Below are 57038 nucleotides of genomic sequence, written 5' to 3'. Positions count from 1 at the left end.
GGCGGAGAGGCGACGGTGCACGACGCGCTGCCCGAGATTCCGGGACTGGTGCGCGCGATCGGCTTCCGCGAACCGCAGAAGCGGTTGTCGGCGATCGCCTCGATCGGCTCCGACGCGTGGGACCGCCTGTTCTCCGGACCGCGACCCGCCGAACTGCACCGGTTCACCGAGCTGAACGGACCGCGGCACACCGCCCCCGCCACCCCCGGGGACCTGTTGTTCCACATCAGGGCCGAGAGCTTGGACGTCTGCTTCGAGTTGGCCGACCGGATCCTCAAATCGATGGCCGGCGCGGTCACCGTGGTCGACGAGGTGCATGGCTTCCGCTACTTCGACAACCGCGACTTGCTCGGATTCGTTGACGGTACCGAGAACCCGGACGGCGCACTGGCCGTCAGTGCCACCGCGATCGGCGACGAGGACCCCGACTTCGCCGGCTCTTGCTATGTGCACGTGCAGAAGTACGTGCACGACATGTCGTCGTGGCATTCGATCTCGGTCACCGAGCAGGAGCGGGTGATCGGCCGGACCAAACTGGACGACATCGAACTCGACGACGACGTGAAGCCGGCCAACTCCCACATCGCGCTCAACGTGATCACCGACGCCGACGGCACGGAACTGAAGATTGTGCGGCACAACATGCCGTTCGGCGAACTCGGCAAGAGCGAATACGGCACCTACTTCATCGGCTATTCGCGGACACCCCGAGTCACCGAACAGATGTTGCGCAACATGTTCCTCGGCGACCCCCCGGGCAACACCGACCGCATCCTCGACTTCTCTACCGCCGTCACCGGCGGATTGTTCTTCTCCCCCACCCTGGACTTTCTCGATGATCCACCGCCGCTGCCCGCAGCGCCGGTGGCGGAAACGCCTGTGGCACAGAACGGCTCACTTTCGATCGGCAGCCTGAAAGGAACCTCATGAACAACCTCTACCGCGACCTGGCACCGGTCACCGACGCCGCCTGGCACGAGATCGAAACGGAGGCGACCCGCACCTTCAAGCGGCACATTGCCGGGCGCCGGGTCGTCGACGTCAGCGAGCCGGGCGGACCGGTCGCCGCCGCCGTCAGCACCGGTCGGCTCGCCAACGTGGCGTCGCCCACCGAGGGCGTGGAGGCTCATCTGCGGGAGAGCAAACCCCTTGTCCGCTTGAGGGTTCCATTCACCCTGTCTCGTTACGAGATCGACAACGTCGAGCGCGGCGCCAACGACTCCGACTGGGACCCGGTCAAGGAGGCCGCCAAGAAACTGGCGTTCGTGGAAGACCGGGCCATCTTCGAGGGCTACGCCGCGGCGTCGATCGAGGGCATCCGCTCGGCCAGCTCGAACAAGTCGCTGACCCTGCCGGCCGATCCGCGCGAGATCCCCGATGTCATCACCCAGGCGATCTCCGAACTCCGGCTGGCCGGCGTCGACGGCCCGTACTCGGTGCTGCTGTCCGCCGACGTCTACACCCGGGTCAGCGAGACCACCGAACACGGATATCCGATCCTCGAACACATCGACCGACTGGTTCCCGGAGACATCATCTGGGCGCCTGCCATCGACGGCGCGTTCGTGCTGACCACCCGCGGCGGCGACTTCGACCTGCAGCTCGGCACCGACGTGTCGATCGGATACACCAGCCATGACGCGGACACCGTGCAGCTGTATCTGCAGGAGACGCTGACCTTCCTGTGCTACACCGCCGAGGCGTCCGTCCCGCTGAACCCCTAGGAATAAACGCCGACCAACCGCTGCTTACCGGGAAAGGAATGGAACTTCTCTCCTGGAGGCAGGATTTCGATGGCAACACCTTTGGCCGGCTCCACCGCGTTGGTGACCGGCGCTACATCGGGTATCGGCCGGGAAATCGCACTGCAGCTTGCACGTCGCGGCGCCGAGGTCGTGGTGCAGGGCCGCAACGCCGAACGTGGCGCCAAAACCGTCCGTGACATCGAGAATGCCGGTGGTACAGCTCGTTTCGTTGCGGCAGATCTCAACGTCGCCGACGAGGTGCGGCGATTGGCCACCGAGGCCGGGCCGGTGGACATCCTGGTCAACAACGCCGGTATCTATGAATTCGGTCCGACCGCCGATACCGACGACGCGACCTTCGACGAGCACGTGAAGGTCAACCTGCATGCGCCCTACATCCTGGTGCAGAAGTTGGTGCCGGCCATGGCCGCTCGGGGCCACGGTGCGGTGGTGAACGTGAGCACCCTCGCAGCGTCGTTCGCAACGCGCGGGGCAGGGATCTACGGGGCCACCAAAGCCGGCTTGGAGCAGCTGACCCGCGTGTGGGCCGATGAATTCGGCGAGTCGGGTGTGCGGGTGAACGCGGTGGCCGCGGGGCCGACGGAAACGCCTGGGGCGGCCGCGCTTCCGGGTGCCCTCGAGACCATCGCGGCGATCACTGCGCTGAAGCGGGTGGCCGATGCGAGCGAAATCGCCAGTGCCGTGGTTTTTCTCGCCTCGCCGGAGGCCAGCTACGTCAACGGCGCCGTCTTGCATGCGACCGGAGGGCAGCAAGCAATCGTCGCCTGAGGACTACAGATCGAGCACCACGTCGGTTTCCGGCGCCGCCGAGCAGATCAGAACTGATCCGTCACCCGGCGGCTCCAGCGGCGGCTGAACGTAAGTGGTTGTGCCGGAAACGATTCCGGTTACGCACACGTGACACACGCCGCTGCGGCAGGAGAATCGGGTTGGCACGTCGCATGCTTCGGCGAGATCGAGGATGCTGCGGTACGCGGGTGACCAGGCGACCGTTAATCCGCTGCGCGTGAAGGTGATCGCCGGTCCGGTACCCGGCACCCCGGCGGGCGGGTGGGGCGCCTTGCGCTCGCCCGCATCGACAATTCCCGGGTTGATCGCGGGCAGCGCGCCGAACAGCTCGCTGTGGATCCGGGACGGATCGAATCCCATGCCGGTTAAGGCGTCGCGCAGATCCGTCATGAATTGGGTTGGACCGCAGAGGTAAACGGTGGCGTCGGTCGGCAAGCCCAGTTCCGCGATGGACTCCCGGCGCAGCCGGCCCTGCGTTTCGGTATAGAAGACCCGCTGCCGGGCATGCGGTAACGATCCTATGAGCGTCTCGACTTCGGCTGCGAACACCTGCGTTTCGCGGCTCCGGGTGGTGTGCAACCACCAGATGTCGCGCCGGCTTCCGGCCGCGGACAGGGCGTGCAGCATCGCCAGCACCGGCGTCGCACCGATTCCGGCGGAGAAAAGGATGACCGGACCGGTGTCTTCGGTCAGGTAGAAGTCACCGCGAGGAGCGGCCGCCGCGATCACCGACCCCGGCTTGATATGGGTGTGCAACCACCGGCTCACCACGCCGTGATCCTCACGCTTGACGCTGATGCGGTAATAGCCGGCGGAGGAGTCATCCGACAGGGAATAGCTGCGCAGCGGCGCGGGCTCGCCGGCGCCGGTGACCTCGACCGTCAAGTACTGGCCCGGAAGTGCCGGTGGCAGTGGGCTGTGGTCATCGGCCTCGAGCGTGATCGAGAGCACTTGGGCACTCTCCCAGCGGGTTTGGGTGACCCGCAGGTTGCGAAACCCCTTCCATCCCGGTAGGGCCGGTACCACCGCGGATGCCCCGCCATCGTGAGCGGCCAGCAGCTCGTGAAACGACTGCTGCCAACCCGGGCTCAGCGCCGGAATGTCGATGGCCTTGCGCAGCGTCTCGAGGTTGCGGTCGGGTAGATAAAGCAGCGCGTCCATAGCGGCGACGCTGAGTTCGTGGCGGCCGCGGCGGGTCCGCACGATGTCGTCACCGGCTCGCACCTGGCCCTCGGTGACCACGCGGAAGTAGAATCCCGGGCGATGCTGCGCCACAAGAAGATTGGGCATGTCGGGCTCGTCGAGGCGAAGGCCGACCCGAAAGCAGGTGACGCGCGGCTGGGTCACCTCGAACTCGGCGTCCCCGATGCGATAGCGGTCGCCGACGCAGACGTCATCGTCGGCGAGCCCGGTGACCGTGAAGTTTTCCCCGAAGTGCCCGGGCCGCAGATCGTCGCGCCGCAGGTAGCTTTTCCAGAAGTCGTAGGACTCGCTCTGATACACCATCACCGCGCGTTGTTCACCGCCGTGACCGGCGAGGTCGCCCTGACCGTCGCCGTCGACATTCAAGCGGCGCACCATGACCGGTCCGTCGACCGGGGTCTTCCATATCCCCGTGTAGACGGTTTTGTCCCGCCATTCGACGTTCTTGGGCATGCCCACGTTCACCGAAACAAGCCTGCCCACCATGTCACCTCGAACCAGCTCGCATCCGCACCGAGCCCCAACTGGGATGGTCCGCCCAGAGTATGGCAGGCCAGTCCACACGGCAACACATCGGCTTCGCGGGGCTGTCGCTCACCCCGGCGGCGATGCATAATGGGTCGGATAACCCAGAAACTTTCGGTGGGTTTCGCGGATTTCCCGTCGGACGCCGCCGCGGCGTACCACGGTGGAATGTGCTGAGTCAGGAGGAACGTCATGCCTGCTGTTCACCATCGCTACGCCACGGTCGACGGCCATCGACTCTTCTACCGCGAGGCAGGAGACCCGGCCGCTCCCACGGTGCTGCTCCTGCACGGCTTTCCCACCAGCTCGTACATGTTCCGTCACCTGATCCCGGCCCTGGCCGACGGTTATCACGTCATCGCGCCGGACCACCTGGGCTTCGGGCTGTCCGACGCACCGCAGGTCAACGACTTCGATTACACCTTCGACGCGCTGACCGACCTGACCACAAACCTGCTGCGGACCCTGGGCGTCGACCGGTACGCCATGTACGTCCAGGACTACGGTGCACCGATCGGCTGGCGACTCGCGTTGCGCGACCCGGCCGCGATCACCGCGATCATCAGCCAGAACGGCAATGGGTATGACGCGGGATTCGTCGAGAGCTTCTGGCAGGTCGTGCAGGCGTACCAACGGGAGCAGACGGCGGACACCGAGGCGGCGGTGCGCCAGTTCCTCACCCTGGATGCCACCCGTTGGCAGTACGTGACCGGCGTGGCCGACGAGACGCTGATCGATCCCGAATCCTGGCAACACGACTACGCCCTGATCTCCCGTCCGGGCAATGACCTGGTGCAGCTCAAGCTGTTTCGCGACTACGCCACCAATGCGCCGCTCTATCCACGCTTGCACGACTACTTCCGGGCCACCCGGGTGCCGCTGCTGGCGGTCTGGGGCCGCGGCGACGAGATCTTCGGCCCGGCCGGCGCCGAGGCGTTCGCCGACGACCTGCCCGACGCCGAGATCCATCTGCTCGACGGCGGACACTTTCTGCTGGAGTCCGCGTGCGAGGACGTCGCCCGGCTAGTCCGGAACTTCCTCGCCACCCAAGCCCAGGCCTGAGCAGATGTATGGGCTGGAGATCCCATAAATGGGAGCGCTCCCGGGTTAACCTGGCGCGATGGCCCAGTCCGATGTTCATGATGAACAACGGTTGACCGCCAAGGGGCGTGCCACCCGCGACCGGATCGTGCAGGCCGCCGCCGAGCTGATCGTCACAAAGGGCCTGTCCGCGTTCAACATGGACAGCGTGCGCCGGGCGGCTTCGGTCAGCGGCTCACAGCTCGCCCACTATTTCGCCGATAAGGCAACGCTCATCCGCGCGGTGATCAGGCGCCAGACCGGCGTCGTCTTGGACTTTCACCGCCAGCCCACACTTCGCGGCCTGAATTCGTTTGACGACTTCGAGCGGTGGATCGACCTGAACATGCGCTACCTGCGGCGCATCGGCTATTTCGGCACTCCCACCTACCACGCGCTCACCGCCCAGTTGGCGAAGTCGGACGACACCACCCGCGAGGCGTTGGCCGCCGGCTACCGACAGTGGATTGAATTGCTGGAGCAGACAATTGGGCGGATGAAAGACGACGGGTTGCTGGTTCGCGATGCCGATCCACACCAGCTGGCGCTGGTGATCGTCGCCGCACACCAGGGCGGTGGCGTGCTGACCTTCACCTACCGACAGGAGTGGCCGCACGCCGACGCCATTCGCTTCGCAATCAACTATCTGCGGCTGTTCGCCACCGACCCCGCCGAGCGCGCACCCCGTCCGCCGCGCCGGTCCGGCGCGCGTCGCCCGGCACGACGGGCCGGCTGAGCGATTGGTGCCGAAGGCGGCGAAGTGACCGAACGCAACCCATCGCGCTTCACCCGCAAGGGACTGGCGACGCGCGCGCGCATCATCGAAGTCGCCGCCCGGCTGATGTTCGAGCGGGGCGTCGCCAACACGAGCGTCGACCAGGTTCGCCGCGCCGCCGCGGTGGGTGGATCCCAGATCTCGCACTACTTCGGCGATAAGCGCGACCTGACCCGCCACGTCATCGATGCGCGCCGTAATGACGTGCGGGACTTTCACACTCGGCCGCAGTTCGCCGGACTCGACAGCCTCGATGCCCTGCGGGCGTGGGCCGATGCCTGCGTGGCCGACATCGACGCCGTGTACCGCGTCGGCGGTTGCGTCTATGGGTCCCTGGCCGGTGAGTTGATCGAGGCCGACCGCGAGGTACACGAGGACCTGGCCGCCGGATACGACCAATGGATCGACCTGTTTCGGGCCGGGCTGGAGTCGATGCGTGAGCGCGGAGACCTGCGCCCGGAGGCCGACGCGCGGCATCTGGCCGGATCGCTGGTCGCCGCGCACCAGGGCGGCGCGATGCTCACCCACGTCACCGGCGATCCGGAACCGCTGCGGGTCGCCGTCGATGCCGCGGTCGACTACGTGAGCTCCTTTGTGGCGCACCCCCCGCGGCGTAGGGGTCGACCCGCGTCGTCGCCTGGTCAGCGCAAAACCTGAGTATTCGCCTTTCGCTGGACATGGTCGATGCGGACGCCCATAATAATGGGTCAGTTGGCCCAATATTTGTGTCGCGCCGCCCGGCGCCGTCGCCGCCAACGATGGTGAAAGAGGCAACCGATGTCCACGCTCGAGTCACCTCAGCTGCCAACCGCACCGGCGGTCGTACGCGAGCAACCCGGCGGGGAAACCATGCGGGCGATCATCTTGGAAAAGTTCGGCGGTCTGGACAGTCTGGTCTACACCGACATCCCCAAGCCGCTCCCGAAGGATGGCGAAGTCGTCATTGCGGTAAAGGGTTTCGGCATCAACCACGCCGAGATGCACATGCGCCGCGGCGAATGGGCGGAGGCGGCCGAGGTCAGCGGCATCGAATGCGTTGGCATCGTTGACTCGTGCCCGGGAGGCGAGTTCCCGGTCGGGGCCAAGGTCGCGGCGCTGATGGGCGGTCTGGGGCGCACCATCAACGGCAGCTACGCCGAATACACCCGCGTCCGCGCCGCCAATGTCGCCCTCATTGAGTCGGACCTGCCCTGGTCGGATTTGGCCGCCCTGCCCGAAACCTACGCGGTCGCCTGGACATGCCTGTTTCGCAACCTCACCCTCAGATCCGGACAAACGTTGGTTTTGCGCGGCGCGACCTCCTCATTCGGCCAAGCCGCACTCAAGATGGCGGTCACCGCCGGCGCGCGGGTCATCGCCACGGCGCGAAGCAGCGATCGCGTGCCGATGCTGGAAAAGTTAGGCGCTTCGCGCGTCGAACTGGAAAGGCGCGACCTTGCCTCCCACATCGCCGAAACCAAAGACATTGACGCGGTCCTGGACCTGGTGGGCAACAGCACCATCCTCGACTCCCTCGACATGTTGCGCCGCGACGGCACGGCGTGCCTGGCCGGATGGCTGGGCGGACTCGATCCGATTGGCGATTTCAACCCGCTGCTGCGCATGGCCAGCGGCGTGAACTGGAACTTCTTCGGGAGCTTCGTCTTTGGGACACCGGGCTTTCCGCTCTCAGACGTACCCCTGCAAGACATCGCCCGGCAGGTTGCCCACGGCGAACTGGATGCAAAGCCGTCACACATCTTCTCTTTCGAGCAGATCCGAGAGGCGCACCGCGTGATGGAGGCGGGAGAAGCCGGCGGGAAGATGGTCGTCGTCATGCAGTGACGTGACCGCGGACGCCGAGAATTTTCGCGACGAAGGGACACGATCATGGGGCTGGCATGGCAGCAAGGCCCGCTGGCGACGGGATCGCTCGGACACTTCCTCGCCGAACAGCCGATGCCACCGCGGCTGTTGTTCGCCGAGCCGTTACGTCGACGCATGCGGGTGCGCTTTGCGGATCGGTGGATAGTCGACAGCGACGACGTGATCCTGTTGCACGAACCGGGCCGCTACCCGGTCGCCTACTTTCCCCGCGGTGACATCGAAGACGGAACGCTGCACGCCGAGGACCGGGTGACGCAACACCGCGATCTCGGGGCCACACAGTGGTTCACCGTCTCCGCATCGGGGCGCGAGACCAACCACAGCGCGTGGGAACACACCGGGCTACCGGCGTATGCCGCCGTTCTCGAGGGCCGGGTGGCGTTTGCCTGGCGCGCCATGGATGCCTTCTACGAAGAAGAGGAACGGATCGTCGGGCACGCCGCGGACGCCTACCACCGCATCGATATCCGTTCTACCGCAAGGCATCTCGTTGTCCGCGATGGTGACCGGGTGGTCGCCGACACCCATCGCCCGTTGGCGCTGTATGAGTCCGGCTTTGCGCCCAGATGGTACGTGCCGCGCGAAGATACCGACGAGTCCGCGCTGAAACTCATTGATATCCAGACCTTTTGCCCGTATAAGGGGATCTGCTCCTACTATGACATCGGAACCCGCCAGCGCGCAGCCTGGTCTTACGTCGACGCTTGGACGGAGGTCGCGCGGGTCCGCAATCTGGTGTCCTTCGAACCCGACAAGATCGACGTGCACCTCGACGGCAAGCAACTTCAGCTCGAACCCGGCCAGACGGTCATCCCACACGGCGTCGACCGTGGGCTCGACACGGACGAGGTGTCAGGGCGGAACCGGAGCGCGTCATGAGGCGAGAACGGCTCACGCCATCGCGACGGAGCGGGAGGTAGCGGTGGCGGCACGAGAGACCAGTCCTGAACGGCTGCGCGGGTTCTCCGACGGTGTGTTCGCCGTGCTCATCACCATACTGGTGTTGGAGCTCAGACCACCCAGCGCCCAGGGCTTCCGCGCCCTGCTTCCGCTGTGGCCCACCGGGCTGAGCTATGTGGTCAGCTATCTGTTCATCGCGATCGTCTGGGTCAACCATCACCACCTGTTCAACTACGCCCAGGTCGCAACCTCGCGGCTAGTCTGGTCGAACTTCGCGCATCTGTTCTCGGTGTCGCTGATCCCGTTCACCACGGAGTGGATCGCCGACAGCAGGCTGGCCCCGGCGCCGGTATCGCTGTACGCGGCGGTCTTCGTCCTGGTCAACATCACCTACCTGGCGCTGTGCTGGGAGGCGGTGGATCGGCCCTCCCACCAAGATGTTTCAGCACGGATGCGCCGCATGCTGCAAATGCGGTCGTTCATCACCCTCGGGGTTTTCGTGACGGCCGCGCTGGTCGCCTTGTGGTGGCCGGTCGCGGCGATGTCGTTGATCGTGTTGTGCCTCGTGGGGTATCTGCGACCGGACATCCCCCAACGAAAGAATGTTGAGCACTAGCCATGGCAACACCGTCCGTCCTGGTCTTCGACGTCAACGAGACGTTGCTCGATATCGAGTCGATCGCACCGCTTTTCGGTGAGCTGTTCGGCGATGACGGCGTGCTGCGGGAGTGGTTCGCGCAGTTGATCATGTACTCGATGGCCATCACGCTGGCGGGCGACTACGTGGCGTTTCCCGTGCTCGCCCAGGGGGTGCTGCGGATGCTGGGCGACATCCGCCGGGTGGACGTCACCGACGACGATTTGGACCGCCTGAAGGCGGGACTGCTCACCATGCCGGCGCACCCCGATGCCGCCGAGGGACTAGCGGTGCTGCGTGACAACGGTTTTCGGCTGGCCACGCTGACCAATTCCCCGCCTAATCCCGACGGCCCGACGGCACTGCAGAATTCAGGGCTGGCGGGCTATTTCGAACACCAGCTGAGCGTCGATGCTCGCAGCGTCTTCAAGCCCTCGTCCGCCGTGTACCTCTACGCGTGCCAGACGATCGGCGTGGCTCCCGCCGACTGCATGATGGTTGCCGCCCACGTGTGGGACACCATCGGTGCGCAAAGTGTCGGGTTCGGTGGGGCTTTGATCACCCGGCGCGGCAACGCACCGCTGGCGGTGGACGGCGTGCCGCAGCCGAACATCGTTGTCAGTGATCTGCGCGAGCTCGCCGAACATCTGATCAAGATCCGATGAGAACACGTCGCGCGCCGTCGGCGTCGTGGCCACCAAGCGAAGGGATCGTCGACCATGGCAGCAGTTGGCGGAGGAGACTTCGACGTTGTGGTGCTCGGCGCCGGGCCGATCGGCCAGAACGCCGCCGAACGCGCCCGCGCCGCGGGACTGCGTGTTGCTCTGGTCGAGCGAGAACTCGTCGGCGGCGAATGCTCGTATTGGGCATGCGTGCCCAGTAAAGCTTTGCTGCGCCCGGTGATTGCGCTTTCCGACACCCGCAGAATCGACGGCGCACGGGAGGCGGTCACCGGGCCGCTCAACGCCGACGGCGTATTTCGCCGACGCAACCGCTACGTCACCGACTGGGACGACAGCAGCCAGGCCGACTGGGTGAGCGGGATCGGCGCGACCCTGATACGCGGGCACGGGCGACTCGACGGTGCGCGCCGCGTCGTCGTCACCGACGGCAACGGCGAGCGGCTGGCGCTGACCGCACGGCATGCGGTGGTCATCTGCACCGGGAGCCGCTCAGCATTGCCCGACTTGCCAGGCCTTGCCGCGGCGCGGCCGTGGACCAATCGACGGGCCACCGACAGCAGCACGGTCCCGGAGCGCCTGGCAGTCGTCGGCGCCGGCGGCGTGGGCGTCGAAATGGCCACGGCGTGGCAGGGATTGGGCTCCCAGGTGACCCTGTTGGTGCGAGGTTCGGGACTGCTGCCGCGGATGGAGCCTTTCGTGGGCGAGCTGATCGGGCGCGGCCTCACCGAGGGGGGTGTCGACGTGCGGACGGGGGTATCGGTTCGCGCGCTGCGCCGACCGGACGAATCTCACGTGGTCCTCGACTTGGACGATGGCACCGGGTTGGAAGTCAACGAGGTGCTATTCGCCACCGGCCGCGCCCCGCTGACCGACGACATCGGTTTGGAGACAGTGGGACTGAGGCCGGGCAGCTGGCTCGAGGTGGACGACACCTGCCTGGTCCGCGGAACCGTCGAGGAGGGCTGGCTTTACGCGGCCGGCGACGTCAATCACCGGGCCCTGCTTACTCACCAGGGCAAGTATCAGGGCCGCATTGCCGGCGCGGCCATCGGCGCCCGCGCGGCGGGAAAGCCATTGGACACCAAACCGTGGGGTGCACACGTGACGACCGCCGACCACCATGCGGTGCCGCAGGCCTTCTTCACCGATCCCGAAGCCGCCGCCGTCGGACTGACGGCTGGGCAAGCCGAACAGGCCGGGCACCGGGTCCGCACGGTGGACGTCGAAATCGGTGACGTGGTGATGGGGGCCAAGCTGTACGCGGACGGCTACACGGGCCGCGCGCGGATGGTGGTCGATGCGGACCGCGGCCATCTGCTCGGCGTGACCATGGTCGGCCCGGGCGTGACCGAGCTCCTGCACTCGGCCACTATCGCCGTTGCCGGCCAAGTGCCGATCGACCGGTTGTGGCATGCGGTGCCGTGCTTCCCGACCATCAGCGAGCTATGGCTCAGACTGCTCGAAGCGTATCGGGACGCCACGGACGATAATTGATCGATGGTCACCGCAGACGGATTCCATCCAGACTTCGACGACACGGCGACGCCGGTCGCACGCAACCGGGTACGCCACATCAAGGCGTCCGAAATCAGCTCCGACACCGCACAATCCGAGGGGCTGCGGCGCTTCGCCGCTCTGTCCGGCCGGTCTGTCGGCGCGGAGAAGATCTGGATGGGTGAGACGCACGCGTCGCCGCGATCGGCCTCGGACAACCACCACCACGGTGAATCCGAAACCGCCATCTATGTGCGAAGTGGCAACCCGGAGTTCGTCTTTCACGACGGCACCGGAGAGGTCCGCATCGCCACCGCGCCCGGCGATTACGTCTTCATCCCGCCGTATCTGCCCCACCGGGAGGAAAACCCCGACCCCGACAACACCGCCGAGGTGGTGATCGCGCGCAGCACCCAAGAAGCGATCGTGATCAACCTTCCCGCGCTGTATCCGCTGGCCGACTCCTAGTAGACGGCGATCTCGATCAGGTTTCCGTCGACGTCACGGCAGTAGTGCGAGGTCATCTCGCCCAGGGCCCCTACTTTGGTCACCGGTCCGGCGATCACCTCCACCCCACACGCGGCAAGATGGGCGCGCACGTCATCGGGACTGGCACGCGTGACAAAGCACAGGTCCTCGGAACCGGCCGCCTCGACGGACCCCGTGAACCAGTCGGCGTCGTCGGCCAACGCCCCGACCGGTCGCAGGTTGATCTTCTGCTCCCCGAAGCGCAGCGCCGTTCTGCGCGCGGGTCCGAACGTCTCACGCCGCATGCCCAGCACCCGCTCGTACCATGCGGCGGTGGCTTCGACGTCGCGACAATTCAAGACGATGTGGTCGAACCTCTCCACGGCGAACGGCACGTCTAATCCTCCCGAGTCGTGCGAAGCTGGGCCGTCACCGCGGCCGCCAAATCATCGGCGGCCTGCTCATCGAGCGGCTGGTGAGCGAAAGCCATTCGGTACCAGAGTAATCCGAAAACCTGGTCGACCACGATTTCGGGCCGGTCCATCGGTGAGATCTCACCGCGGGTTTCGGCCCGGTTCAATATCCGCGCCAACTCATCGCGACGCGCCGCGGTGAAGGCCGCCAGCCGCTCCATCGTCGCAACGTCGCCCAGCGCCTCACGTAGCGCGCCCATCAGCAGCGTGCGATGCACGGCCGCGGCGGAAAAGGTGGAGCTGAGAAACGCGCGCAGATCGCCGTCCAGGCGCCCGGTGTGGGGTATCGGTGCGGCTTGCTGCGCCCGGTGCACCATCGCATCGAGCAGCACCGCGCTTTTCGACGGCCACCAGCGGTAGATCGTCTGTTTGCCTACGCCTGCCCGCTCGGCGATGGCGGACACAGTGATCTGAACGTCTCCGCCCCCGGCGGCCAACAAGTCCGCGGCCGCATCCAGGATTGCCCGCTCCGCCGCTTCATTGCGTCGGCTGCCCGTATGCGCCCGCCGGTTCACCGTCACAGCTGCAGGCTAGCGCTCCTATTGACGAGACCGCCAGTCTCGACAATGCTGAGTGTCATGAGCATGAACGGACCCCTCCCCGACCGCAAACGCCGCTGGGTCAGCCGCTTTCATCGGTACGTAGCCAACCCAGTCACCCGGCGTCTGCCCACCCAGGTACTGCTGGAGACAACTGGCCGCGTCAGCGGACGGCCACGGCGCACCCCGGTGGGAGGACGGCTCGAAAAAGGAGCGTTCTGGCTGGTATCCGACCACGGCGACTCGTCGGATTACGTCCGAAACATCAAGGCCGACAACCGGATTCGCATCCGAATTCGCGGCCGCTGGCGATCGGGAACGGCCGTCCTGCTACCCGAGGATGACGCGGTCGCCCGATTGGCGGTCCTGCCGCGGTTCAACAGCTCGCTGGTGCGCGCTTTGGGCACCGATCTGCTGACGGTGCGGATCGATCTCGACCGGCCGTAGCGACCGGATCAGTACCGCGCCTTTACCACGCCGAGACGAGACGTTTTAATACATCCCGTGCCCCCCGACGCGCTGGATCTCGACGCCGCCGACCTCCGGATATCGCGCGGCAGCGTGCCGGCCAGCACCCAGCTCGCCGAAGCCCTCAAGGCGGCGATCGTCAAACAGCGCCTGCCCCGCGGCGCGCGACTGCCCACCGAGCGAGAGCTCATCGACCGCACCCGCGTGAGCCGGGTGACCGTGCGCGCGGCCGTCGGGCTGCTCGAACGCCAAGGATGGCTAGTGCGAAAGCAGGGCCTGGGCACCTTCGTGGCCAACCCGGTCAAACAAGAACTCGGACCCGGCGTGCGCACCATCACCGAGGTTCTGGCCGGCTCCGGGATCACACCGAACGTCGACGTCTTGTCGCACCGCGTCGAAGATGCGCCGCAGCGAATCGCCGAAACTCTCGGCCTGTCCAAAGTCCTCTGTGTGCACAGGCGGTTCCGGGACGGCGAGCAACCCCTCGCCCTGATGATCGCCTATCTGCCACCCGGATTGGGCAAGGCCGTCGAGCCCTTGCTGAAGAGCGCGACCGACGCGCAGACCACGCAGGCGATGGAAAGCACCTACACCATGTGGGAGCGGCGACTCGAGATTCCGATCGCGCGGGCCAACTATGAGATTCACGCGGCCGGCGCATCGTTGGAGGTGGCCGGCGCCCTAAACCTGCCGCTGGGTTCACCCGTGCTGGTCCTCGAACGCACCAGCTACGGCCATGACGGCAAGCCGCTCGAGGTGGTGGAATTCCACTATCGCCCCGAGCGATACAGGTTTTCGGTCACGTTGCCGCGCACGGTCCCGGGTCCCGGCGCCGGCATCGTGGAACGGCGCGACGAGGCGTAGCGGGCCACTCAGCGAATTCTCAACGAATTCTTCGGTTCCGCATCGCTTGGCTCCAAGCATTTGCATAGCCGTCGGCCGCAACATCTATTCATGACGAATGAGCAGCTGTGCGCGAACCTGGTCGAACGTTACCTGCGCACCCGCGGGCGGCGCTATTTTCGTGGCCACCACGACGGCGAATACTTCTTCGTCACCAGCGCTCCGCGGCGCCTGCACATTCACTTCGAGGTCTCGCCCGCGCATGACGACGTGCTGATCATCCGGGTCAGCCCGGGGTGTTACTTCCCGGCGGCCGACCGCCCCTGGCTGACGTACTTCGCCGACAGGTGGAACCGTCTTGACCGCCACGTCACCGCGATCGTGCACGGCTCGTCGGATCCACAGCGCATTGGCGTGGTGGCACGCAAGTCGCAATGGGTCCGAAACGACGTCTCGTTCAACGATTTCGCGTCGTTCGTCGACCGGACCATCACGGACGCCACCGAGCTCTTCGAGGAACTGAGTCCGTCCGTCGAATTGCCTTTTACGGAACGGTCACTGCTGCGCGACGCCGGCTGAAGATCCGCCGAGCTAGTCGGCCGACGGGCCATCCGCGCGCGGCTCACCCAGCTTGGCGCGTATCGCGCCCCACGGGTCTGCGTAGCGTCCGGGCGCATCCCGGTAGGCCGCACGGCTCTTGAGGAACCGCCGCGCCAGGGGTGAGATCAGCCGCATCGGGTAACGCCGCCACCCCGCCGTGGCTCGCATCTCGGTGAGCATGTCCGGCCACGAGTGGTGCTGGAATCCCAGAACCTGCTGGGCGCGAACGGTGTCCATCCAATCGGTGACGAACCAGTCGTCGTCGCTGTCCGGATCACCCGGCCGGCCGCCGGGCAAGACGTCGACCAGACCACGTGCGGCCGCCAGCGCCTTGCCGATCTCACCCTGCCGAAGGCGGTGCGACTCGTCACCGGCGATCAGCAGCGTCTCACCGGCGACGTCGGCGGTGACCGCCGCCGCGAACGCGCGCGCGACGTCGCGCACGTCGACGGTGTGGATGCGACCATCGATCGGCAGGGCGCTTTCGAAGTACAACGCGTCGACGCTGAACGGCATCGCGTCCGGTTCCACGCTCATCACCCCGCCGAGGCGCAAGATGACCCACTCGAGATCCGCGGATCGAATGTGGCGTTCGGCTTCGGCCTTGTGGGCGCCGTAGAGGTCGGCCGGGTTCATCGGCGAATCCGGGCGCAACAGCTCGGCGTGGCGGTGGGGGTTGCGCGCGCCGTAGACGGCGTTGCTGGACGCCTGGATGAACCGCACCGGGTGCGGCCGCGATTGCGCCGCGCGCAGCAACGAGACGGTCGCGTCGACGTTGACGCGGCGGCCCAGCGCGGGCTGGCGATAAATTCCCGGCGGAATCACCGCGGCCAGGTGAACGATGGCCGTGGGCGACGTGTCGGCGAGCAGGCGATCAACCTGAGTTGGGTCGGTCAGATCCGCCCAGTGCGCCTCGGCGCCCACCGGCAGCGAGTTCGCAGCCTTGCGCTGGGCGGCGGTACCGAGGTCGGCCGCGGCGACCGAATGCCCGTCGGCAATCAGTCGCCGCACCGTCTGGGACCCGACGAGGCCGAAACCCCCAGTAACCAGAACCTTTTCGGACATGCTCCCCCACTGCCCGCTTGCCTGCCAGCAAACGGATATGACATTCTCCTAAATGGAGAGTAGCATATGCCAGCCAGGGGTCCAGGTTTGAGACCGGCGTCACACCGGCAACAAATAGCAAAGAGCGCAGAACGGACAGCGGGGAGCCATGACGGGCAACGGTGTGGACGCGGCGGACAACCACGAAACCGCCAAATGGGATCCGGCGCTCACCGAACAGGTGGCAAAGGTGCTCGGACCGGCCATCAAACGGTATTACCGGGCCGAGGTGCGACACATCGACAACGTCCCGTCCTCGGGCGGGGCTTTGGTGGTCTCCAACCACTCGGGCGGCATGCTGACCCCGGACGTGCTGATCTTCTCCCCCGCCTTCTACCAACACTTCGGCTACGACCGGCCGGTCTACACCCTCGGCCACTACGGGCTGTTCATCGGCCCCTTGGATGGCTGGCTGCGCCGGCTCGGGGTCATCGAGGCCAGCCGCGAAAACGCCGCGACCGCGTTGCACTCGGGCGCGGTGGTGCTGGTGTTCCCCGGCGGCGACTACGACTCCTACCGGCCGACCTTCAGTGCGAACACGATCGACTTCAACGGCCGCACCGGTTACGTGCGCACCGCCATCGAAGCCGGGGTGCCGATCGTGCCGGCCGTATCCATCGGCGCCCAGGAGACCCAGCTGTTCCTGACCCGGGGCAACTGGCTGGCCCGCAAGCTGGGTCTAAGCAAAGCGCGAGTGGACATCCTGCCGATCAGCGTCGGGTTCCCGTTCGGTTTCAGCGTCATCTTCCCGCCCAACGTGCCCCTGCCGGCAAAGATCGTCACCGAGATTCTCGAGCCGATCGACATCACCGCCCAATTCGGCAAGGATCCCGACGTCGACGAGGTCGACGCCCACGTACGCGCCGTCATGGAAGCCGCGCTCCAGCGGCTCGCCGGTGAGCGCCGGTTCCCGATCCTGGGCTGACGACGCCCGGGGCCGCTGGAGGTGACCTGTGAAGCGACTCAACGGCATGGACGCGATGCTGCTCTACAGCGAGACGCCCAACCTGCACACGCACACCCTCAAGGTGGCCGTCATCGACCCGACCGACGCCGACGGCGAATTCGGGTTCGAGGCCTTCCGCCGCCACGTGCGTCGCCGGCTCCATCTGCTGGAACCGTTGCGCTACAAGCTCGTTGACATCCCGTGGCATCTGCATCACCCGATGTGGCAGGAGAATTGCGAGGTCGACCTCGACTATCACCTGCGGCGGGTGCAGGTGCCCGCCCCGGGTGGGCGGCGCGAGCTCGATCAGGTGATCGGTGAGGTGGCGTCCACCCCCCTGGACCGCAGTCGTCCGCTGTGGGAGTTTCATTTCGCCGAGGGGCTCGCCGGTGGGCGATTCGCCCTGATCGGAAAGGTTCACCACGCGCTGGCCGACGGAGTCGCCTCGGTCAACCTCCTGGCCCGCGCGATGGACCTGCGCGACGGGCACACCGACGAGCGCGACAACGACGAAGCCGGCGTCCCGATGTCCAATGCCGACCTGGTGCGCGCGGCGGCGCGCGACCACGTCCGCCAGATCGGCGAACTGCCCGGGCTGCTCAGGGACGCGGCGGTCGGGATGATGCGGGTGCGCCGCCGGTCCCGCGAGCGCGGCGATCACCCCGACCTGGCCGACGCGTTCGACGCCCCGCCGACCTTCCTCAACCACGTCGTCTCGCCGCGACGCTGGTTCGCCAGTGCCTCGTTGTCACTGCCCGAGGTCAAGGCGACGGCAAAAGCGTTGGGCATCACGGTGAACGACGTGGTGCTGGCGATGGCCACCGGCGGGTTGCGAACGCTGCTGCTGGCCTATGACGGCGCGGCCGATCGCCCGATCATCGCCTCGGTGCCGACGGCCACCGACAAGTCGGACCGGATCACCGGCAACGAGATCAGCGGGCTGATGATCTCGCTGCCGGTCCACGTCGCCGACCCGGTGGAACGGGCCCGATTGGTCGCCCTGGCCACCAAGATCGCCAAGGAGGACCACGAAGTCCTGGGCCCGGAGCTGTACGGGAAGATGATGGCCTACCTGCCCACCGCGTTGGCCCCCGCCGCGTTTCGATGGCTGGGCCTGCGCGACGCGCCCAACAAGCTGATGAACGTCGCGGTGTCCAGCGTGGTGGGCCCGCGCGAACGGGGCCACTTCGGTGGCGCGGCCGTCAGCGAGATCTACTCCACCGGCGTGCTGTCTCCCGGCGCCCCGGTCAACATCACCGTGTGGAGTTACGTGGACCGGCTCGGCCTTGCGGTACTCACCGACGACCAAACTTTCCACGACCCGCACGAGGCCACCGACGCCATCGGTGCGTCCTTTGCCGAATTACGCGACGCCGCAGGCGTTTCCGCTCAGCCGGCGAGCACGCCGTCGAGCACGGAATAGAACAGGCCCAGGCCGTCATCCGACGGCCCGGTCAGCGCTTCGATGGCGTGCTCGGGATGCGGCATCAGACCCACCACGCGGCCGTTGGCGGAGCTCACCCCGGCGATGTCGTGCAGCGAGCCGTTGGCGTTTTCGTGGTAACGGAACACCACCCGCCCCTCACCCTCGAGCTCCTCGATCACCTCGGCGGGCGCCACGTAGCGTCCCTCGCCGGATTTCAGCGGGACCAGCAGGTCGGCGTCGGGCTCGAAGCGCGACGTCCACGCCGTCGAGGTCGAGGCCACCCGCAGCCACACGTCGCGACAGATGAAGTGCAGACCCACGTTGCGCGTCAGCGCTCCGGGCAACAGGCCCGCCTCGCAGAGCACCTGAAAACCGTTGCAAATGCCCAACACCGGCAGGCCGCGCCGTGCGCCCTCCACCACCTCGGTCATCACCGGGGCGAACCTGGCGATCGCACCGGCGCGCAGATAGTCGCCATAGGAGAAGCCGCCGGGCACCACCACGGCATCGACGCTCTTGAGATCGGCGTCGGCGTGCCAGAGGCTGACCGGCTCCGCCCCGACGCGGCGCGCGGCCCGGGCGGCGTCGACGTCGTCGAGCGTGCCGGGAAAGGTGATGATGCCGATGCGTGCCGTCACTGTGTCTCCCGGCTGATGGTCCAGTCTTCGATCACGGTGTTCGCCAGCAGTGATTCCGCAATCTCGGCGAGCGCCGAATCATCGACGCTGTCGTCGACTTCGAGCTCAAATCGTTTGCCCTGCCGCACTTCCGAGATTCCCGGATGTCCGAGGCGACCGAGCGCACCGACAATCGCCTGACCCTGCGGGTCGAGAATCTCCGCTTTGGGCATCACGCTTACGATCACCCGGGCCACCGGCGGTCCTCCTGAGAAGTTGGCGTTTCGGCGCCAACTCTACCGGCGAAAGCGCAGCTCGGGGTTACGGGCACGAGGCAATGTAGGCCTCGCACAGCGGTGCGCTCATCGCGCCCAGCACCGCATCGTCGCCCATGGCCGGCCAGGACACTTGCGGGGGCGCCGTTGACCAGAGCGTGACCTCGCTGATCGTGCTGCTGGCCGGGTGCGCGAACAGATAGGTGTGCATCACCACCGGGCCGCTGATCACGGCGGCCATCCGGGTCATTTCGTCGCTGGTCAGCGACGGTGACTCCTGCGGCGCGCGCTGCTGGCAGGCCCGCAGCGCGGCGACGGCATTGCTGAACGCCGTGGCCACGGTCGCGCCACCGCGGGCGGTGTCCCCACGCCAGTGCAGGATCTGGGCCTGCAGCTGCCACTGCCCGTCGGGATGCTGGACCGTCGCGCGAGCCGCGACGGCCGAGTCGCGGGGGTCCTGCGGTATCGCCGTCGCCGCGCACAGCTCCTCGAACCGGAAACGTGGCCCCGGCGCCGAACCGGTCGTCTGCACCGCCTGGCCGGGCAGCGCGGGCCAGTGATACACCGTGTCCAGCGGCACGGCGCGCTGATCAATCCACGCGCTGTTCGGGATCCGATCGCACAGCCCCGGGCACGTCTCGGGTTCGGCGTGCGCAGGAATGACGACCACCAGAGCAACCGCGAAACTGCCGGCGACCAGCATCGTGGCCAGGATCACGCGCATCGGCAGCTTGTCCATCAAGGCACAATCGTAGATATGCAACTGACGCATTTCGGCCATTCGTGCCTACTTGCCGAGTTCGACCACACCCGCCTGCTCTTCGACCCCGGTACCTTCGCGCACGGCTTCGAGGGAATCACCGGCTTGACCGCCATCTTGATCACCCATCAGCATCCCGACCACGTCGACGCCAAACGGCTGCCGGCGTTGCTCGAGGGTAACCCGGACGCGGCGCTGTACGCGGACCCTCAGACCACCGCGCAACTGGGCGCGCCCTGCCGGGAGGTTCATGTCGGCGACGAGCTGCGCATCGGTGAGCTGACCATCCGCGCCGTCGGCGGAAAGCACGCGGTCATCCACCCGGAAATCCCTGTGATAGAAAACATTTCGTTCTTGGTGGGTGACGCCGACCATCGTGCCCGGTTGATGCATCCCGGTGACGCGCTGTTCGTGCCCGACGAGCCGGTGGACGTCTTGGCCACGCCTGCGGCCGCGCCGTGGATGAAGGTGTCCGAGGCGGTCGATTACCTGCGCGCGGTGGCCCCGCAGCGCGCCGTCCCGATTCACCAGGGGATCATCGCTCCGGACGCGCGGGGCATCTACTACGGCCGGCTCACCGAGATGACCAGCACCGACTTCCAGGTGCTCCCCGAAGAAGACGCCGTCACGTTCTAGCGGCCGGTGGTGCCCCGCCCCGCTAGGTGATGTCGTCGGCGGCGCCGCGGCCGGCCGCGCGGCCGGAGAAGATGCAGCCGCCCAGGAAGGTGCCCTCCAGCGCGCGGTAGCCGTGCACGCCGCCTCCGCCGAATCCGGCCACCTCGCCGGCGGCGTACAGCCCGGTCAGGGGCGTGCCGTCGGCCTTCAGCACCCGCGAGGCCAGGTCGGTTTCGATGCCGCCCAACGTCTTTCTGGTCAGGATGTGCAGCTTGACCGCGATCATCGGCCCCGCCTTGGGATCGGTCAGGCGGTGCGGGGCCACCACCCGTCCCAGCCGATCACCCAGATAGGTTCGGGCGGCGCGGATCGCCGTGATCTGCCCGTCCTTGCTGAACTTGTTGGCGACCTCCCGGTCCCGCGCCGTAACCTCGGCCTCCACCGTGGCGTAGTCCAGCGGCCGCACATCGGGCAGCTTGTTCATCGCGGACACCAAGTCGCGCAATGAGTTCGCGCTGACGAAGTCCACGCCCCGGTCGACAAACGCCTGGACCGGTCCGGGCGGCCCGGAACTGGCCCGGTTGCGCAGCAGCTCCTTTATGCTCTGCCCGGTCAGATCGGGATTCTGCTCCTGGCCGGAGAGCGCGAACTCCTTCTCAATGATCTTGGCGTTCAACACAAACCAGGTGTAGTCGAACCCCGATTTGGTGATGTACTCCAAGGTGCCCAGCGTGTCGAAGCCGGGATACAGCGGCACCGGCAACCGGTTGCCGTTCGCATCGAGCCACAGCGACGACGGGCCGGGGATGATGCGGATGCCGTGCAGCGGCCAGATCGGGTCGTAGTTGGTGATGCCCTCGACGTAGTGCCACATGCGATCGGGGTTGATCACCCGCGCGCCGGCCCGCTGCGCAATGCCGATCATCCGGCCGTCGACATGGGCCGGCACCCCGCTCAGCAGTTGCTCGGGGACGCGGCCCATGCGTTTGGGCCAATTCTTGCGTACCAGTTCGTGATTGGCGCCGATGCCGCCACTGGTGACGATCACCGCGTCGGCACGGAATTCGAACTGTCCTAACGCTTTTCGCGACGACGCGACGCCCCTCGGCGTGGCGGAGGGCTCCAGCACGGTGCCCCGCACGCCCGTCACGGCCTCGCCCTCGACGATCAACTCGTCGACCTGATGGCGGTGCGCGAACCGCACCGACGAACGGTCGCGTAACTGACGGGCGAAGATCTCCACCAACGCGGGCCCGGTGCCCCAGGTGATGTGGAAGCGGGGAACCGAATTGCCGTGCCCCTGTGCGCCATACCCGCCGCGCTCCGCCCAGCCCACCAACGGGAAAAGCTTGAGCCCCCGCGAACGCAACCAACTGCGCTTCTCCCCCGCGGCGAAATCGACGTAGGCGTGCGCCCATTGGCGTGGCCAATAATCCTCGGGCCGGTCGAACGCCGCCGTGCCCAGCCAGTCCTGCAGCGCCAATTCATGGCTGTCGCGAATTCCCAACCGGCGCTGCTCGGGGCTGTCGACGAAGAACAGCCCACCGAAAGACCAGAACGCCTGCCCACCGAGGTTGGCGCTGTTCTCCTGGTCCACGATGAGCACCCGCAAACCGCGATCCACCAATTCGCAAGCCGCTACCAGGCCGGCCAGTCCCGGCCCCGACGACGATGGCATCAGCGTCGAACCCCGCAACCGAAGAATCGCTCATGTCGGACCAGGGTAGTGCCCCGACGAGCAGGTCAGGCGGCCGCTGCCTCAGGCGGCGTCGAGCACGGCCCTGGCCTGATCCCAGCGGTACACGCCGGGGGTGCAGCCGTGCATCAACGCCAGGTCGACCGCGTCCACCATCGCCTGCAGCGGCCCGGGTTTGCGAAGGTGACGAGCCGCGACCGCAACCCGCACGACACCACCGCGCCGAGCGATCCGTTCGGCGGACAGCACCACCATCCGGCACCACCACGGCTCGGCGAGGAAGCCTTCGCCGATGCCGAGCACCCGGGCACGCACGGTGCTGTGACGGACCAGGTCGGTGATCCCGTGCAGATCGGCCAGCAAGCGGAAGCCGTTGTGCGGCAACGCTTTCACAACGCCAGGCGACACCACCCAGCCGGGTGCGGCGAACAGCCGGGTGCGCAGCCCGAGGTGCTCGAGCACCCGGTCGGCGGCCATCAATCGCAGGTTGGCCTCGTGCGCCCGCAGGATCGCGAATTCGCCGCGGCGCTTCTTCGTGACCGCGTCGTCGTAGCCGTGCAACACGATGGCGTCACCGCCCGCGCGACGGGTGGCCAGCCACTCGACGGTTCCCGGGTCGTGGTCGAGCCGGTAGTCGCCGGACAGGCGGGGAGCCACCAGTAACGACACCGGCACCTTGCGGGCATCCATTTGCGTGCAGAACGCCTCGACGTCGGGCAGGGTGCGTTCACCGATCCCCGAGACCGAGACGATCAATTTTCCAGACACACCAGCAGTTTGCCGATCCCAAGTGTCGGAACGGTGAAGGACACGCAGACAGCAGGCGTATATGCAGGCGCCCATGCGTGCTCACTGATTTCGGCGGTCGGGCGAACCCGCGCAGGCCGCAAACGTCGGGCTAGGTGATCAGTTCGATATGCTAAGCAACGCCATGGATGAGGCCTCGTACGCGGCGGCCAAAACGCCGCCGCCCCACGCCCCCACCGGGCAGCCGGGTGTCGAGGAACGGGTATATCCCGACAAGCTCGATGCCGCGCTGTTGCGGATCTCCGGCGTGTGCATCTTGGCCACGGTGATGGCGATCCTGGATGTCACGGTCGTCAGCGTCGCCCAACGAACCTTCATCGATCAGTTCGCCTCCTCGCAGGCCGTCGTGGCCTGGACGATGACCGGCTACACGCTCGCCTTGGCGACCGTGATCCCGATAACCGGGTGGGCCGCCGACCGGTTCGGCACCAAGCGCCTCTTCATCGGTTCGGTGGTGGCCTTCATCCTGGGCTCGCTGCTGTGCGCGATCGCGTCGAACATCCTGCAGCTCATCGTCTTTCGGATGGTACAGGGAACCGGCGGCGGCATGCTGCTGCCGTTGGGATTCATGATCTTGACCCGCGAAGCGGGCCCCGGCCGGCTGGGACGCCTGATGTCGATCCTAAGCATCCCCATGCTGCTCGCCCCGATCGGCGGGCCGATCCTGGGCGGCTGGCTGATCGACACCTCGAGCTGGCGGTGGATCTTTCTGATCAACGTGCCGATCGGACTTCTCACCGTCGCGCTCGCCGCCATCGTGTTCCCGCGCGATCATCCCGCGCGCTCGGAAACCTTCGACGCCATCGGCGTGCTGCTCCTCTCGCCGGGCCTGGCGATGTTCCTGTTCGCGGTGTCCTCCGTCCCGGGCCGGGGCACCGTGGCCGACCGCCACGTGGTGATACCGGCGACGATCGGCCTGGCATTGATCGCGGGCTTCGTCGCGCACGCCTGGCAGCACGCCGATCATCCCCTGATCGACCTGCGGCTGTTCCGCAATCCCGTGCTCACCCACGCCAACGTGACGATGCTGGTGTTCGCCGGGGCGTTCTTCGGCGCCGGCCTGCTGCTGCCGAGCTATTTTCAGCAGGTGCTGCACCACACGCCGATGCAGGCGGGCGTGCACATGATCCCCCAGGGGCTGGGTGCCATGCTGACCATGCGGCTGACCGGGCCGCTGGTGGACCGGCAGGGCCCCGGCAAGATCGTGCTGGTCGGCATCGCGCTGATCACCGCCGGCCTGAGCGCCTTCGCCTTCGGGGTGGCCACCCAGGCCCACTATCTGCCGACGCTGCTGGTCGGGCTGGCGATCATGGGCCTGGGCATGGGCTGCACCATGATGCCGCTGTCGGTGGCGTCGGTGCAGGCGCTGGCGCCCCACCAGATCGCCCGGGGAACGACGCTGATGAGCGTCAGCCACCAGGTGGGCGGCTCGGTGGGAACGGCGCTGATGTCGATGATCCTGACGAATCAGTTCAACCGGAGCGCCGACATCCGCGCAGCAAACAAGCTCGCCGCGCTGCACCAGAAGGCGGCGGTCGACGGGGTGCCGGTGGACCAGAGCGCGATGCCCAGGGAGTCGCTCGCCCCGGACTTTTGGAGCAATGTGTCCCACGACCTTTCCCACGCGTATACGGCGGTATTCGTGATTGCCGCCGTGCTGGTGGTTTGCACCTTCATTCCGGCGTGGTTTCTGCCCAAAAAACCCGCGAGCGAAACCGCCGGCGAATAAGCTGTTCGCCCAGGTAGGACCGCCACCAGCCCGTTTATCGCTTAACCGTGGTCGCGACGCAATCCGCGCGCCGCGAATTACACGCGTGCGAATAAGCGAATACGGATAAAACGCTTCAGCCGGGGCAACCCTGTGGATATGCTCAGCGGCGCCATGCAGAAGACCCGTTCCGCAGCCTTCAACGTCCCGTTGCCCACCGCGCCGGGACCGTCGCTGCGCGCCGAGGAATATCCCGACAAGCTGGACGCGGCGCTGTTCCGGATCGCCGGGGTGTGTGGGCTCGCCTGCATCATGGCGGTCCTCGACAGCACCGTCGTAGCTGTCGCGCAGCGCACCTTCATCGCGCAGTTCGGCTCCACGCAGGCCGTGGTCTCGTGGACGATCGCCGGCTACATGCTCGCGTTCGCGACGGTGATCCCGGTTACCGGATGGGCGGCGGATCGGTTCGGCACCAAACGGCTCTTCATGGGTTCGGTGCTGATCTTCACGCTGGGATCGCTGCTGTGCGCGATAGCGCCGAACATCTTGCTGCTGATCCTGTTTCGGGTGGTCCAGGGCATCGGCGGCGGCATGCTGCTACCGCTGAGTTTCGTCATCTTGACGCGCGAGGCGGGACCGAAGCGGGTCGGTCGCCTGATGGCGGTGGGCGGAATCCCGATCCTGCTCGGCCCCATCGGCGGGCCCATCCTGGGCGGCTGGCTGATCGGTGCGTACGGCTGGAAATGGATCTTCTTGGTCAACCTGCCGATCGGGCTGACGGCGTTCGCGCTCGCGGCCATCATGTTCCCGAAAGACCGCTCGGCCCCGTCGGAGGCCCTCGACATCACCGGCGCGCTGCTGCTCTCGCCCGGCGTGGCGATCTTTTTGTGCGGGGTGTGTTCCATCCCGGGGCGGCACACCGTCGCCGACCGCTATGTGTTGGTGCCCGCGCTCGTCGGCCTGGGCCTGATCGTCGCGTTCATCCTGCATGCCTGGTACCGGACCGACCATCCCCTGATCGACCTGCGGCTGTTCCGCAACCCGGTGGTCACCCAGGTCAATGTGACGCTGCTGGTGTTCGGGGCCGCCTCGGTGGGCGTCGGCCTGCTGGTGCCCAGTTTCTTTCAGATCGTCGGCCACGAGACGCCGATGCAGTCGGGGCTGCACATGCTGCCGATCGGCATCGGTGCGGTACTGACCATGCCGCTCGGCGGCGCCTTCATGGACCGGCGCGGCCCGGGCAACATCGTGCTCATCGGCCTGCCGCTGATGGCGGCGGGCCTGGGCGTCTTCACCTACGGAGTCGCCAGCCAGGCCGCCTACTCACCGGTCCTGGTGACGGGGCTCGCGATCATGGGGCTGGGTATCGGTCTGACCACCACGCCGCTCTCCGCGGCGCTCATGCAGGCGCTCGCCCCCCACCAGGTCGCCCGCGGGACGACGCTGATCAGCGTCAACCAGCAGGTGGGCGGGTCCATAGGCGCCGCGCTGATGGCGGTGATCCTGACCAATCAGTTCAACCGCAACGAGGCCCTGATGGCGGCGAACGAGATGGGCGGGGTGCGCGCCGCCACCGGCAAGCGAGGCCTGCCGGTCGACCCGTCGGCCCTCCCGCGCCAGCCGCTTGCCCCCGATCTGGCCAGCCATGTGTCCCACCACCTGGCGCACGCCTACGCGGTGGTGTTCATCCTGGCCGTCGTGCTGGTGGCGTTCACCATCATCCCGGCGTCGTTCCTGCCCAAGAAGCCACCGACCCCGCAGCTCGGCGACTGACGCGCGGCGGCCTAGGTCGACGACTGGGCCCCTGCGGCATCCAGCAGCCACGCGTATTGGAACGCCGCCTCCTCCCACGCCTTGTAGCGGCCGCTGACGCCACCGTGCCCGGCGTTCATCTGGGTCTTCAACAGGACCGGGCTGCCGTCGCCGTTGGCGTGTCGCAGCGCCGCGACCCACTTGGCCGGCTCGACGTAATAGACCCGCGTGTCGTTCAGCGACGTCATCGCCAAGATCGCCGGGTACCGCTTGGCCGCCACGTTCTCATACGGTGAATAGGACTTCATGTAGGAGTAGACGTCCTTGTCCGCCAACGGGTTTCCCCATTCGTCCCATTCGGTGACGGTCAGCGGCAAGGAGGGGTCCAAGATGGTGGTCAGCGGGTCGACGAACGGGACCTGCGCGAGAATTCCGGCGAAGAGCTCTGGGGCCAGGTTGGCCACCGCGCCCATCAACAGACCGCCGGCACTGCCCCCCAACGCGACCAGCTGAGCTGGCCGGGTGACACCGGAGTCCAACAAATGCCTTGCGACGGCAACGAAGTCGGTGAAGGTGTTCTTCTTCTCCAGCAGCTTGCCGTGCTCGTACCACAGCCGGCCCATTTCACCGCCGCCACGCACGTGGGCGATCGCGAACACCATGCCGCGGTCCAGCAGCGACAACCGGGCGATGGAGAAGCTCGGGTCGGTGCACAGCTCGTAGGCGCCGTAGCCGTAAAGCAATGCGGGCGCCGGGAATTCGATGCCGGCGCGGTGCACGACCGACACCGGGACCCTGGTTCCGTCGTCGGCGACGGCCCAGTCACGGCGCTCCACATAGTCGTCGGGCCGATAATCGCCGAGCACGGGTTGCTCGCGCAGCAGCGTGCGCTCGCCGGTGGCCAGGTCGATGTCATACACGCGCGCCGGAATCACCAGGGATCCGGCCCTGATCCGCAGCTTGGGCGCAGCCCAGTTGGGATTGCCGGCCAGCCCCGACGACATCAGCTCGGAGTCGAAGGAAATCTCTTCGGGCCCACCGTATGTGCCGTCGGCGTTGATGGGCCACAGCTGCAGCCGGGGCAGCGCCTCCCGGCGATAGCCGACGACGAGGTGGCCGGCGAAAGCGTCCACCCCGTCGAGCCGGACGTCGTCGCGGTGCGGGATCAGGGTGCGCTGCTGTGACGGATCGCTGACCGGCGCCTCGGCGAGAGTGAAGTTGACCGCGCCGTCGTTGTGCAGGATCAGGAACCGGTCCTGCCCGCCGATGACCGCGTGCTCCACCGCGTACTCGACACCCTCGCGGCGCGGCAGCACGACCGTGAACGTTGCCTGCGGATCGGCGGCGTCGGCGTAGCGATACTCCGAGGTGATCGAGGATCCCGAGGCGATGAAGACATAGGTCTCACTGCGCGTGAGACCCACGCCCAGCCAATACTTTTCGTCGGCTTCGTGATACACCAGCTCCGGCTCGGCACCCGAGCCCACCCGATACCGCCACACCTTGTCGGGACGGTGGGCGGCATCCAGGGTCAGGTAGTACACGGTGCGGTTGTCGGCGGCCCAGGTCGCGCCCGCCCCGATGTCGGCGATCGCGTCCGGGTACAGCTCGCCGGTGCGTAAGTCTTTGAACCGCAACGTGTACCGCTCATCGCCGAGGGTGTCGACCGAATAGGCCAGCAGGTTGCCGTCCAGGCTGACCGTCGCGGCGCCCAGGGAGAAGAATTCGTGGCCCTCGGCCTCGGCGTTGGAGTCGAGCAGGAACTGCTCGCCGGGGATCTCGGTGTCCTCGTCCAGGATCGGCGGGTCCCAGTCGTCGGGTCCGCTTATCGGGCAACGGCACTGGACGCGGTACTGCTTGCCTTCGTAGGTACGCGCGTAGTACCACCACTGGCCCTGGCGGGTGGGCACCGACAGATCCGTCTCCTTGGTGCGCGCCTTGATCTCGGCGAAGATCTGCTGCCGCAGCGGCTCAAGGTGCGCGGTCATCTGGTCGACGTATGCGTTTTCCGCCTCGAGATGGGCGATGACTTCGGGATTGGTCTTTTCGCGCAGCCACTCATACGGGTCGATGAAGACGTCGCCGTGATGCTCGCGCCGAGTCTCCACCCGCTTGGCGACGGGGGGCACCGACCCGTTTCGTTGGGTTTCGATCATGCGCTGGGACCGATCCAGTCACCGAAGCTCAACCCGGAAATGCGTTCGTAGGCCTCGATATAGCGCCCGCGGGTGGCCGCGATGATGTCTTCCGGCAGCCGCGGAGGGGGCTGGGAACCGTGACGGTCCCAGCCGGACTCGGGGCCGGTCAGCCAGTTGCGAACGAACTGTTTGTCGAAGCTGTTCTGGACGACGCCGACCTGGTACTCGTCGGCCGGCCAGTACCGCGACGAATCCGGGGTGAAGATCTCGTCCGCCAGTAGCAGGTTGCCGTCACGGTCGGTGCCGAACTCGAACTTGGTGTCCGCGATGATGATTCCCTTCCGGAGCGCGTGGTCGGCGGCCTGTACGTAGATCTGTAGGGTGCGGTCGCGCAGTTGGTTGGCGGGTACGGCGCCGACCAGCTCGATCACCCGCGCGAAGGAGATGTTCTCGTCGTGGTCGCCCAGTGCGGCTTTCGTCGCCGGGGTGAACAGCGGTTCGGCGAACCTGCTGGCTTCGACCAAGCCGGGCGGCAGGGGGATGCCGCAGACCTGTCCGGTCGCCTGGTAGTCCAGCAATCCCGAGCCGGTCAGGTAGCCGCGCGCCACGCATTCCACCGGAAGCATTTCCAGCTCACGCACCACCAGCGCGCGGCCCAGCACCTCGTCGGGGATGCGCGGATCGTCGGGCGGCCCGGCCAGATGGTTGGGCGCGTCCACGAGGCCGAAGAAGAACACGCTCATCGCGGTCAGGATGCGGCCCTTGTCCGGGATGGTGCTGTCCAGGACGAAGTCGTAGGCCGAGATCCGGTCGGTGGCGACCAGCAGTAGGTGCTCGTCGTCGACGCGATACAGCTCGCGGACCTTGCCGCTGGCCAGGTGCTGATAGTCGGACAGTGCGGGCATCCGGTCAGCCTATCGGGCACCTGCAATCCGGGTTTGTGCTGGGATCGGGGCTATGACACCGCGGTTTCTGCCCTACTCCACCCGACCCGGCCGGCTGGCCGTCCAGCTGTTCAGCGATCTCGCCGTCGTCGTGTGGACCCTGCTGTGGCTGCTCGTCGGGCTGGCCGTCTACGACGCCATCGCCACCATCGCCGACGCCGGGCGGCAGGTGGAGAGCGGCGCGAACGGCATCGCCGGCAACCTCGCGTCCGCCGGCCGCGAGGCCCAGCACATTCCCGTGGTGGGGGACACGGTCAGCAAGCCGCTCAACTCCGCGAGCCACGCCGCGCTGGACATCGCGGGCGCGGGCCACGATCTGGACAGCGCGGCGAGCTGGCTTGCGGTGCTGCTGGCGATGGCGGTCGTCGCGGTCCCGATCCTCATCGCGGTGCTCCCGTGGTTTTTTCTGCGGCTTCGGTTCTTTCGGCGCAAGTTGACGGTGACCGCCCTGGCCGCGACGCCGGCCGGGGCGCAGTTGCTGGCGTTGCGGGCGCTGACCAACCGGCCGGCCCGGAAGTTGATCGCCGTGAGCGCGGACCCGGTCGGCGGGTGGCGCCGTGAGGATCCGGTGACTATCGGCGCGCTGGTCGCGCTCGAATTACGGTCGGCCGGCATCGCGATCCGCGGTGCGTAGCAGCATCGCCCGCGCTAACAGCAGCAGCCCGGCGACGACCACAATGATCCACGCGGCCAACGCATCCCAGAAGAACACCAGCGAAACGGTGAGCAGCGAGCGCTGCCCGATCTCGACCGCCATGGCGAAGCTGGCCGCGGAGTACATGCCCAACGGGAAGACGAACGCCCACCACACACCGGCGAATTGCAGCATGTTGGGGTGCCGCCTGATGCGGTGCAGCGCGAAATAGATCAGCGGCGGTATCCACAGGGTGGCCGTCACCCAGGTCACGACGGTGACCGCGCGCACCGGCCCGGCCAGCCAGGCGGGAGCGACCGCGTGGATGGTGTCGCCGGCCAACGTCGCAATCGCCATGCCGCCCATCAGGATCCACGTGTCGGGTTCGAAGCCGTCCCGGTCCTGCCGTTCGTTGATCACCCGCCACATCGTCAGCCAGGTCATCAGGCCGTAGATGCACAGCGCCGCCAGCCAGCCGGCCACGGCCACCGCCAGCCACCAGTGATGGCCGGTCTGCCGCGCCGCCCGCGCGATCACGATGGCCAGACCCGAGGTGCCTACGCTGCCCAGCTGCCAGGCACCGTGGGCGCGGTCGCGTAGCTCCGGCCACCGGTGGGCCAGCATGTTTCGCGCGCTGAACAGGATCAGCATCAGCCAGGACGTCAGGCCGACCACGCCGAGCACCCGCGCCACCCACACGTTGGACGACAAACGCGTGTCGATCACCGCGCATGCGGCCACGAAGGTGATCAGCCGCAGGGTGACGTCGGGATCGGTCAGATCCCAGCGCAGCACCTGGCCCGGGCCGCAGGCCTTCACCACGACCAGGGTAACCAGCAACAACAGTCCGAGGGTGGCGATGACGCCCATCGTGTCGCTGATCAACCGGTAGCCGTGATTGTGCGCGCCGATCGACAAGATTCCCGTCGCCATCACCGCCGCGAACACATCGGGTGAGGGCTCGACATCGGCGAACCGGATCGTCACGGCTCTTCGTGAAGCTCCACGACGAGGTGCCGAATGCCGGTGTGCCGGTTGCTGCGGGCCCATTCGACCGGCCGGACGACCCGCGCCCCGCCGAACCGGGACAGCAGCTCTTCGAACAGCACCCGCAGCTCCAGCCGGGCCAGGTTGGCACCCAGGCAATAGTGCACACCCTGGCCAAAGCCCAAGTGCGGATTGGGCTTTCGGGCGATATCGAATTCGTCGGCACGCTCGAACACGCCGGCGTCGCGATTCGCCGAGCCTTCCCAGATCTGTATCTTCTGCCCGGCCTCGATCGACTGGCCGCCGAGGCTGACGTCACGGGTGGCGGTGCGCCGCTTGGAGGGCGACGGCGACGTCCACCGCACCATCTCCTCGACGGCCGTGGGCAGTGCCCCGAGATCGCCGCGCAGCGACTGCATTTGGTGCGGGTGGTTGGCCAGCGCCAGCAGGCCGCCCGCCACCGCGTTGCGGGTGGTCTCCGCGCCGGCGCTGAACAGCAGACTGAAGAACAGGTACAGCTCGAGGTCGGACAGGGCCGATCCGTCAGCGTCATCGAGCATCGCGTTGGCCACCACCGACAACATGTCATCGGTCGGGTTTGCGCGCTTGGACGCGATCAACTGCTGACCGTACTCGTACATCCGCGACCCGGCCTCTTCGAGAGAGAGCTGCGACAGGGACGCCTTGCGCGAACCACCGAAATCGAACTGCGGCTCGATGGCCTCGAACAACCAATGCCGTTCGGATTCAGGGACTCCCAGCAGGATGCAGATCATCTGCATCGGCAGCTCGGCGGCGATGTCTACCAGGAAGTCGAACGGCTCACCCGGGACCACCGCGTCCAGCAGCCGGCGCGCCCGGCCCCGCAGGTCGTCCTCTACCAGGCGGATCATCCGCGGCGTCAGACCGGAGCTGACCAGTCGCCGAATCTGCGAATGCCGCGGATCGTCCATCATGTTGAGCACCTGACCGGCGATCGCCAGGTCCTGCAGCAGCGTCCCGCCATAGGGCCGGGCGCCACCGGTGACCGAGGAGTAGGTCACCGGATCCTTGAGCACCTCAAGCGTTTCCGCGTAGGCGGCGACGGACCAGAAGCCCTCACCATCGGGGGTGTTGTCGGTCGGTGCGTGCCAGTACACCGGCGCCTCTCGCCGGTGGATGGCGAACAGCTCGTGCGGAAAACCGTTGGCGAAGTTGTCCAGATCGGTGAAGTCGATCGAAGCGAGCGCGCCGACCAGCGTCACAGGATCGCACCCGGGGCGTACTTGGCCGCGTCCGGGTAGCGGTTCACCAGCGCGTCCACCTGCGCCGCCACCTCGTCCACCTGGTCACCCGCGGCGCCGGTGAACGCCTTCTTGTCGGCCAGCGCCGCGTCCAGCGCCGCCCGGTCCAGCGGCAGCCGATCGTCGGCGGCCAGCCGGTCCAGCAGGTCGGGCTCGGCGCCGTGCTCGCGCATGGCCAGCGCGGTGGCCACCGCGTGTTCGCGGATCACGTGGTGGGCGGCCTCGCGGCCCACGCCGGCGCGCACCGCGGCGATCAACACCTTGGTGGTGGCCAGGAACGGCAGGTAGCGGTCCAGCTCGCGGTCGATCACCGCCGGATAGGCGCCGAACTCGTCGAGCACCGTCAAGAAGGTCTCGATCTGGCCGTCGATGGCAAAGAAGCTGTCCGGCAACGCGACTCGGCGCACCACCGAGCAGAACACGTCGCCCTCGTTCCACTGCGCACCCGCCAGTTCGGCGGCCATCGACGCGTACCCGCGCAGCACCACCTGCAGACCGTTGACCCGTTCGCAGCTGCGTGTGTTCATCTTGTGCGGCATCGCCGACGAACCGACCTGCCCCGGCGCGAATCCCTCGGTGACCAGTTCATGGCCGGCCATCAGCCGGATGGTGTGCGCCAGCGACGACGGTCCGGCGCCCAGCTGCACCAGCGCGGAGAGCACGTCGTGGTCCAGCGAACGCGGATACACCTGCCCGACGCTGGTCAATACCGTTGCGAATCCCAGGAATTCGGCGACTCGCCGCTCGAGCTCGGCGAGCTTGGCCGCGTCGCCGTCCAGCAGGTCGAGCATGTCCTGCGAGGTGCCCATCGGGCCCTTGATGCCGCGCAGCGGGTAACGGTCGATCAGCTCGCGCAACCTGGTCAACGCGATCAGGGTCTCCTGGGCCGCCGAGGCGAACCTCTTGCCCAGGGTGGTGGCCTGCGCGGCGACGTTGTGGCTGCGCCCGGCCATCACCAGGTCGCGATAGGCCACCGCCCGCTCGGCCAGCCGCGCCGCGACCGCCACGCCATGCGCGAAGACCAGCTCCAGCGAGCGCCGGATCTGCAGTTGCTCCACGTTCTCGGTCAGATCACGACTGGTCATGCCCTTGTGCACGTGCTCGTGGCCGGCCAGCGCGTTGAACTCCTCGATGCGCGCCTTGACGTCGTGGCGCAGCACCCGTTCGCGGTCCGCGATCGAGGCCAGGTCGACGTCCTCGATCACCCGCTCGTAGTCGGCGATCGCCTCGGGAGGCACCGCGACGCCCAGTTCGGCCTGCGCGCGCAGCACGGCCAGCCATAGCCGGCGCTCGCCGACGACCTTGGCCTGCGGCGACCAGATCGCGACCATCTCGGCACTGGCGTACCGGGTGGCCAGCACATTCGGAATGCTCACTTGGTCCTCACGAACACACAGCTTACGGTCGCGGCCATAGCCTATGCGGATGTACTTCGCCGGCGTCGACCTCGCCTGGGCGGGTCGCAACCCGACCGGCGTCGCCGTCGTCGATTCCGGCGGCGCCCTGGTGAGCGTGTGCGCGGTCCGCGACGACGACGAGATCCTGGCCGCCTTACGCCCCTACGTCCAGGGCGACTGCGTGGTCGCCTTCGATGCACCGCTGGTGGTGAACAATCCGACCGGGCAGCGTCCCGCCGAGGCGGCGCTCAACCGCGATTTCCGCAGGTACGAGGCCGGCGCGCACCCCTGCAACACCGGCAGACCCGAGTTCGTCGGCGGCCCCCGCGCGGGCCGGCTGGCCGCGGCGCTCGGCCTGGACGCGGACCCGCGATCGCAGGCCGCCCGCCGGGCCATCGAGGTCTATCCCCACGCGGCCACCGTCGCGCTGTTTCGCCTCGAACGCACCCTGAAATACAAGGCGAAGCCAGGCCGCAGCGTAGAGCGGCTCAGGTCCGAGCTGTTGCTACTCATGGACGGCGTCGAGCGGCTGGCGCGGGCCCCGGTGCCGCTACGCGTGGCCGGGCACGACGGCTGGGTCGCGCTGCGCCGGGCCGTCACGGCCGCGCAACGCAAGAGCGAACTGCGCCGCGCCGAAGACCCGGTCGATGCCGTGGTCTGTGCCTATGTGGCGTTGTACGCGCAGCGCAGCCCGCAGGACGTGACCATCTACGGCGACCTCGACACCGGCTACATCGTGACGCCGTCGCTGCCGGCGGATCCGATCCGCGCGTAACGGGCGCTCAGATCTGCACGGGCCGCTGATCGATCGGCGCGAGCACCTCGATCAGGTCGACCACCGCGCCCTGCGCCGCCGCGCGCGGGTCCCGGCCCTCCACCAGGGCCGACACCACCGAGCCATCGACCGCGCAGATCAGCGTGCACACCAGCTCGATGTGCACCGACCGACCCGAGCGCTCGAGGGCCTCGGCCACCGCCTCGGCGCGCTGGCGCAGGCTGCGACGCATGGTTTCGCGCAGCGCGGGCAGCCGGGTGCACGCGATGTGCCGCTCGTAGCGCGAGATCAGCTGATCGGTCAGGCCCGGTCCGGACACGTCGCCGACGAGCAGGTCCGCCAACACCTCGGCGATGGTCTCCGGTCCCCGGCGCCGGCGCGACATGGCGCTGACCCGCGACCGCAACTGCGCCACCTCGATCATCGCGATGTGTTCGACGGCGCGTGCGATCAGATCGTCGAGGGACGAGAAGTAGTAAGTGGTCGAAGCCAACGGCAATCCAGCCCGCCGCGCCACCGCCCGGTGCCGCACCGCTTCGAACCCGCCCTCGGCCAGCAACTCGGCGGCGGCGCTGACGAGCGCATACCGTCGACGTTCTCCTTTTGGAGTAACCGCTGCTGTCACGAGTAGCCATCGTGCCAGCCAAAGTGGTACTGCATTGCCATTTCGGCCAAACGGCGGGGGCATAATGGCCCGCATGCCCGACTTGAGCCGACGCGCCCTGCTCGGCCTCGGCGCCGGCGCGGCCCTCGGCGCGGTTGGCGTCTACGGGTTCGACATCCTGTTAGAACCCCGGACATCTCGCGCCGTGCCGGTATCGACGGCCGGCACCGGGATGCCATTGGCGCCGCCGCCCGGCCCGCCCCGCGATCCGGCTCAGCCGGCGGCGCCCGCCCCCACCATGGTGACCGGTGCCTTCGCCTCCGCCGCCCGCGGCGGGGCCAACACCAACTGGGCCATCGCCCGCCCGCCGGGCCAGACCAAGCCGCTGCGGCCGGTGATCGCGCTGCACGGCAAGGGCAGTGACGCCTCGACGGTGATGGCCGGCGGCGTCGAACATGGTCTGGCGCAGGCCGTCGACGCCGGACTGCCGCCGTTCGCGGTGGTCGCCGTCGACGGCGGCGGGGGCTACTGGCACAAGCGGTCGTCCGGGGAGGATAGCGGGGCCATGGTGCTCGACGAGCTCATCCCGATGCTGGGCAATCAGAATCTGGACACCTCGCGCGTGGCGTTCCTGGGCTGGTCGATGGGCGGCTACGGCGCGCTGCTGCTGGGCGGCCGGCTGGGGCCGGCCCGCACCGCGGCGATCTGTGCGGTGAGCCCGGCCCTGTGGATGTCCTCGGGTGCCGCGGCGCCGGGGGCCTTCGACGGGCCCGATGATTTCGCCGCGAATTCGGTGTTCGGCATGCCCGCGCTGGCCTCGATCCCGATCCGAATCGATTGCGGCGACAGCGATCCGTTCTACTCCGCGACGAAACAGTTCATCGCACAGCTGCCAAACCCGCCGGCCGGCGGCTTCTCTCCTGGCGGGCACGACGGTGCGTTCTGGAGCTCGCAGTTGCCCGCCGAGCTGACCTGGATGGCACCGCTGCTGACGGCGTAACGCGATACGCTCGCGCAGGTGACCGCACCCTTCGACTGGACCTTTCCGTACGCCTGGCCACGCAAGCCCATCCTGGCGGAAAACGTTGTGTGCACGTCGCAACCACTCGCCGCCCAGGCGGGCCTGCGGATGCTCGCCCAGGGCGGCAGCGCGGTCGACGCGGCCATCGCCACGGCCATCACCCTGACGATCGTGGAGCCGGTGTCCAACGGCATCGGTTCGGACGCCTTCGCCATCGTGTGGGACGGCACGCGATTGCACGGGTTGAACGCCTCGGGCCGCTCACCGGCGGCCTGGACACCGGAATACTTTGACGGGCAGGCCGTTCCGATCCTCGGGTGGAATTCGGTGACCGTGCCCGGCGCGGTGTCGGCCTGGACCGAACTGCACGCCAAGTTCGGCAAGCTCCCGTTCGAGCGGCTATTCGAACCCGCAATCGCCTACGGCCGCAACGGCTTTCTGGTTTCAACGACGGTCGCGCAGCAGTGGGCCGCCCAGGTGCCGCTGTTCGAACACCAGCCGGGGTTCGCCCAGGCGTTTCTGCCCGGCGGGCGCGCGCCCAAGCCCGGCGAGCGATTCAGCCTGCCCGACCATGCGGCCACGCTGGAGACGATCGCCGCGACCAACGGCGACGCGTTCTACCGTGGCGAACTGGCCACCCAGCTCGAGGCGCACGCGCTGGCGCACGGCGGGGCCATGCGGGCCGGTGATCTGGCGGCCCACCGCGCCGACTGGGTGGGCACGGTCGACGGCTGCTACCGCGGATACACGGTGCACGAGATACCACCCAACGGCCAGGGCATCGTCGCGCTGATCGCCCTGGGCATCCTGGAACACTTCGACTTGGCCTCGCTGCCGGTCGATTCCGCGGACAGCGTGCACCTGCAGATCGAGGCGGTGAAGCTGGCGTTCGCCGACGCCCAGGCGTATGTCGCCGACATCGAGCACATGCCGCTGGCACCGGAACGCCTGTTGGACAAGGAATATCTGAAGCAGCGCGCGGCACTGATCGACCGCCGACGGGCCAGGCCGGCATCCGCCGGCGCCCCGGCGGGTGGAACCGTCTACCTGACCGCCGCCGACGCCGCGGGAATGATGGTGTCGATGATCCAGTCGAACTACATGGGGTTCGGTTCGGGAGTGGTGGTGCCGGGCACCGGGATCTCGCTGCAAAACCGGGGCGCGAATTTCGCTGCCGCCCAAGGACATCCGAATGCCGTGGGTCCGAACAAGCGCCCCTACCACACCATCATCCCGGGGTTTGTGACCAAAGACGGCGAACCGGTCATGAGCTTCGGGGTGATGGGCGGAATGATGCAGCCCCAGGGTCACGTGCAGGTGATGGTGCGCATCGCCGACCACGGGCAGAACCCGCAGGCGGCGTGCGACGGCCCGCGGTTCCGGTGGGTGCAGGGCATGCAGGTGAGCTGCGAAACGGGGTTCCCGGACGCAACGCTCGACGAGCTGCGCCGCCGCGGGCACGACCTGGTCGCCGTCGACGACTACAACCAATTCGGCAGCTGCCAGGCGATCTGGCGGCTCGACGGCGGCTATGTCGCGGCCAGCGATCCGCGTCGGGACGGTCAGGCCGCGGCCTTTTAAACGCGGATCTTGCCCTCGGCGGCCAGCTGGGCGATGTCGCTGCGGAAGTGACTGCCCGGCAGGCGAATCGAACGAACGACCTCGTAGGCCCTGGTTCGCGCGGCGGCCAGGTCGGCCCCGGTGCCCACCACCGACAGCACCCGGCCACCCGAGGATACGATTTCACCGTCGTCGCGCCGGGCCGTCCCGGCGTGCAGCACCCCGTCGACTTCCGAGCCGACGATCACGTCGCCCACCCGGGGACGGCCGGGGTAGCTCTCCGCCGCCACCACCACCGTCACGGCGGCGCCGTCTTGCCAGCGCAGCTCGCCGAAGTCCGCCAAGCTGCCGCTGCCCGCCGCGTACAACAACTGGCCGAGCGGCGATTCGAGCAGGGCCAGCACCGCCTGCGTCTCGGGATCGCCGAAGCGGCAATTGAATTCGACCACCGCGGGGCCGTTGGAGGTGATCGCGAGCCCGGCATACAGCAATCCGCTGAACGAGCTGCCGCGCGCAACCATCTCCGCCGCAACGGGTTCGACGATGTTGCTGACCACGTCGCGGTACACCTCGTCGGGCAGCCACGGCACCGGGGCGTAGGCGCCCATCCCCCCGGTGTTGGGTCCGCTGTCGCCATCGCCGACGCGCTTGAAATCCTGCGCCGGCAGCAGCGGCACCACGGTTTCGCCGTCGACCACGCAGAACAGCGACACCTCCGGGCCGTCCAGATAGGACTCCAGGAGCACCGGGTGTCCCGCCTCGAGGAGCCCGGCGGCGTGCGCGCGGGCGACGGCACGATCCGCGGTCACCACCACGCCCTTGCCCGCGGCCAGGCGGTCGTCCTTGACCACCCAGGCCGCATCCCCCGCTGGCGGCCCGAACCGCTCCAGGGCGGCGTCTAAATGCGCCGGGGTATCGACGATTTCGCTTGTTGCGGTGCGGACCCCGGCCGCGGCCATGATCTCCTTGGCGAAGGCCTTGGAGCCTTCGATGCGGGCGGCGTCCTTGCTGGGGCCGAAACAGACGATGCCGGCGGCTCGCACCGCGTCGGCCACCCCGAGCACCAGCGGCACCTCTGGACCGATGACCACCAGGTCCGCGCGGACCTCGCGCGCCAGGGCGACGACGTCGTCCGCCGAGGTGATATCGACCTCGTGCTGGTCGGCCAGCCGCGCGGTGCCGGCGTTGCCGGGAGCGACCGCCAGCCCCGTGACCTGGGGGTCTTTGCGAAGCGCCAACAACAACGCATGCTCACGGGCACCGGAACCAATCACCAGGACACGCACGACACGTCACACTAGCCGGTGCGGCGGCGCGCACCCACAGTCCGGAGGTCTCAGAGGATCTTCTCGAGCAGCGCCTTGAGGTCGTTGCGCTGCGCGGCGGTGAGGCGCCCGAGGCGCTTGTCGAACTCGTCGGAGAGCAATCTCAGGCCGTTTTTGGCCGCGTGACGCCCGGCCTGGGTGAGCAGCAGCCGGTGCCGGCGCAGATCGGAGGGGTCGATCTCGCGACGCACGAAGCCCGCCGCCTCGAGCCGCTTGAGGTACAGCGTCACCGTCGCCTTGGGCATGCTCAACGCCGCCGCCAGCTCGGCCGGGTAGGGGTGCTCGTCGATCTCGGCGAGCAGGAAGAGTTCCTTGGACTCGAGGCCCAGCGCGCAGATGTCGGCCTCGGCGCACGAGATGACCGAGAGCAGCACCCGGTAGTTCAGTGACCAGATCTTGGCCGCATCGACCGCAGACATCGACTTGCCAGATAGTTCAGGCGTGAACTAGTTTTGTTTTGAACAACCGCATGGTCGAACAACTTACCAGGAAGTGGGCAGCATGCCGCTGGATGAATATGTGACACTCGGGCGATCCGGTCTGCGCGTCAGCCCCTTGTGCCTGGGCGCGATGACATTCGGCGAAGACCTCGGCTGGGGCACCAGTGTGGAAGAGTCCCAACAGATCATCGACCGCTACCTCGAACTCGGCGGCAACTTCATCGACACTGCCAACTTCTACACCCGGAGCCACTCCGAGAAGATCATCGGCGACCACATCGGGCGCCACCCGGCCCGTCGCGATCGGCTGGCGATCGCGACCAAGTTCAGCGGCAACCTGTATCCGGGTGATCCCAACGGCGGTGGCTCGGGCCGCAAGTCGCTGATCAACGCGTGCGAAAACTCGTTGCGGCGTTTGCAAACCGACTACATCGACCTGTACTGGCTGCACATCTGGGACGCCAACACTCCCATCGAGGAGACCATGGCGGCACTCGAGGACCTCGTCCGGGCCGGCAAGGTGCGCTACATCGGCGTCTCGGACACCCCGGCGTGGAAGATCGCCCAGGCCAACCTGATAGCCGGTTTCCGCGGCTGGTCGTCGTTCGTCGGGCTGCAGGTCGAGTACTCGCTGCTGGAGCGCGCCATCGAACAGGACCTGGTGCCGATGGCGGCCGAATTCGGGCTCGGCATCACCCCGTGGTCGCCGCTGAAGAGCGGCGTGCTGAGCGGTAAGTACACCCGGGCCAACAGCGGCCGGCACAACGCCGACCGCGGCGCCATGGTCGACGCCTTCCTCAACGAGGAGACCTACGCGGTCATCGACGAACTCGAAGCCATCGCGAAGGCACACGAGACCAACGTCGCCAGCGCGGCGCTGGCCTGGGTGCGCGCGCAGCCCGCCGTCTCGTCCGTCATCATCGGCGCGCGCCGGCTCTCCCAGCTCGAGGACAACGTCCGCGCCGTCGACGTGAATCTCGGCGCCGACGAGCTGGCCCGGCTGGACGCGCTGACCAAGCCGAGCTTCGGCTTCCCGCACAACATGCTGGAGATGGCGCCGGGCATCATCAACGGCGGCACGACGATCAACGGGGTCTCCGCGCCGATCTCCGAATACGTGATGCCCGAAGGCGTTCAGCCGTACTGAATCGGCGGCGAGGTCATCGGAGGCCCTGATAGATCAGGCGGGTGTACATCCTGGTGCGCTCCGTTCCGGCTGGAGTGACCTGCCCCATCTTATTCATGACGTAGGCGAATGTGGTGCGGCAGTAGGGATTCATGACCGCCATCGAGCCGCCCCAGCCGCCCCAGTAGCAGACTCTTTCGTCGGGAATGTCCGGCACCGCCTCCCGATGTGGTAGCGCGAAGCCGATGCCCCATCGCGCGGGCATGGCCAGCACCAGGTCGGTGCAGTTGGCCTGCTCCTCGAAGATCAGGTCGATCGTCTCGGACCTAAGCAGCCGCACGCCGTTTACGCTGCCGCCCAACGAGAGCGGCGACAACGCGCGCACCAACGAGCGGGCGTTGCCATGCCCGTTGGCCGAGCCGATCTCCGCGCGGCGCCATGCGGTGGTCTCCGCGGCCAGCGCGGCCGCCGAGGTGGGTGGCACGGCGGCGAACGTCTTGCGCATCGGATGGTCGTCGGGCACCGCGTCCAGGGGCACGTCCAGCGGCGGTGGCGGAACGAGTTCGGCGATGCGCTCGTCGTCCTCGGGCCGAGCACCGATCTGGAAATCTGCGCCGAGCGGTCCGCTGATCTCCTCGCGCACAAAATCTTTCAGCGTCGTACCGGTGACCCGGCGGACGAGTTCACCGACGAGGTGACCGATGGTAATCGCGTGGTAGCCCGAGGCGGTCCCCGGCGGCCACCATGGCGCCTGGGCGGCGAGTTGCGACGTGGACTTGTCCCAGTCGTAAATGTCCTCAAGCCTGAAAGGCATCTCCCAGCCGGACACCCCAGAGGTGTGACTGAGGACGTGGCGCACCTCGATGTGCTCCTTGCCGTTGGCGGCGAACTCGGGCCAGTACTTGGCGACGGGGGCAAACGAATCGAGCAGACCGCGGTCGATCAGCATCAGCGCCGCCAGCGCGGTCACATTCTTGGTGCTGGAGAAGACGTTGACGATGGTGTCCCGCGACCAGTCCCGTGTTTTCGCTCGATCGGCATACCCGCCCCAGATGTCGACCACGAGCTCGCCGCCGATATCGACAGCGATGGCGGCGCCCAGCTCGCGACCCGTGGTGACCTCGTCAGCCAGCGAGGCGACGAGATCCTCGAAGCGGCTGTCGTAGTGGCCATGTAGTACGCCCGTGGTGAAGTGGGCATCGATTCTGGCGTGGCTTCCGGCAAGACTCGCCTGGCTGTTCATGTGTCGCCTCCATTCTTTGGTGACCTCACTATGGGTACCGGTGAGTGACAGAACATCCGCCAAAGGGCCTAGCGCGCGGGCGGACGACCGAGCGGCTTTCTACGTCTTTGTGCCGATGTTTGCCGCCTCCAACCAGCTCAAGCTGGCTAACATGGCTGAGACCGACCAACGCGTGGACACGCCACCATTGAACTGGAGCGACTTGGGCGTAACCGAGCTCCCGACCGGAACGGTGACGTTGCTGCTCGCAGACGTCGAGGGCTCGACGCGGCTCTGGCAGACCCAGCCCGAGGAGATGAGCGCCGCGATCGCGCGGTTGGACCGGGTGGTATCGGACCTGGTTGCCCAGCACAGCGGAGTGCGCCCGGTGGAGCAAGGCGAGGGCGACAGCTTCGTGGTCGCCTTCGCCCGCGCCAGCGACGCCGCCGCCTTTGCTCTGCAATTGCAGCGCACACCGCTGACGCCGATCCGTCTGCGGATCGGACTGCACACCGGCGAAGTGCAACTGCGCGACGAAGCAAACTACATTGGGCCGGCCATCAACCGCGCGGCACGGCTGCGCGATCTCGCCCATGGGGGCCAGACGGTGCTGTCGGCGACTACAGCCGACCTGCTCGCCGACGCGGTTGGCACCCAAGCGTGGCTGCTCGACCTCGGCACGCACCCATTGCGGGATCTGCCCCGGCCCGAACGCGTAACGCAGCTCTGCCACGCCGACCTGCACAACGACTTCCCACCGCTTCGCGCATCGAAAAGCGCTGGGAAACAACACCTTCCGGCGCAGTTCACGAGTTTCGTCGGACGCGGCGCGGAAATCGAGGCCGTGCGGGAAATCGTCGTGGGCAACCGGTTGGTGACGCTGACCGGCGCGGGCGGTGTGGGCAAGACGCGTCTAGCAGTACAGATCGCGGACCGGATGGACAGCGAGTTCACCGACGGCGTTTGGTACGTCGATCTGGCGCCGATCACCGATCCCGCCGTCGTACCGGTCGCCGTGACGCGGGCGTTGGGGCTGCCAGACCAAGCAGGGCTTTCGACGATGAACACAGTTACCCGGGCCATCGGCGGGCGGCGCATCCTCGTCGTCTTGGACAACTGCGAGCACCTGATCGACGCGTGCGCCACGCTGACCGAGGCGCTGCTGGGGGCGTGCCCCCAAGTGACTGTTCTCGCCACGAGCCGCGAGCCGATCCGGGTGGTCGGCGAAGTCGCCTGGGGGGTGCCCTCCCTGTCGCTGACCGACGAGGCGATCACGTTGTTCACCCACCGCGCGCACCAAGTGCGGCCTGATTTCGTTGTGACCGAACAGAACTCTGCCACCGTAGCGGAGATCTGCGAGCGCCTCGACGGCATACCCTTGGCGATCGAGTTGGCGGCCGCGCGGGTCCGCGCGCTGTCATTGGCGCAGATCCTCGACAGCCTGCACGACCGTTTCCGCCTGCTGACCGGCGGCGCGCGCACCGCCGTGCGCCGCCAGCAGACGTTGCGGGCGTCCGTCGACTGGTCGCACGCTCTGTTGACCGAGCCGGAACGCGTCCTGTTCCGCCGGGCAGCCGTATTCCACGGCGGTTTCGAACTCGATGCAGCACAACAGGTTTGCGGTGACAGCGACGTCGAGAGCTACCAAATTCTCGACCAGCTCACGCTGCTCATCGACAAATCGCTCATTGCGGCAGAAGACGGCGGCTTCGGAACCCGATACCGGATGCTGGAGACGGTTCGTCAGTACGCGCTGGAAAAGCTCGGCGAGTCCGGCGAAGCCGACGCCGTGCGCGCGCGCCACCGCGACCACTACACCTCAATGGCCGCCCTGCTCGACGAGCCCGGCCGCACCGGCTATCAGAGCAGGGTCGAGCGCGCGGCAACAGAGATGGACAATCTGCGCGCAGCGTTCGCGTGGTGCCGCGAGAGTGGCGAGATCTCCGAGGCGCTGCGCCTCGCATCGGCGTTGCAACCGCTTTGGACCACTCGCGGCCGTGTTCGGGAGGGGACGGCCTGGTTCGAAGCGGCGCTCGCCGAGGCGGCGGCGCACAACGCGGAGGTGCCGCCTGCCGTCCGCGCCCGCGCGCTTGCAGATAACGCCACTCTCGAGGGCGCACAGACCATTCACGACAACATGGACAAGGCATTGGAGGCCCTGGCACTCGCCCGCGAGATCGACGATCCGGCGCTGCTGGTTCGCGCGCTCGCCGGTTGCGGCATCATCGCCGCCTTTGACGCGGCTGCTGCCAGTTCGTACTTTGACGAAGCGCTCGGACTGGCCCGCGCCGTGGGCGATGACAGGAGCCTGAGCCAAATCCTGGCGTTCCAAGCGTTCGCCGCGGTCACCGGCAAGGGTGACGCGATCGCGGCGCGTGCGGCCGGCGAAGAAGGGCGTGACATCGCCGACGCGATCGGTGATGGCTACACCTCCCGAGCGTGCCGGTGGTGTATTGGCTTGGCGCAGCAGTGGGAAGCCGATCTCACCGGAGCCGTAGCGCAATTCCGGGCTCTGGTCGTGGAGGCCGAGGCGGCGCACGACGAAACATGGCGAATGTCAAGCCTCGTCAGCCTGGGCCACTATCTCGCCTTCGCGGGCGACCCGGACGAGGCCAGGGCCGCGGCCACCGCGGCAGTCGAAGCCGCCGCGGATTTCAGCGCGTTCAATCAGGGCTTCGCCTATGCTGCGCTGGCGGTGGCAAACCTGGCCGCGGGCGACGTGGAAGCAGCGGCCGCCGCCGGCGAGGCGGCGTGGGAACGCATGAAGGCCCAACCCGAACTGGCCGCGGTCAACGTCATCCCACTCGCGGACGTTGCCCTCGCGCGGGGTGACCTGACGGTGGCCCGCCGCTTGGCCGACGATGCCGTCACCATCGCGCCCGGCATGCACCTGCTGCTCGCGCTGGCGAAACGCGCGCGAATCGCGATCGCGCAAAACGATGTTGAGCAGGCGGCGCGTGATGCGCGTGATGCGCTCACCGGCGCCGGGGACCTGAAGGGGTATTACGTGGTCCCCGACGTCCTCGAATGCCTGGCCATCCTTGCGGCAAGCGCCGGGGCGAACCGAGAAGCCGGTCGCCTCTTCGGCGCCGCAGATGCGGTTCGCGGCCGCACCGGGTATGTGCGCTCCAAGATCTACGACGCCGCCTATGACACGTCGGTGGCAGCGCTGCGAGAGGTCATGGGCGAGAACGACTTCCGCGCGGCATGGGCCGAGGGTGCTGCGCTGTCGATCGAGGAGGCGATCGCCTACGCGCAACGCGGGCGCGGCGAGCGCAAGCGACCAGCAACGGGATGGGATTCGCTGACCCCCGCCGAAGTCAACGTGGTGAGGCTGGTCAGCGAGGGGCTGCCGAACAAAGACATCGCCGCCCGGCTGTTCGTGTCCGCGCGAACGGTGCAGACGCATCTGAGCCACGTCTACTCCAAGCTGGGTATCAGCTCGAGAGTGCAACTTGCACAAGAGGCTTCACGCCACGCTTAGTCGTCCTTGTTGCCCGAGTGCATCTTCAGCGCGGCATCCACGTTGCCCTTCTTGTCCTCCCCGGCGCCCTTCGCCGCGGCCTTTTTGCGTTTGGCCACCACGGCGTCGACGGCGCCGTTGAGCGCCGAACCCAGCGGGAAGCCCAGGTAGTGGGTCAAGAAAACCGCCATCTCCTTCAGTTCGGTCTCGCTGAGTTCGCCGTTGAGAAGGGCGGCGTTGATCTGGATTTCGGCCAGGTCGCGGTTTCCGATCGCGGTCACCGCCGTCAGCGTCATGATGCGCTTGTCGCGCATCGACAGTCCCGGTCGCGTCCAGATGCTGCCGAACAGGTGGTCGACGGTCAGGTCGAAGTACGCGTCGCCTTCGACGTTGGGCATCTCCCAGCCGTAGACCTCGTTCATCTTCGCGAGGCCCTTGCTGCGCAGCTCGTCCATCACGCTTCTTTCTCTGTGTGCGGAACCCCGAGGTCCGTCGCCAACCGCTGTAAGGCCAACTGGGCAAACGGCAGATCGACCGAGACCGCCTCGCCGAGAGCCAGCGCCAGGCTCAGGTCCTTCTCCCCCAGACCGCGGGCGTGCACGAAAGACTGGTACAGGAAGTTATCCGGTTCGATGTCTTTCATGTTGTCGCGGACCATGATCGCCCCCGGGCCGCTGGTGAGCGCATCGGTGTGACGGACCACCCGCCCCAGTGCCTGCAGATCCAGCCCGGCCGCCTCGGCGAGTTTCATGGCCTCGCAAGCCACGGCGTACGACGTGAACGTCAACATGTTGCGGGCCAGCTTCATCCGCGTCCCGGCGCCCGGCTCGCCGGCGTGGATGACCATCGCCGCCCAGTGTTTGAACGCCGGCTTGATCCGCTCGTACACTTCGCGCTCGGCCCCCACCATCGTGGCGAGCTCACCCTTCGCCGCAGCGGCCGCCCCACCGCTGACAGGTGCGTCGACGATATGGATGTCTCGCGGCTTGTGCTCGGCCGCGAGTTCGACCGCCGTGGTGTCGCTGATCGTCGAGTGGATCGCGATGACGGTGCCGGATTTCGCATGGGCCGCCAGCTCGCCGACCACCTCACGCACCTGGGCGTCGTTGAGCACGGTGATGTGGATGATGTCGGCGGCGGCGACGTCGGCGACGCTGTCGGCCAGGCTGGCGCCCTTTTCGACCAGCGGGGTCATAGCCTCGGTCCTGATGTCGTACACCGTTACCCCGCCGGGCCATTCGGTCATTTTCGTGGCCATCGGCGCGCCCATGTTGCCCAGGCCGATGTAGCCGAGCGTCACCTGGTCACTCATGATCGGATTATCTGTCCGCCGTCAACGTTGAAGATCTGTCCGGTGATCCACGAGGCCTCGTCGGAAAGCAGGAACAGGCACATGCCGACCAGGTCCTCGGGCGTGCCCATCCGCGACAGCGGCAGGCCCTTGACGATGTCGTCGACCATCTCCTTCGGGGTGGTGGTCCGATTGGCCTCGGTGTCGATGGGCCCGGGGGCGATCGCGTTGATCCGGATCCTCTGGCCACCCAGTTCGCGGGACAGCTGCTGGGTCAGGCCATTGATTCCGACCTTGGCCAGGGCGTAATAGTTCGCGTAAAGCCATGCGGCGGTGGATGATTGGTTCACGATCGCGCCGCCGCCACGCTTGGCCATCTTCTTGTACACCGCGCGCGTGCACCACAGCGCGCCGTCCAGGTTCACGCTCATAAACTTGCGGTAGTACTCGGGATCGATGGTGAGCAGGAAGTCCAGCTTCATGCCGCCGAAGATCGCGGCGTTGTTGACCAGGTAGTCGATGCCGCCGAATTCCGCGAGCGTGCGGTCGGCCATCTCCTTGGCCGATGCCGGGTCGGACACGTCGACCGGAATGCTGATGGCCGTTCCGCCGTCGGCGACGATCTGTTTGGCGACCGCGTCGGCGGCCTCGGCGTTGATATCGGCGACCACCACCGCCGCGCCCTCGCGGGCCAGGGCCTCGGCGTACGCCTGCCCGATGCCGCCACCGGACCCGGTGACGATGCCGACCTTGTTCTCGAATCGCATGTTTTCCTTTCGGTCGCCTGGTGGCGCGGTCACTGCACAGCGGTGGCGATGGTCTTGACTTCCAGGTATTCCTCGAAGCCGGCCACACCCATTTCGCGTCCGTTGCCGGATTGCTTGTATCCGCCGAACGGCGCGTCGGCGGAGTACCAGACACCGCCGTTGACATTGACGGTGCCGACCCGCATCCGGGACGCGAAATCGGCAGCGCGTTCGGGGTCGGCGCTGAACACGGTGCCGGACAGGCCGTATGGCGAGTCGTTGGCGATGCGCAGCGCATCGTCTTCGCCGTCGTAGGCGATCACGGTGAGCACCGGTCCGAAGATCTCCTCACGGGCCGGCCGGGCGTCGTTGGTCAGGCCGGCGATCACGGTCGGTTCGATGAAGAAGCCGCGGTCCTTGTCCGCCGGGCGACCGCCGCCGCAGGCGAACGTCCCGCCCTCGGCGATCGCTAGGTCGAGGTAGCTTTGCACCCGCTCCCGCTGTCGCGCCGAAATCACCGGCCCGCAAACGGTTCCGGAGTCGTCGGGGTCGCCGGGCTTGATCGAGCCCATGGTGCCCGCCGCGATCGCGACGGCTTCGTCGTAGCGGGCCCGCGGCACCACCAGCCGCGTCGTGATGGCGCACCCCTGCCCGGCGTGCATGGCCGCGGTGAACGCCGACATCGAGCACGCCCCGGCCAGGTCGGCATCCTCGAGAACGACGAACGCCGACTTGCCGCCGAGCTCCAGGAACACCCGCTTGATGGTGGCGGCGGCGTCGCTCATGACGCTGCGGCCGGTCGCGGTCGACCCGGTGAACGAAACCATGTCCACCCGCGGGTCTTTCGAGAGCAGTGCGCCGACCCGGTGGTCGTCGGACGTGACGATGTTGACGACTCCGGGCGGGAAGTCGGTGTGTTCGGCGATGATCTCACCGAGCACCGCGGCACACCAGGGCGTGTCCGGCGCGGGCTTGAGCACCACGGTGTTGCCGGCGGCCAGCGCGGGCCCGAGTTTGGCGAGGTTGATCTGGTGCGGGAAGTTCCACGGCGTGATGGCGCCGACGACGCCGACGGCTTCGCGCGCGATCGTGCGCCGGGTCGGGATGCCCATCGGCGACGCCTGGCCGAGGTCTTGGTTCCACTCGTAGGACTCGGCGGTGTCGGCGGCGAAGCTCAGGTCACCGACCGGTCCCTCCAGTTGCGCGGCCGAGGTGAGCATCCGCGGGGCGCCGACCTCGGCGATGGTGATGTCGCGCAACTCTTCGATGTGGTCGCGCATCGCGTCGCGCAGCTGCCGGATGCAGCGCACCCGCAATTCGGTGTTGCGGAACCAGTCGGTCTCGTCGAAGGCGCGCCGCGCGGCGTCGATCGCGCGGTCCATGTCGGTGGCGTCCGCGTTTGCGGCGACGCCCAGCACTTCCTCGGTCGCCGGGTTCACCGTGGCGAAGTTGCCGGCGCTGCCGGCCGACAGCTTGCCGTCGATGAACAGTTCACTCACGCCGTCGGCCAACAAAGCCATGTCCCGCTCCCGTCTGTGTGCGGCCAACCCGGCACGCCAATCTAGTGGACAGTTGTCCGATATTGCCCGATCGAACCATAGCCGCCGGGCCGCCAGCGGTGCAAGAGCCGATCTCGCGCATCGCTCGGACGGTGCGCGTAAAGAGGCTTTGAGCTGCATATTTGCGCCACGGGGTTGCCTCGTGACGATCCGATCCTCTAGCTTGGACATGTGTCCAGCGATGCACTGGTGACGATCACCTCCGGCGGCGACCGCCAGGCCGGCCAGCCGGCGCGCAACCGTCGCCAGGAGGAGACCTTCCGCAAGGTGCTCGCGGCGGGCATCGAAACCCTGCGCGAGAAGTCCTACGCCGACCTGACGGTGCGCGCGGTCGCGGCGCGGGCCAAGGTCGCACCGGCGACCGCGTACACCTACTTCTCTTCAAAGAATCACCTGATCGCCGAGGTCTATCTGGACCTGGTACGCCAGGTCCCGTTCTTCACCGACGTCAACGACCCGATGCCGGTCCGGGTGGACAAGGTGTTGCGCCACCTGGCGCTGGTGGTTGCCGACGAGCCCGAGGTCGGCGCCGCATGCACGACGGCCTTGCTCGGCGGCGGGACCGATCCCGCGGTGGGTGCGGTGCGCGACCGCATCGGCGCCGAGATCCACCGCCGCATCGCGACGGCCATCGGCCCCGGGGCCGACCCGAACACGGTGGCCGCGCTCGAAATGATGTTCTTCGGCGCACTGGTGCAGGCGGCCAGTGGCCAGTTCACCTATCACCAGATCGCTGACCAATTGGCCTATGTGGTGAATCTGATCTTGTCCGGCCCCGGCGAGACAAACCAGGAGACAAGAACCTAAATGACCGTCCATGTGGGCGACCACGAGTTGGTCCTCGACCCCTACGACTACGACTTCCACGAAGATCCGTACCCGTACTACCAGCGGCTTCGCGACGAGGCCCCGCTGTATCGCAACGACGAGCTGAAGTTCTGGGCGTTGTCGCGCCACCGGGACGTGCTGCAGGGATTCCGCAACAGCACAACGCTTTCCAACAAGTACGGCGTCTCGCTGGACCCCGCCTCGCGCGGCCCGCACGCGAGCAAGACGATGTCGTTTCTGGCGATGGACGATCCCGCCCACCTGCGGCTGCGCACCCTGGTCTCAAAGGGATTCACGCCCAGGCGGATTCGCGAACTCGAGCCGCGGGTCACCGAGATCGCGACGCAGCATCTCGACACCATGATGGAAAAGGCGCAAGGCGGCACCGTCGACTACGTCGACGAGTTCGCCGGCAAGCTGCCAATGGACGTCATCTCCGAATTGATGGGTGTCCCCGAGCCGGATCGGGATCAGGTCCGGGCCTGGGCCGACGGGGTGATGCACCGCGAGGAGGGCGTCACCGACGTGCCGCCGGAGGCCGTCGAGGCCTCCCTCAACCTGATCGTCTACTACCAGCAGATGGTGGCCGAGCGGCGCGAGCAGCTGACCGACGATCTGACCTCCGCGCTGCTGGAGGCCGAGATCGACGGCGACCGGCTCACCGACGACGAGGTCCTCGGCTTCATGTTCCTGATGGTGATCGCCGGCAACGAGACCACCACCAAACTGCTTGCCAATGCCGCATTTTGGGGTCACAAGAACCCGGATCAACTGACGCCGGTCTACGAAGACCTGACGCGGGTGCCGCTGTGGGTCGAGGAGACCCTGCGCTACGACACCTCCAGCCAGATCTTGGCTCGTACCGTGTCCGGGGAGCTCACCTTGTATGACACCACCATTCCCGAGGGCGACGTCCTGTTGCTGTTGCCCGGGTCCGGGCACCGCGACGAGCGAGTCTTCGACAACCCTGACGACTACCTCGTCGGACGCGAAATCGGGCCCAAACTATTGAGTTTCGGTAGCGGCGCACACTTTTGCCTGGGCGCGCATCTAGCGCGGATGGAAGCCCGGGTTGCGCTCACCGAGTTGTTCAAGCGAATCCGCGGCTACGAGGTCGACGAGGCCAACGCCGTCCGCGTCCACTCGAGCAATGTCCGCGGATTCGCTCACCTACCAATGAGCGTGGAGGTCCGCTGAATGCCCCGCTTTGAACCCTTGCCCGAACGCCGGCCCGCGATCGTGGCCGGCGCTTCCTCCGGCATCGGAGAGGCCACCGCCATCGAGCTCGCGGCGCACGGCTTCCCGGTCGCGCTGGGCGCCCGCCGGGTGGAGAAGCTCGACGACATCGTCGGGAAGATCAACGCCGACGGCGGCGAAGCGGTGGGATTCCACCTGGACGTCACCGACCCGAACTCGGTGAAATCCTTTGTGGCACAGTCGACCGACGCGCTCGGCGACATCGAGGTGCTGGTGGCCGGAGCGGGCGACACCTACTTCGGCAAGCTTGCCGAGATCACTACCGACGAATTCGAATCGCAGCTGCAGATCCACCTGGTCGGCGCCAACCGGTTGGCCACCGCGGTGCTGCCCGGCATGCTCGAGCGCCAGCGCGGCGACCTGATCTTCGTCGGATCCGACGTCGCCCTGCGTCAACGCCCGCACATGGGCGCCTACGGCGCGGCCAAGGCCGCGCTGGTCGCGATGGTCACCAACTTGCAGATGGAACTCGAGGGCACCGGCGTACGCGCCTCGATCGTGCACCCCGGCCCCACGAAGACGTCGATGGGCTGGAGCCTGCCGGCCGAGAAGATCGGGCCGGCGCTGGAGGACTGGGCCAAGTGGGGCCAGGCCCGCCATGACTACTTCCTGCGCGCGGCGGACTTGGGACGCGCCATCACGTTCGTCGCCGAGACGCCGCGCGGCGGCTTCATCGCCAACATGGAGCTTCAGCCCGAAGCACCGCTGGCCGACAACAAAGACCGCCAGAAACTCGCACTCGGCGAAGAGGGGATGCCGTCATGACTTCAACAGCTACGGTGCCCCGGGTCTCCGGCGGCGAGGAAGAGCACGGCCACCTCGAGGAATTCCGCACCGACCCAATCGGTTTGATGAAGCGCGTCCGCGAGGAGTGCGGGGACGTCGGCTGGTTCCAACTGGTCGACAAGCACGTCATCCTGCTCTCCGGTGCGGGCGCCAACGAGTTCTTCTTCCGCTCCGCCGACGAGGACCTCGACCAGGCTGAGGCGTATCCGTTCATGACGCCGATCTTCGGCAAGGGCGTGGTGTTCGACGCCAGCCCCGAGCGGCGCAAGGAGATGCTGCACAACTCGGCGCTGCGCGGCGAGCAGATGAAGGGGCACGCGGCCACCATCGAGGGCGAAGTCAAGAAGATGATTGCCGACTGGGGCGAGGAGGGCGAGGTCGAGCTGCTCGACTTCTTCGCCGAGCTGACCATCTACACCTCGACCGCGTGTCTGATCGGGCTGAAGTTTCGTGAGCAGCTCGACCACCGGTTCGCCGAGTACTACCACGAGCTGGAACGCGGCACCGACCCGCTGTGCTACGTCGACCCCTACCTGCCGATCGACAGCTTCCGGCGCCGCGACGAGGCGCGCGTGAAACTGGTTGCGCTGGTGCAAGAAATCATGGATCAGCGGCTGGCCAATCCACCCAAGGACAAGGCCGACCGTGACATGCTCGACGTGCTGGTCTCGATCAAGGACGAGGACGGCCGGCCCCGGTTCTCCGCCGACGAGGTCACCGGGATGTTCATCTCGCTGATGTTCGCCGGGCACCACACCAGTTCGGGAACCTCGGCGTGGACGCTGATCGAGTTGATCCGCCATCCCGAGGTGTACGCCGAGGTGCTAGCCGAGCTCGAGGAGCTCTACGCCGACGGTCAGGAGGTGAGTTTCCATGCGCTGCGCTCGATTCCGAAGCTGGACAACGTGGTCAAGGAAACCTTGCGCCTGCACCCGCCGCTGATCATCCTGATGCGCGTCGCCAAGGGTGAGTTCGAGGTCGAGGGCTTTCCCATTCACGCCGGTGATTACGTCGCGGCCTCCCCGGCGATCTCTAACCGGATCCCCGAGGACTTTCCCGACCCCGACGCGTTCAAGCCCGACCGCTACAACAAGCCCGAGCAGGCCGACATCGTCAACCGGTGGACCTGGATTCCCTTCGGCGCGGGCCGGCACCGCTGCGTCGGCGCCGCGTTCGCCCAGATGCAGATCAAGGCGATCTTCTCGGTGCTGTTGCGCGAGTATCAGTTTGAGATGGCCCAGCCGGCAGACAGCTACCACAACGATCACTCCAAGATGGTGGTGCAGCTCGCGCGCCCGGCCAAAGTGCGCTACCGCAAACGGAGCGCGTAAGGAGTAAGTCCGATGGGCGGATTCAGGATCGAAGCGGATCTGGATTTGTGTCAGGGCCACGCCATGTGCGAACTGGAGGCACCGGACTACTTCCGGGTGCCCAAGCGGGGCAAGGTCGAGATCGTCGACCCCGAACCGCCCGAGGACGCCCGCGACGAGGTTGAGCGCGCGGTCGATATGTGTCCCACGCAAGCACTGTTCATCAAAGAGAAAGAAGACACAGGACAATGACGTCACACTCGCGTGCAGACCTCGAGGCATGGGTCGACCGCTGGCTGCAGGCCAACAAGGACTGCGAAAAGGCCGGTGACTGGCGGCCGTTGGCCGACTTCTACACCCAAGACGCCACCTACGGCTGGAACATCGGCCCCAAGGAGGACGTGATGTGCGTCGGGATCGACGAGATCCGCGACATCGCGCTCGGCCTGGAGATGGAGGGGCTGGAGAACTGGGTGTACGAATACCAGAAGGTGCTCATCGACGACAAGCAGGGCGAGATCGTCGGCTTCTGGAAGCAGATCGTCAACAAGAACGACGGCAACCGGGATGAGATCTATGGCATCGGGGGCAGCTGGTTCCGACTCAACGAGGACCGGCTCATCGAGTGGCAGCGCGACTTCTTCGACTTCGGCCACGTCGCGTACATGTTCGGCAAGCTCATCGAGTCCGGGGATCTGAGCGATGGCATGCAGAAGCGCATCGAGCGCAGCGTCGCCGGGGAAAAGCTGCCCGGCTACTACCCGCTTGGCGAAGCCCCCGTCCCCATCTGGTGAGGGGGAGCCAACCAAGCATTTGATTTGTTGCACGCGCTATGCTGACGCGACAAGGGTGCCTGTGGCACTCGTCACCTAGCTGGCCGGCATGAAGGGGCCGGTCAGCTCTGATCAATTCAAAGGCGAAATGGGGTCAGGACCATCGTGAAGACAAAAGGCGCACTGATCTGGGAGTTCAACCAGCCCTGGTCTATCGAGGAAATCGAGATCGGCGACCCGCAAGCGCATGAGGTCAAGATCCAGATGGAAGCGGCGGGCATGTGCCACTCCGACCATCACCTGGTCACCGGGGGCATCCCGATGGCCGGTTTCCCGGTGCTCGGCGGCCACGAGGGCGCGGGCATCGTCACCGAGGTCGGTCCCGGCGTGGACGACATCGCCCCGGGTGACCACGTCGTGCTGTCGTTCATCCCGTCGTGTGGGCAGTGTCCGACCTGTCAGGCCGGCATGCGCAACCTCTGCGACCTGGGAGCCGGCCTGCTGGGCGGCGCCGCGGTGTCCGACGGCACCTTCCGCATCCAGGCCCGCGGCCAGAACGTCTACCCCATGACGCTGCTGGGAACGTTCTCCCCCTACATGGTCGTGCACCGCAGCTCGGTGGTGAAGATCGACCCGTCGGTCCCGTTCGAGGTCGCCGCGCTGGTCGGCTGCGGCGTCACCACCGGCTACGGCTCATCGGTCCGCACCGCTGACATCCGCCCGGGCCAGGACGTCGCCATCGTCGGCGTCGGGGGGGTCGGCATGGCGGCGCTGCAGGGAGCCGTCAACGCCGGCGCCCGCTACATCTTCGCGATCGACCCGGTCGAGTGGAAGCGCGACCAGGCGCTGAAGTTCGGCGCCACCCACGTCTACCCCGACATCTTCGCGGCGATGGCGGGCATGGCCGAGGTCACCTACGGCCTGATGGCCCACAAGGTCGTGGTCACCGTGGGCGAGCTGCAGGGCGCCGACGTCGACAACTACCTCAACATCACCCAGAAGGGTGGCACCTGCGTGCTGACCGCCATCGGCAGCCTGCTGGACACCAACGTCAACCTGAACCTGGCGATGCTGACCCTGATGCAGAAGAACCTGCAGGGCACCATCTTCGGTGGCGGCAACCCGCAGTACGACATCCCGCAGCTGCTGTCGATGTATAAGGCCGGCAAGCTGAACCTGGACGACATGATCACCCGCCAGTACAAGCTGGAGCAGATTAACGACGGCTACCAGGACATGCTGGACGGCAAGAACATTCGCGGCGTCATCCGGTTCACCGACGCCGACCGGTAAAACTTGTCAGCCGCGTCCGCTCAGTGACCGGCTTCGGCCACCTCATGGCGCCGGGACGCATCGGCGCCATGAGCGTGCGCAACCGCCTGGTCATGTCTCCGATGGAGACGATGTACGGCACCCCGGACGGGCTGCCGTCGCAGCGCACCCGCGACTACTTCGCGGCCCGCGCCCGCGGCGGGGTCGGGCTGATCACGTTGGGCGCCACCGGGGTTGACCACCACCACCCCGAGACTCCCGGCGGCTTGCATCTGTCCACCGATGATGCCGTTGGCGCGCATCGGGCGCTGGTAGAGGCGGTGCACGAGCACGGCGCCAAGATCCAGCCCCAGATCGTGCACGCCGGGCCCGACGGCCTGGGGCCGGAGATCTTCGGTGTCGAGTCGCTGGGCCCGTCGGTGATCCCGTCCTACCTCACCGGGCGCCCGTCGGCCGAGATCAGCGCGCGGCAACTGACCGAGGTGTTCGATCTGTTCAAGGCCGCGGCCCGGCGCGCCGTCGAGGCCGGCTACGACGGCATCGAGCTGCACGCCGCGCACGGCTACATGCTGCTGGGCTCCTTCCTGACGCCGCAACGCAATCGGCGCACCGACGAGTACCGCGGTGACTCGCCGCGCGGCCGGGTGCGGGTGGTGCTCGAGGCGCTGGCCGCGATCCGCTCCGAGATCGGCGACGCCCTGCCGATCACGCTGCGCATCTCCGGGTACGAACGCGTCGCCGGCGGCCGGCCCATCTACGAAACCGCCCGGCTCGCACCCGAACTCGTCGCCGCCGGGGTTGACGCGTTCCACGTCAGCGGCGGGGTGATCGATCGGCTGGTCACCGGCATGGTCAACGGCGCCGATGACGGCGACGAGCTCAACGTCGGTGCGGCGGCTGCGGTCAAGCAGGTGGTCGACGTGCCGGTGATCGCCGTCGGCCGCATTCACGACCCCGTCCGCGCCGAACGGATCCTGGCCGACGGCCGTGCCGATTTCATCGCCATGGGACGCCCGCTGCTGGCCGACCCCGACCTGCCGCGCAAGATCTCGTCCGGCCAGGCGCACCGGGTCCGCAAGTGCATCTCGTGCGAAAACTGTATCGACGCAATGGAACAGCGCTTCTCGGTCGATTGCGCGGTCAATCCGCGCACCGGCAAGGAACGGCAATTGGCGGCGGCCCGCGCCGGCCGCGCGAAACGGGTGGTAGTGATCGGCGGCGGGCCGGCGGGCCTGGAGGCCGCGCGCGTCGCCGCCGAACGCGGCCACCGCGTCACACTGTTCGAGAGCAGCGCGCAGCTGGGTGGCGCGCTGCTGTGGGCCTCGGTGCTGCACCCGGAAAACCAGCCGTTCCTGCGGTACCTGTGCGACGAGCTCAGGGTGAGCGACGCCAAGGTGCATCCGGGCCATAGTGTTTCGGCCGGCGACGTCGTCGCGTCCGCACCGGATGCGGTGATCGTGGCCACCGGCGGCCGCGTCGTCG

At 67.3% G+C, this 57038-nt stretch carries 55 protein-coding genes and 1 pseudogene (1 of these 56 running past the window's edge); 34 read left to right on the top strand and 22 right to left on the bottom strand.

Annotation, left to right across the window (positions count from 1 at the left end):
* The 3 genes from DQP58_RS10200 to DQP58_RS10190 form a co-directional block, all read left to right on the top strand.
* On the top strand, positions 1–930 hold the 3' portion of the coding sequence (locus DQP58_RS10200) for a Dyp-type peroxidase (protein WP_112708276.1). The gene continues 78 nt to the left of window position 1, outside the view; the window shows 930 of its 1008 coding nt (coding positions 79–1008); the start codon falls outside the window, past its left edge; the stop codon is at positions 928–930.
* On the top strand, positions 927–1724 hold the full coding sequence (locus DQP58_RS10195; RefSeq protein ID WP_066865461.1) for a family 1 encapsulin nanocompartment shell protein: 798 nt from the start codon (positions 927–929) through the stop codon (positions 1722–1724). The genes DQP58_RS10200 and DQP58_RS10195 overlap by 4 nt, the downstream gene beginning before the upstream one ends.
* Before the next feature lie 69 nt (positions 1725–1793).
* Positions 1794–2534 (top strand): SDR family NAD(P)-dependent oxidoreductase, encoded by a 741-nt coding sequence (locus DQP58_RS10190; protein WP_112708275.1) that lies wholly within the window; start codon positions 1794–1796, stop codon positions 2532–2534.
* 3 nt (positions 2535–2537) lie between these two features.
* On the opposite strand, the gene DQP58_RS10185 is transcribed toward DQP58_RS10190, so the two are convergent.
* The gene (locus DQP58_RS10185; RefSeq protein ID WP_112708292.1) at positions 2538–4241 is read right to left on the bottom strand and encodes an MOSC and FAD-binding oxidoreductase domain-containing protein; all 1704 of its coding nucleotides are present in this window, start codon (positions 4239–4241) and stop codon (positions 2538–2540) included.
* Positions 4242–4475: 234 nt separating this feature from the next.
* Here DQP58_RS10185 and DQP58_RS10180 point away from each other — a divergent pair, with 234 nt between their 5' ends.
* From DQP58_RS10180 to DQP58_RS10145, 9 genes are all read left to right on the top strand, one after another.
* Complete coding sequence (locus DQP58_RS10180; protein WP_112708274.1) at positions 4476–5345, top strand: alpha/beta fold hydrolase; 870 nt, start codon at positions 4476–4478, stop codon at positions 5343–5345.
* Positions 5346–5403: 58 nt separating this feature from the next.
* Entirely contained in the window at positions 5404–6099 is a 696-nt protein-coding gene (locus DQP58_RS27095; RefSeq protein WP_240629721.1) for a TetR/AcrR family transcriptional regulator, read from the top strand.
* A gap of 24 nt (positions 6100–6123) precedes the next feature.
* The gene (locus DQP58_RS27090) at positions 6124–6795 is read left to right on the top strand and encodes a TetR/AcrR family transcriptional regulator (RefSeq protein WP_240629719.1); all 672 of its coding nucleotides are present in this window, start codon (positions 6124–6126) and stop codon (positions 6793–6795) included.
* 120 nt (positions 6796–6915) lie between these two features.
* The gene (locus tag DQP58_RS10170) at positions 6916–7962 is read left to right on the top strand and encodes a zinc-binding dehydrogenase (protein ID WP_112708273.1); all 1047 of its coding nucleotides are present in this window, start codon (positions 6916–6918) and stop codon (positions 7960–7962) included.
* Positions 7963–8007: 45 nt separating this feature from the next.
* Positions 8008–8883, top strand: coding sequence for a DUF427 domain-containing protein (locus DQP58_RS10165; RefSeq protein WP_112708272.1), 876 nt, complete (start codon positions 8008–8010; stop codon positions 8881–8883).
* 43 nt (positions 8884–8926) lie between these two features.
* Positions 8927–9520 (top strand): TMEM175 family protein, encoded by a 594-nt coding sequence (locus DQP58_RS10160; protein WP_240629717.1) that lies wholly within the window; start codon positions 8927–8929, stop codon positions 9518–9520.
* Positions 9521–9522: 2 nt separating this feature from the next.
* On the top strand, positions 9523–10206 hold the full coding sequence (locus DQP58_RS10155) for a haloacid dehalogenase type II (RefSeq protein WP_112708271.1): 684 nt from the start codon (positions 9523–9525) through the stop codon (positions 10204–10206).
* Between the two features lie 54 nt (positions 10207–10260).
* The gene (locus DQP58_RS10150) at positions 10261–11718 is read left to right on the top strand and encodes a dihydrolipoyl dehydrogenase family protein (RefSeq protein WP_112708270.1); all 1458 of its coding nucleotides are present in this window, start codon (positions 10261–10263) and stop codon (positions 11716–11718) included.
* 3 nt (positions 11719–11721) lie between these two features.
* Entirely contained in the window at positions 11722–12186 is a 465-nt protein-coding gene (locus tag DQP58_RS10145) for a cupin domain-containing protein (RefSeq protein ID WP_112708269.1), read from the top strand.
* On the opposite strand, the gene DQP58_RS10140 is transcribed toward DQP58_RS10145, so the two are convergent.
* Positions 12183–12581 carry a VOC family protein gene (locus DQP58_RS10140; protein ID WP_112708268.1) on the bottom strand — a complete coding sequence of 133 codons (399 nt, stop codon included), beginning with the start codon at positions 12579–12581 and terminating at the stop codon, positions 12183–12185. The two genes, DQP58_RS10145 and DQP58_RS10140, sit on opposite strands and share 4 nt — an antisense overlap.
* A 2-nt stretch (positions 12582–12583) precedes the next feature.
* Positions 12584–13180, bottom strand: coding sequence for a TetR/AcrR family transcriptional regulator (locus tag DQP58_RS10135; protein WP_205869390.1), 597 nt, complete (start codon positions 13178–13180; stop codon positions 12584–12586).
* A 63-nt stretch (positions 13181–13243) separates the two neighbouring features.
* Between DQP58_RS10135 and DQP58_RS10130 the strand changes: the two genes are divergently transcribed.
* The 3 genes from DQP58_RS10130 (at position 13244) to DQP58_RS10120 (ending at position 15088) form a co-directional block, all read left to right on the top strand.
* Positions 13244–13645 carry a nitroreductase/quinone reductase family protein gene (locus DQP58_RS10130; protein ID WP_240629713.1) on the top strand — a complete coding sequence of 134 codons (402 nt, stop codon included), beginning with the start codon at positions 13244–13246 and terminating at the stop codon, positions 13643–13645.
* Positions 13646–13702: 57 nt separating this feature from the next.
* Entirely contained in the window at positions 13703–14530 is an 828-nt protein-coding gene (locus tag DQP58_RS10125; RefSeq protein WP_112708267.1) for a GntR family transcriptional regulator, read from the top strand.
* A 90-nt stretch (positions 14531–14620) separates the two neighbouring features.
* Positions 14621–15088 (top strand): YbjN domain-containing protein, encoded by a 468-nt coding sequence (locus DQP58_RS10120; RefSeq protein ID WP_112708266.1) that lies wholly within the window; start codon positions 14621–14623, stop codon positions 15086–15088.
* Positions 15089–15100: 12 nt separating this feature from the next.
* Here DQP58_RS10120 and DQP58_RS10115 read toward each other — a convergent pair whose 3' ends face one another.
* The gene (locus DQP58_RS10115) at positions 15101–16174 is read right to left on the bottom strand and encodes an NAD-dependent epimerase/dehydratase family protein (RefSeq protein WP_112708265.1); all 1074 of its coding nucleotides are present in this window, start codon (positions 16172–16174) and stop codon (positions 15101–15103) included.
* 148 nt (positions 16175–16322) lie between these two features.
* On the opposite strand from DQP58_RS10115, the gene DQP58_RS10110 reads away from it, so the two are divergent.
* Positions 16323–17138: a lysophospholipid acyltransferase family protein gene (locus DQP58_RS10110; RefSeq protein ID WP_112708264.1), complete on the top strand. Its 816-nt coding sequence runs from the start codon at positions 16323–16325 to the stop codon at positions 17136–17138.
* 28 nt (positions 17139–17166) lie between these two features.
* Positions 17167–18582, top strand: a complete 1416-nt coding sequence (locus tag DQP58_RS10105) for a WS/DGAT/MGAT family O-acyltransferase (protein ID WP_205869389.1) — start codon at positions 17167–17169, stop codon at positions 18580–18582.
* Here DQP58_RS10105 and purQ read toward each other — a convergent pair.
* The 3 genes from purQ to DQP58_RS10090 all read right to left on the bottom strand — a co-directional run bounded on the left by purQ (position 18549) and on the right by DQP58_RS10090 (position 20258).
* On the bottom strand, positions 18549–19223 hold the full coding sequence (gene purQ / locus DQP58_RS10100; RefSeq protein WP_112708263.1) for a phosphoribosylformylglycinamidine synthase subunit PurQ: 675 nt from the start codon (positions 19221–19223) through the stop codon (positions 18549–18551). The genes DQP58_RS10105 and purQ overlap by 34 nt on opposite strands.
* On the bottom strand, positions 19220–19459 hold the full coding sequence (purS, locus tag DQP58_RS10095; protein WP_044487430.1) for a phosphoribosylformylglycinamidine synthase subunit PurS: 240 nt from the start codon (positions 19457–19459) through the stop codon (positions 19220–19222). Before purS ends, purQ begins: the two co-directional genes overlap by 4 nt.
* A gap of 64 nt (positions 19460–19523) precedes the next feature.
* Complete coding sequence (locus tag DQP58_RS10090) at positions 19524–20258, bottom strand: ATPase (protein ID WP_205869388.1); 735 nt, start codon at positions 20256–20258, stop codon at positions 19524–19526.
* Between DQP58_RS10090 and DQP58_RS10085 the strand changes: the two genes are divergently transcribed.
* Positions 20235–20873 (top strand): MBL fold metallo-hydrolase, encoded by a 639-nt coding sequence (locus DQP58_RS10085; protein ID WP_112708261.1) that lies wholly within the window; start codon positions 20235–20237, stop codon positions 20871–20873. The two genes, DQP58_RS10090 and DQP58_RS10085, sit on opposite strands and share 24 nt — an antisense overlap.
* Positions 20874–20895: 22 nt before the next feature.
* Here DQP58_RS10085 and DQP58_RS10080 read toward each other — a convergent pair.
* Positions 20896–22564, bottom strand: a pseudogene (locus DQP58_RS10080) (FAD-binding dehydrogenase).
* A 47-nt stretch (positions 22565–22611) separates the two neighbouring features.
* On the bottom strand, positions 22612–23316 hold the full coding sequence (locus tag DQP58_RS10075) for a DUF2334 domain-containing protein (RefSeq protein WP_112708259.1): 705 nt from the start codon (positions 23314–23316) through the stop codon (positions 22612–22614).
* A gap of 148 nt (positions 23317–23464) precedes the next feature.
* Between DQP58_RS10075 and DQP58_RS10070 the strand changes: the two genes are divergently transcribed.
* Positions 23465–25084, top strand: coding sequence for a DHA2 family efflux MFS transporter permease subunit (locus DQP58_RS10070; protein ID WP_240629711.1), 1620 nt, complete (start codon positions 23465–23467; stop codon positions 25082–25084).
* 138 nt (positions 25085–25222) lie between these two features.
* A complete protein-coding gene (locus tag DQP58_RS10065) occupies positions 25223–26836 on the top strand; it encodes a DHA2 family efflux MFS transporter permease subunit (RefSeq protein ID WP_112708257.1) in 1614 nt (537 codons plus the stop codon).
* A gap of 11 nt (positions 26837–26847) precedes the next feature.
* Here the strand turns inward: DQP58_RS10065 and DQP58_RS10060 are convergent, their stop codons facing one another.
* Positions 26848–28971 (bottom strand): S9 family peptidase, encoded by a 2124-nt coding sequence (locus DQP58_RS10060; protein WP_112708256.1) that lies wholly within the window; start codon positions 28969–28971, stop codon positions 26848–26850.
* Positions 28968–29858: a phosphoribosylaminoimidazolesuccinocarboxamide synthase gene (locus DQP58_RS10055; protein ID WP_112708255.1), complete on the bottom strand. Its 891-nt coding sequence runs from the start codon at positions 29856–29858 to the stop codon at positions 28968–28970. Before DQP58_RS10055 ends, DQP58_RS10060 begins: the two co-directional genes overlap by 4 nt.
* Positions 29859–29910: 52 nt before the next feature.
* On the opposite strand from DQP58_RS10055, the gene DQP58_RS10050 reads away from it, so the two are divergent.
* Positions 29911–30531: a hypothetical protein gene (locus tag DQP58_RS10050; protein ID WP_112708254.1), complete on the top strand. Its 621-nt coding sequence runs from the start codon at positions 29911–29913 to the stop codon at positions 30529–30531.
* Here DQP58_RS10050 and DQP58_RS10045 read toward each other — a convergent pair.
* From DQP58_RS10045 to purB, 3 genes are read right to left on the bottom strand one after another with little or no spacing between them, the layout of a single operon-like run.
* Complete coding sequence (locus tag DQP58_RS10045; protein ID WP_112708253.1) at positions 30496–31518, bottom strand: tellurite resistance/C4-dicarboxylate transporter family protein; 1023 nt, start codon at positions 31516–31518, stop codon at positions 30496–30498. The two genes, DQP58_RS10050 and DQP58_RS10045, sit on opposite strands and share 36 nt — an antisense overlap.
* Complete coding sequence (locus tag DQP58_RS10040; protein WP_112708252.1) at positions 31515–32762, bottom strand: cytochrome P450; 1248 nt, start codon at positions 32760–32762, stop codon at positions 31515–31517. The genes DQP58_RS10045 and DQP58_RS10040 overlap by 4 nt, the downstream gene beginning before the upstream one ends.
* Positions 32759–34177, bottom strand: coding sequence for an adenylosuccinate lyase (purB, locus tag DQP58_RS10035; protein WP_112708251.1), 1419 nt, complete (start codon positions 34175–34177; stop codon positions 32759–32761). The genes DQP58_RS10040 and purB overlap by 4 nt, the downstream gene beginning before the upstream one ends.
* A 49-nt stretch (positions 34178–34226) precedes the next feature.
* On the opposite strand from purB, the gene DQP58_RS10030 reads away from it, so the two are divergent.
* Positions 34227–34973, top strand: coding sequence for a DUF429 domain-containing protein (locus tag DQP58_RS10030; RefSeq protein WP_112708250.1), 747 nt, complete (start codon positions 34227–34229; stop codon positions 34971–34973).
* Positions 34974–34980: 7 nt separating this feature from the next.
* Here DQP58_RS10030 and DQP58_RS10025 read toward each other — a convergent pair whose 3' ends face one another.
* Positions 34981–35598, bottom strand: a complete 618-nt coding sequence (locus DQP58_RS10025; RefSeq protein ID WP_430915824.1) for a TetR/AcrR family transcriptional regulator — start codon at positions 35596–35598, stop codon at positions 34981–34983.
* Positions 35599–35659: 61 nt separating this feature from the next.
* On the opposite strand from DQP58_RS10025, the gene DQP58_RS10020 reads away from it, so the two are divergent.
* Positions 35660–36577: an alpha/beta hydrolase-fold protein gene (locus DQP58_RS10020; protein WP_112708286.1), complete on the top strand. Its 918-nt coding sequence runs from the start codon at positions 35660–35662 to the stop codon at positions 36575–36577.
* A gap of 18 nt (positions 36578–36595) precedes the next feature.
* Positions 36596–38179, top strand: coding sequence for a gamma-glutamyltransferase family protein (locus DQP58_RS10015; protein WP_112708249.1), 1584 nt, complete (start codon positions 36596–36598; stop codon positions 38177–38179).
* Here the strand turns inward: DQP58_RS10015 and purD are convergent.
* Positions 38176–39444, bottom strand: a complete 1269-nt coding sequence (gene purD / locus DQP58_RS10010) for a phosphoribosylamine--glycine ligase (protein ID WP_112708248.1) — start codon at positions 39442–39444, stop codon at positions 38176–38178. The genes DQP58_RS10015 and purD overlap by 4 nt on opposite strands.
* Before the next feature lie 50 nt (positions 39445–39494).
* Positions 39495–39902, bottom strand: a complete 408-nt coding sequence (locus DQP58_RS10005) for a MarR family winged helix-turn-helix transcriptional regulator (RefSeq protein WP_112708247.1) — start codon at positions 39900–39902, stop codon at positions 39495–39497.
* A 73-nt stretch (positions 39903–39975) separates the two neighbouring features.
* Here DQP58_RS10005 and DQP58_RS10000 point away from each other — a divergent pair, with 73 nt between their 5' ends.
* Positions 39976–41070: an aldo/keto reductase gene (locus DQP58_RS10000; RefSeq protein WP_112708246.1), complete on the top strand. Its 1095-nt coding sequence runs from the start codon at positions 39976–39978 to the stop codon at positions 41068–41070.
* Positions 41071–41083: 13 nt separating this feature from the next.
* Here DQP58_RS10000 and DQP58_RS09995 read toward each other — a convergent pair whose 3' ends face one another.
* Positions 41084–42292 (bottom strand): serine hydrolase domain-containing protein, encoded by a 1209-nt coding sequence (locus DQP58_RS09995; RefSeq protein WP_112708245.1) that lies wholly within the window; start codon positions 42290–42292, stop codon positions 41084–41086.
* Positions 42293–42443: 151 nt separating this feature from the next.
* On the opposite strand from DQP58_RS09995, the gene DQP58_RS09990 reads away from it, so the two are divergent.
* Complete coding sequence (locus tag DQP58_RS09990) at positions 42444–45755, top strand: helix-turn-helix transcriptional regulator (RefSeq protein ID WP_112708285.1); 3312 nt, start codon at positions 42444–42446, stop codon at positions 45753–45755.
* Here the strand turns inward: DQP58_RS09990 and DQP58_RS09985 are convergent.
* From DQP58_RS09985 to DQP58_RS09970, 4 genes are read right to left on the bottom strand one after another with little or no spacing between them, the layout of a single operon-like run.
* Entirely contained in the window at positions 45752–46189 is a 438-nt protein-coding gene (locus DQP58_RS09985) for a carboxymuconolactone decarboxylase family protein (protein WP_112708284.1), read from the bottom strand. The genes DQP58_RS09990 and DQP58_RS09985 overlap by 4 nt on opposite strands.
* Positions 46189–47046, bottom strand: coding sequence for an NAD(P)-dependent oxidoreductase (locus DQP58_RS09980; RefSeq protein ID WP_112708244.1), 858 nt, complete (start codon positions 47044–47046; stop codon positions 46189–46191). The genes DQP58_RS09985 and DQP58_RS09980 overlap by 1 nt, the downstream gene beginning before the upstream one ends.
* A complete protein-coding gene (locus tag DQP58_RS09975; protein WP_112708283.1) occupies positions 47043–47792 on the bottom strand; it encodes an SDR family oxidoreductase in 750 nt (249 codons plus the stop codon). Before DQP58_RS09975 ends, DQP58_RS09980 begins: the two co-directional genes overlap by 4 nt.
* A 29-nt stretch (positions 47793–47821) precedes the next feature.
* Positions 47822–49291: an aldehyde dehydrogenase gene (locus tag DQP58_RS09970; protein WP_112708243.1), complete on the bottom strand. Its 1470-nt coding sequence runs from the start codon at positions 49289–49291 to the stop codon at positions 47822–47824.
* A gap of 210 nt (positions 49292–49501) precedes the next feature.
* Here DQP58_RS09970 and DQP58_RS09965 point away from each other — a divergent pair, with 210 nt between their 5' ends.
* The 8 genes from DQP58_RS09965 to DQP58_RS09930 form a co-directional block, all read left to right on the top strand.
* Positions 49502–50137: a TetR/AcrR family transcriptional regulator gene (locus DQP58_RS09965; RefSeq protein WP_112708242.1), complete on the top strand. Its 636-nt coding sequence runs from the start codon at positions 49502–49504 to the stop codon at positions 50135–50137.
* Positions 50138–51355: a cytochrome P450 gene (locus DQP58_RS09960; protein WP_112708241.1), complete on the top strand. Its 1218-nt coding sequence runs from the start codon at positions 50138–50140 to the stop codon at positions 51353–51355.
* Entirely contained in the window at positions 51356–52180 is an 825-nt protein-coding gene (locus tag DQP58_RS09955) for an SDR family oxidoreductase (protein WP_112708240.1), read from the top strand.
* Complete coding sequence (locus tag DQP58_RS09950) at positions 52177–53532, top strand: cytochrome P450 (protein ID WP_112708239.1); 1356 nt, start codon at positions 52177–52179, stop codon at positions 53530–53532. Before DQP58_RS09955 ends, DQP58_RS09950 begins: the two co-directional genes overlap by 4 nt.
* A 12-nt stretch (positions 53533–53544) precedes the next feature.
* Positions 53545–53763 (top strand): ferredoxin, encoded by a 219-nt coding sequence (locus DQP58_RS09945; RefSeq protein WP_112708238.1) that lies wholly within the window; start codon positions 53545–53547, stop codon positions 53761–53763.
* Positions 53760–54305, top strand: a complete 546-nt coding sequence (locus DQP58_RS09940) for a nuclear transport factor 2 family protein (protein ID WP_112708237.1) — start codon at positions 53760–53762, stop codon at positions 54303–54305. The genes DQP58_RS09945 and DQP58_RS09940 overlap by 4 nt, the downstream gene beginning before the upstream one ends.
* 144 nt (positions 54306–54449) lie before the next feature.
* Complete coding sequence (locus DQP58_RS09935; protein WP_066863983.1) at positions 54450–55577, top strand: NDMA-dependent alcohol dehydrogenase; 1128 nt, start codon at positions 54450–54452, stop codon at positions 55575–55577.
* Between the two features lie 23 nt (positions 55578–55600).
* Positions 55601–57038, top strand: a 1438-nt coding sequence (locus tag DQP58_RS09930; RefSeq protein ID WP_112708236.1) for an FAD-dependent oxidoreductase, incomplete at its 3' end; no start/stop codon positions are given.

Source organism: Mycobacterium colombiense (assembly GCF_003284975.1).
Classification (GTDB): Bacteria; Actinomycetota; Actinomycetes; order Mycobacteriales; family Mycobacteriaceae; genus Mycobacterium; species Mycobacterium europaeum_A.
Note: the sequence above shows the minus strand (reverse complement) of the source record. Positions and strands in the feature narration are given on the sequence as shown.

What these genes read in the sequence shown, in the direction of transcription:
- DQP58_RS10065 (WP_112708257.1), top strand. Translation starts at nt 25,223, where the DNA reads ATGCTCAGCGGCGCCATGCAGAAGACCCGTTCCGCAGCCTTCAACGTC.
- DQP58_RS10165 (WP_112708272.1), top strand. Translation starts at nt 8,008, where the DNA reads ATGGGGCTGGCATGGCAGCAAGGCCCGCTGGCGACGGGATCGCTCGGA.
- DQP58_RS09950 (WP_112708239.1), top strand. Translation starts at nt 52,177, where the DNA reads ATGACTTCAACAGCTACGGTGCCCCGGGTCTCCGGCGGCGAGGAAGAG.
- DQP58_RS10090 (WP_205869388.1), bottom strand. Translation starts at nt 20,258, where the DNA reads ATGGCCGAAATGCGTCAGTTGCATATCTACGATTGTGCCTTGATGGAC.
- DQP58_RS10130 (WP_240629713.1), top strand. Translation starts at nt 13,244, where the DNA reads ATGAACGGACCCCTCCCCGACCGCAAACGCCGCTGGGTCAGCCGCTTT.
- DQP58_RS10030 (WP_112708250.1), top strand. Translation starts at nt 34,227, where the DNA reads ATGTACTTCGCCGGCGTCGACCTCGCCTGGGCGGGTCGCAACCCGACC.
- DQP58_RS10145 (WP_112708269.1), top strand. Translation starts at nt 11,722, where the DNA reads ATGGTCACCGCAGACGGATTCCATCCAGACTTCGACGACACGGCGACG.
- DQP58_RS27095 (WP_240629721.1), top strand. Translation starts at nt 5,404, where the DNA reads ATGGCCCAGTCCGATGTTCATGATGAACAACGGTTGACCGCCAAGGGG.
- DQP58_RS09960 (WP_112708241.1), top strand. Translation starts at nt 50,138, where the DNA reads ATGACCGTCCATGTGGGCGACCACGAGTTGGTCCTCGACCCCTACGAC.
- DQP58_RS09975 (WP_112708283.1), bottom strand. Translation starts at nt 47,792, where the DNA reads ATGCGATTCGAGAACAAGGTCGGCATCGTCACCGGGTCCGGTGGCGGC.
- DQP58_RS10190 (WP_112708275.1), top strand. Translation starts at nt 1,794, where the DNA reads ATGGCAACACCTTTGGCCGGCTCCACCGCGTTGGTGACCGGCGCTACA.
- DQP58_RS10170 (WP_112708273.1), top strand. Translation starts at nt 6,916, where the DNA reads ATGTCCACGCTCGAGTCACCTCAGCTGCCAACCGCACCGGCGGTCGTA.
- DQP58_RS10110 (WP_112708264.1), top strand. Translation starts at nt 16,323, where the DNA reads ATGACGGGCAACGGTGTGGACGCGGCGGACAACCACGAAACCGCCAAA.
- DQP58_RS09940 (WP_112708237.1), top strand. Translation starts at nt 53,760, where the DNA reads ATGACGTCACACTCGCGTGCAGACCTCGAGGCATGGGTCGACCGCTGG.
- DQP58_RS10055 (WP_112708255.1), bottom strand. Translation starts at nt 29,858, where the DNA reads ATGCCCGCACTGTCCGACTATCAGCACCTGGCCAGCGGCAAGGTCCGC.
- DQP58_RS09985 (WP_112708284.1), bottom strand. Translation starts at nt 46,189, where the DNA reads ATGGACGAGCTGCGCAGCAAGGGCCTCGCGAAGATGAACGAGGTCTAC.
- DQP58_RS10115 (WP_112708265.1), bottom strand. Translation starts at nt 16,174, where the DNA reads ATGTCCGAAAAGGTTCTGGTTACTGGGGGTTTCGGCCTCGTCGGGTCC.
- DQP58_RS09945 (WP_112708238.1), top strand. Translation starts at nt 53,545, where the DNA reads ATGGGCGGATTCAGGATCGAAGCGGATCTGGATTTGTGTCAGGGCCAC.
- DQP58_RS09995 (WP_112708245.1), bottom strand. Translation starts at nt 42,292, where the DNA reads ATGAACAGCCAGGCGAGTCTTGCCGGAAGCCACGCCAGAATCGATGCC.
- DQP58_RS10155 (WP_112708271.1), top strand. Translation starts at nt 9,523, where the DNA reads ATGGCAACACCGTCCGTCCTGGTCTTCGACGTCAACGAGACGTTGCTC.
- DQP58_RS10060 (WP_112708256.1), bottom strand. Translation starts at nt 28,971, where the DNA reads ATGATCGAAACCCAACGAAACGGGTCGGTGCCCCCCGTCGCCAAGCGG.
- DQP58_RS10180 (WP_112708274.1), top strand. Translation starts at nt 4,476, where the DNA reads ATGCCTGCTGTTCACCATCGCTACGCCACGGTCGACGGCCATCGACTC.
- DQP58_RS09955 (WP_112708240.1), top strand. Translation starts at nt 51,356, where the DNA reads ATGCCCCGCTTTGAACCCTTGCCCGAACGCCGGCCCGCGATCGTGGCC.
- DQP58_RS09980 (WP_112708244.1), bottom strand. Translation starts at nt 47,046, where the DNA reads ATGAGTGACCAGGTGACGCTCGGCTACATCGGCCTGGGCAACATGGGC.
- DQP58_RS10085 (WP_112708261.1), top strand. Translation starts at nt 20,235, where the DNA reads ATGCAACTGACGCATTTCGGCCATTCGTGCCTACTTGCCGAGTTCGAC.
- DQP58_RS09990 (WP_112708285.1), top strand. Translation starts at nt 42,444, where the DNA reads ATGGCTGAGACCGACCAACGCGTGGACACGCCACCATTGAACTGGAGC.
- DQP58_RS10050 (WP_112708254.1), top strand. Translation starts at nt 29,911, where the DNA reads ATGACACCGCGGTTTCTGCCCTACTCCACCCGACCCGGCCGGCTGGCC.
- DQP58_RS10150 (WP_112708270.1), top strand. Translation starts at nt 10,261, where the DNA reads ATGGCAGCAGTTGGCGGAGGAGACTTCGACGTTGTGGTGCTCGGCGCC.
- DQP58_RS10120 (WP_112708266.1), top strand. Translation starts at nt 14,621, where the DNA reads ATGACGAATGAGCAGCTGTGCGCGAACCTGGTCGAACGTTACCTGCGC.
- DQP58_RS10070 (WP_240629711.1), top strand. Translation starts at nt 23,465, where the DNA reads ATGCTAAGCAACGCCATGGATGAGGCCTCGTACGCGGCGGCCAAAACG.
- DQP58_RS10005 (WP_112708247.1), bottom strand. Translation starts at nt 39,902, where the DNA reads ATGTCTGCGGTCGATGCGGCCAAGATCTGGTCACTGAACTACCGGGTG.
- DQP58_RS10195 (WP_066865461.1), top strand. Translation starts at nt 927, where the DNA reads ATGAACAACCTCTACCGCGACCTGGCACCGGTCACCGACGCCGCCTGG.
- DQP58_RS09970 (WP_112708243.1), bottom strand. Translation starts at nt 49,291, where the DNA reads ATGGCTTTGTTGGCCGACGGCGTGAGTGAACTGTTCATCGACGGCAAG.